At 64.4% G+C, this 57531-nt stretch carries 52 protein-coding genes (2 of these 52 cut by a window edge); 25 read left to right on the top strand and 27 right to left on the bottom strand.

What is annotated here, in order from left to right; genetic code table 11:
- Positions 1–1456: the 5' portion of a M61 family metallopeptidase gene (locus IFT87_RS15035; RefSeq protein ID WP_192191117.1), read on the bottom strand. The gene continues 392 nt to the left of window position 1, outside the view; the window shows 1456 of its 1848 coding nt (coding positions 1–1456); its start codon is at positions 1454–1456; the stop codon falls past the left edge of the window.
- 386 nt (positions 1457–1842) lie between these two features.
- Positions 1843–2970: an alpha-hydroxy acid oxidase gene (locus IFT87_RS15030; protein ID WP_249403366.1), complete on the bottom strand. Its 1128-nt coding sequence runs from the start codon at positions 2968–2970 to the stop codon at positions 1843–1845.
- Between the two features lie 367 nt (positions 2971–3337).
- Here IFT87_RS15030 and IFT87_RS15025 point away from each other — a divergent pair, with 367 nt between their 5' ends.
- The 9 genes from IFT87_RS15025 to IFT87_RS14985 all read left to right on the top strand — a co-directional run bounded on the left by IFT87_RS15025 (position 3338) and on the right by IFT87_RS14985 (position 13739).
- Complete coding sequence (locus IFT87_RS15025; RefSeq protein WP_236559149.1) at positions 3338–3787, top strand: NUDIX domain-containing protein; 450 nt, start codon at positions 3338–3340, stop codon at positions 3785–3787.
- Positions 3788–3919: 132 nt separating this feature from the next.
- On the top strand, positions 3920–5404 hold the full coding sequence (locus tag IFT87_RS15020; protein ID WP_342211171.1) for a carboxylesterase/lipase family protein: 1485 nt from the start codon (positions 3920–3922) through the stop codon (positions 5402–5404).
- A gap of 10 nt (positions 5405–5414) precedes the next feature.
- Positions 5415–6176 carry an SDR family NAD(P)-dependent oxidoreductase gene (locus IFT87_RS15015; RefSeq protein WP_192191115.1) on the top strand — a complete coding sequence of 254 codons (762 nt, stop codon included), beginning with the start codon at positions 5415–5417 and terminating at the stop codon, positions 6174–6176.
- A 129-nt stretch (positions 6177–6305) separates the two neighbouring features.
- Positions 6306–8465, top strand: coding sequence for a TonB-dependent receptor (locus IFT87_RS15010; RefSeq protein WP_192191113.1), 2160 nt, complete (start codon positions 6306–6308; stop codon positions 8463–8465).
- A 1-nt stretch (position 8466) separates the two neighbouring features.
- A complete protein-coding gene (locus IFT87_RS15005) occupies positions 8467–9870 on the top strand; it encodes an FAD-binding oxidoreductase (protein WP_031441443.1) in 1404 nt (467 codons plus the stop codon).
- Positions 9871–9921: 51 nt separating this feature from the next.
- The gene (locus IFT87_RS15000) at positions 9922–10857 is read left to right on the top strand and encodes an alpha/beta hydrolase (protein WP_031441442.1); all 936 of its coding nucleotides are present in this window, start codon (positions 9922–9924) and stop codon (positions 10855–10857) included.
- Positions 10858–10866: 9 nt separating this feature from the next.
- Positions 10867–12171: an MFS transporter gene (locus IFT87_RS14995; protein WP_197975289.1), complete on the top strand. Its 1305-nt coding sequence runs from the start codon at positions 10867–10869 to the stop codon at positions 12169–12171.
- Positions 12172–12252: 81 nt separating this feature from the next.
- Complete coding sequence (locus IFT87_RS14990; protein WP_342211170.1) at positions 12253–13020, top strand: helix-turn-helix transcriptional regulator; 768 nt, start codon at positions 12253–12255, stop codon at positions 13018–13020.
- Positions 13017–13739: a FadR/GntR family transcriptional regulator gene (locus IFT87_RS14985; RefSeq protein WP_192191111.1), complete on the top strand. Its 723-nt coding sequence runs from the start codon at positions 13017–13019 to the stop codon at positions 13737–13739. The genes IFT87_RS14990 and IFT87_RS14985 overlap by 4 nt, the downstream gene beginning before the upstream one ends.
- Before the next feature lie 375 nt (positions 13740–14114).
- Here IFT87_RS14985 and IFT87_RS14980 read toward each other — a convergent pair whose 3' ends face one another.
- The 12 genes from IFT87_RS14980 to IFT87_RS14925 all read right to left on the bottom strand — a co-directional run bounded on the left by IFT87_RS14980 (position 14115) and on the right by IFT87_RS14925 (position 26983).
- On the bottom strand, positions 14115–14942 hold the full coding sequence (locus IFT87_RS14980; RefSeq protein ID WP_192191110.1) for an HpcH/HpaI aldolase/citrate lyase family protein: 828 nt from the start codon (positions 14940–14942) through the stop codon (positions 14115–14117).
- A 10-nt stretch (positions 14943–14952) separates the two neighbouring features.
- Positions 14953–15696 carry a GntR family transcriptional regulator gene (locus IFT87_RS14975; RefSeq protein WP_031441437.1) on the bottom strand — a complete coding sequence of 248 codons (744 nt, stop codon included), beginning with the start codon at positions 15694–15696 and terminating at the stop codon, positions 14953–14955.
- 83 nt (positions 15697–15779) lie between these two features.
- Complete coding sequence (locus tag IFT87_RS14970) at positions 15780–16946, bottom strand: CaiB/BaiF CoA transferase family protein (RefSeq protein ID WP_342211173.1); 1167 nt, start codon at positions 16944–16946, stop codon at positions 15780–15782.
- Positions 16947–16969: 23 nt separating this feature from the next.
- Complete coding sequence (locus IFT87_RS14965; protein ID WP_192191108.1) at positions 16970–18148, bottom strand: acyl-CoA dehydrogenase family protein; 1179 nt, start codon at positions 18146–18148, stop codon at positions 16970–16972.
- Complete coding sequence (locus IFT87_RS20905; RefSeq protein WP_192191106.1) at positions 18145–19539, bottom strand: MmgE/PrpD family protein; 1395 nt, start codon at positions 19537–19539, stop codon at positions 18145–18147. The genes IFT87_RS14965 and IFT87_RS20905 overlap by 4 nt, the downstream gene beginning before the upstream one ends.
- Complete coding sequence (locus IFT87_RS14955) at positions 19536–20909, bottom strand: MFS transporter (protein WP_192191105.1); 1374 nt, start codon at positions 20907–20909, stop codon at positions 19536–19538. Before IFT87_RS14955 ends, IFT87_RS20905 begins: the two co-directional genes overlap by 4 nt.
- 114 nt (positions 20910–21023) lie before the next feature.
- Positions 21024–21533, bottom strand: a complete 510-nt coding sequence (locus IFT87_RS14950) for a MaoC family dehydratase (RefSeq protein ID WP_031441432.1) — start codon at positions 21531–21533, stop codon at positions 21024–21026.
- Positions 21534–21607: 74 nt separating this feature from the next.
- Positions 21608–23170, bottom strand: a complete 1563-nt coding sequence (locus IFT87_RS14945) for an OprO/OprP family phosphate-selective porin (protein ID WP_192191103.1) — start codon at positions 23168–23170, stop codon at positions 21608–21610.
- A gap of 145 nt (positions 23171–23315) precedes the next feature.
- Positions 23316–24227, bottom strand: a complete 912-nt coding sequence (locus IFT87_RS14940; protein WP_192191101.1) for an acyl-CoA thioesterase — start codon at positions 24225–24227, stop codon at positions 23316–23318.
- 43 nt (positions 24228–24270) lie between these two features.
- The gene (locus IFT87_RS14935) at positions 24271–25362 is read right to left on the bottom strand and encodes an FUSC family protein (RefSeq protein WP_206757233.1); all 1092 of its coding nucleotides are present in this window, start codon (positions 25360–25362) and stop codon (positions 24271–24273) included.
- Between the two features lie 334 nt (positions 25363–25696).
- The gene (locus tag IFT87_RS14930; RefSeq protein WP_192191099.1) at positions 25697–25876 is read right to left on the bottom strand and encodes a hypothetical protein; all 180 of its coding nucleotides are present in this window, start codon (positions 25874–25876) and stop codon (positions 25697–25699) included.
- A gap of 159 nt (positions 25877–26035) precedes the next feature.
- Positions 26036–26983, bottom strand: a complete 948-nt coding sequence (locus IFT87_RS14925; protein ID WP_192191098.1) for an aromatic alcohol reductase — start codon at positions 26981–26983, stop codon at positions 26036–26038.
- A 69-nt stretch (positions 26984–27052) separates the two neighbouring features.
- On the opposite strand from IFT87_RS14925, the gene IFT87_RS14920 reads away from it, so the two are divergent.
- The gene (locus IFT87_RS14920) at positions 27053–27490 is read left to right on the top strand and encodes a winged helix-turn-helix transcriptional regulator (RefSeq protein ID WP_192191096.1); all 438 of its coding nucleotides are present in this window, start codon (positions 27053–27055) and stop codon (positions 27488–27490) included.
- Between the two features lie 708 nt (positions 27491–28198).
- On the opposite strand, the gene arsH is transcribed toward IFT87_RS14920, so the two are convergent.
- From arsH to IFT87_RS14900, 4 genes are read right to left on the bottom strand one after another with little or no spacing between them, the layout of a single operon-like run.
- The gene (gene arsH, locus IFT87_RS14915; protein WP_192191094.1) at positions 28199–28951 is read right to left on the bottom strand and encodes an arsenical resistance protein ArsH; all 753 of its coding nucleotides are present in this window, start codon (positions 28949–28951) and stop codon (positions 28199–28201) included.
- Between the two features lie 37 nt (positions 28952–28988).
- Positions 28989–30275 carry an arsenic transporter gene (locus IFT87_RS14910; RefSeq protein ID WP_192191092.1) on the bottom strand — a complete coding sequence of 429 codons (1287 nt, stop codon included), beginning with the start codon at positions 30273–30275 and terminating at the stop codon, positions 28989–28991.
- Positions 30275–30703, bottom strand: a complete 429-nt coding sequence (gene arsC, locus IFT87_RS14905; RefSeq protein ID WP_192191091.1) for an arsenate reductase (glutaredoxin) — start codon at positions 30701–30703, stop codon at positions 30275–30277. The genes IFT87_RS14910 and arsC overlap by 1 nt, the downstream gene beginning before the upstream one ends.
- Before the next feature lie 11 nt (positions 30704–30714).
- On the bottom strand, positions 30715–31047 hold the full coding sequence (locus tag IFT87_RS14900) for an ArsR/SmtB family transcription factor (RefSeq protein WP_192191089.1): 333 nt from the start codon (positions 31045–31047) through the stop codon (positions 30715–30717).
- Positions 31048–31492: 445 nt separating this feature from the next.
- Here IFT87_RS14900 and IFT87_RS14895 point away from each other — a divergent pair, with 445 nt between their 5' ends.
- The 4 genes from IFT87_RS14895 to IFT87_RS14880 all read left to right on the top strand — a co-directional run bounded on the left by IFT87_RS14895 (position 31493) and on the right by IFT87_RS14880 (position 34966).
- Positions 31493–32032, top strand: coding sequence for a hypothetical protein (locus IFT87_RS14895; protein WP_192191087.1), 540 nt, complete (start codon positions 31493–31495; stop codon positions 32030–32032).
- A 312-nt stretch (positions 32033–32344) separates the two neighbouring features.
- A complete protein-coding gene (locus tag IFT87_RS14890) occupies positions 32345–33481 on the top strand; it encodes a hypothetical protein (protein WP_192191086.1) in 1137 nt (378 codons plus the stop codon).
- Between the two features lie 362 nt (positions 33482–33843).
- Positions 33844–34404, top strand: coding sequence for a GDSL-type esterase/lipase family protein (locus IFT87_RS14885; RefSeq protein WP_192191084.1), 561 nt, complete (start codon positions 33844–33846; stop codon positions 34402–34404).
- 61 nt (positions 34405–34465) lie between these two features.
- The gene (locus tag IFT87_RS14880) at positions 34466–34966 is read left to right on the top strand and encodes a TIGR02594 family protein (protein WP_192191082.1); all 501 of its coding nucleotides are present in this window, start codon (positions 34466–34468) and stop codon (positions 34964–34966) included.
- A 791-nt stretch (positions 34967–35757) separates the two neighbouring features.
- On the opposite strand, the gene IFT87_RS14875 is transcribed toward IFT87_RS14880, so the two are convergent.
- Together IFT87_RS14875 and IFT87_RS14870 are read right to left on the bottom strand one after the other, a co-directional pair.
- The gene (locus IFT87_RS14875) at positions 35758–35976 is read right to left on the bottom strand and encodes a hypothetical protein (protein WP_031395698.1); all 219 of its coding nucleotides are present in this window, start codon (positions 35974–35976) and stop codon (positions 35758–35760) included.
- 189 nt (positions 35977–36165) lie between these two features.
- Entirely contained in the window at positions 36166–36738 is a 573-nt protein-coding gene (locus tag IFT87_RS14870; RefSeq protein WP_249403363.1) for a TetR/AcrR family transcriptional regulator, read from the bottom strand.
- A gap of 160 nt (positions 36739–36898) precedes the next feature.
- On the opposite strand from IFT87_RS14870, the gene IFT87_RS14865 reads away from it, so the two are divergent.
- Positions 36899–38101 carry an MFS transporter gene (locus tag IFT87_RS14865; protein ID WP_342211169.1) on the top strand — a complete coding sequence of 401 codons (1203 nt, stop codon included), beginning with the start codon at positions 36899–36901 and terminating at the stop codon, positions 38099–38101.
- Between the two features lie 52 nt (positions 38102–38153).
- A complete protein-coding gene (locus IFT87_RS14860) occupies positions 38154–39167 on the top strand; it encodes a zinc-dependent alcohol dehydrogenase family protein (RefSeq protein WP_192191079.1) in 1014 nt (337 codons plus the stop codon).
- Between the two features lie 153 nt (positions 39168–39320).
- Here IFT87_RS14860 and IFT87_RS14855 read toward each other — a convergent pair whose 3' ends face one another.
- Positions 39321–40943: an FAD-dependent oxidoreductase gene (locus IFT87_RS14855; protein WP_192191077.1), complete on the bottom strand. Its 1623-nt coding sequence runs from the start codon at positions 40941–40943 to the stop codon at positions 39321–39323.
- A 172-nt stretch (positions 40944–41115) separates the two neighbouring features.
- On the opposite strand from IFT87_RS14855, the gene IFT87_RS20765 reads away from it, so the two are divergent.
- Positions 41116–41760, top strand: a complete 645-nt coding sequence (locus IFT87_RS20765) for a cation:proton antiporter domain-containing protein (protein WP_342211168.1) — start codon at positions 41116–41118, stop codon at positions 41758–41760.
- Positions 41760–42698: a cation:proton antiporter domain-containing protein gene (locus tag IFT87_RS20760; RefSeq protein WP_274602546.1), complete on the top strand. Its 939-nt coding sequence runs from the start codon at positions 41760–41762 to the stop codon at positions 42696–42698. Before IFT87_RS20765 ends, IFT87_RS20760 begins: the two co-directional genes overlap by 1 nt.
- A gap of 51 nt (positions 42699–42749) precedes the next feature.
- Here IFT87_RS20760 and IFT87_RS14845 read toward each other — a convergent pair whose 3' ends face one another.
- Together IFT87_RS14845 and IFT87_RS14840 are read right to left on the bottom strand one after the other, a co-directional pair.
- Positions 42750–43340 carry an NADPH-dependent FMN reductase gene (locus IFT87_RS14845; protein WP_031441411.1) on the bottom strand — a complete coding sequence of 197 codons (591 nt, stop codon included), beginning with the start codon at positions 43338–43340 and terminating at the stop codon, positions 42750–42752.
- A 71-nt stretch (positions 43341–43411) separates the two neighbouring features.
- Complete coding sequence (locus tag IFT87_RS14840) at positions 43412–44239, bottom strand: alpha/beta fold hydrolase (RefSeq protein ID WP_192191074.1); 828 nt, start codon at positions 44237–44239, stop codon at positions 43412–43414.
- A 423-nt stretch (positions 44240–44662) separates the two neighbouring features.
- Here IFT87_RS14840 and IFT87_RS14835 point away from each other — a divergent pair, with 423 nt between their 5' ends.
- From IFT87_RS14835 to IFT87_RS14820, 4 genes are all read left to right on the top strand, one after another.
- The gene (locus IFT87_RS14835) at positions 44663–45727 is read left to right on the top strand and encodes a sensor histidine kinase (RefSeq protein ID WP_031441409.1); all 1065 of its coding nucleotides are present in this window, start codon (positions 44663–44665) and stop codon (positions 45725–45727) included.
- Entirely contained in the window at positions 45724–46455 is a 732-nt protein-coding gene (locus IFT87_RS20900) for a LytR/AlgR family response regulator transcription factor (protein WP_031441408.1), read from the top strand. The genes IFT87_RS14835 and IFT87_RS20900 overlap by 4 nt, the downstream gene beginning before the upstream one ends.
- A gap of 98 nt (positions 46456–46553) precedes the next feature.
- Entirely contained in the window at positions 46554–47141 is a 588-nt protein-coding gene (locus IFT87_RS14825) for a DUF6265 family protein (RefSeq protein ID WP_192191072.1), read from the top strand.
- On the top strand, positions 47138–49054 hold the full coding sequence (locus IFT87_RS14820) for an alpha/beta hydrolase-fold protein (protein ID WP_197975287.1): 1917 nt from the start codon (positions 47138–47140) through the stop codon (positions 49052–49054). The genes IFT87_RS14825 and IFT87_RS14820 overlap by 4 nt, the downstream gene beginning before the upstream one ends.
- A 280-nt stretch (positions 49055–49334) precedes the next feature.
- Here the strand turns inward: IFT87_RS14820 and mgrA are convergent, their stop codons facing one another.
- Entirely contained in the window at positions 49335–50411 is a 1077-nt protein-coding gene (gene mgrA / locus IFT87_RS14815) for an L-glyceraldehyde 3-phosphate reductase (protein ID WP_192191070.1), read from the bottom strand.
- A gap of 146 nt (positions 50412–50557) precedes the next feature.
- Positions 50558–52525 (bottom strand): alpha/beta fold hydrolase, encoded by a 1968-nt coding sequence (locus tag IFT87_RS20155; protein WP_197975286.1) that lies wholly within the window; start codon positions 52523–52525, stop codon positions 50558–50560.
- A 269-nt stretch (positions 52526–52794) separates the two neighbouring features.
- Between IFT87_RS20155 and IFT87_RS14805 the strand changes: the two genes are divergently transcribed.
- The 3 genes from IFT87_RS14805 to IFT87_RS14795 are packed head-to-tail and all read left to right on the top strand — an operon-like array spanning position 52795 to position 55741.
- Positions 52795–53772, top strand: a complete 978-nt coding sequence (locus tag IFT87_RS14805) for an SDR family oxidoreductase (RefSeq protein ID WP_192191068.1) — start codon at positions 52795–52797, stop codon at positions 53770–53772.
- Positions 53769–54269 carry a DUF427 domain-containing protein gene (locus IFT87_RS14800; protein ID WP_192191066.1) on the top strand — a complete coding sequence of 167 codons (501 nt, stop codon included), beginning with the start codon at positions 53769–53771 and terminating at the stop codon, positions 54267–54269. The genes IFT87_RS14805 and IFT87_RS14800 overlap by 4 nt, the downstream gene beginning before the upstream one ends.
- Positions 54263–55741 carry a DNA photolyase gene (locus IFT87_RS14795; RefSeq protein ID WP_192191064.1) on the top strand — a complete coding sequence of 493 codons (1479 nt, stop codon included), beginning with the start codon at positions 54263–54265 and terminating at the stop codon, positions 55739–55741. Before IFT87_RS14800 ends, IFT87_RS14795 begins: the two co-directional genes overlap by 7 nt.
- A 388-nt stretch (positions 55742–56129) precedes the next feature.
- Here IFT87_RS14795 and IFT87_RS14790 read toward each other — a convergent pair whose 3' ends face one another.
- A complete protein-coding gene (locus IFT87_RS14790) occupies positions 56130–56741 on the bottom strand; it encodes a CC0125/CC1285 family lipoprotein (RefSeq protein WP_192191063.1) in 612 nt (203 codons plus the stop codon).
- A 46-nt stretch (positions 56742–56787) separates the two neighbouring features.
- Positions 56788–57531 carry the end of a TonB-dependent receptor gene (locus tag IFT87_RS14785; protein WP_052148914.1) on the bottom strand. The gene runs 2544 nt beyond the window's last position, so the window shows 744 of its 3288 coding nt (coding positions 2545–3288); its start codon lies off the right edge, out of view — the gene reads right to left on this strand; its stop codon occupies positions 56788–56790.

Raw genomic sequence — 57531 nt, 5'->3', positions numbered from 1 at the left:
CCGCCTGGTCGAGCAGGGGGGCATAGTCGGGAAGCGCTTCGGCATCGACCGAGGTCCTGAAGAAGGCGTCCGCGAAGGCGGGATCCTTGGTCACCTCGCCCAGCGCGCGGGACAGGTCGGCGCGGGTATAGGGGCGCTCGGGCTTGCCGAAGGTCTGCCATAGGTGGCGCATAAACGTGTCGAGCGTGATGCCCGAGTAACGCTGACGCAATGTCAGGTCGAGGGCGAGCGCGAGGCCGGCGCCATAGGTGTAGTAGGACACGAAGATGTTGGGGTTCGTCGCGTCGATCGACTTTGCCGCATCGACGAACGGCGCCCGCAGGCTCATTTCCTGCGGACCGCCGTAACGGCGTGCGGTGCCAGTGGTTAGCGCGTTGACGGTAGAGCCGACCCCGCGCAGATACGCGTCGATCGCGGATTCGCCCGCTCGGCGGATCATCAGCGGCCCGTAATATTGGGTGAACCCTTCCGCAAGCCAGAGCGACGGGGTCGGGTTGGCGCGGGTGAAGTCGAACGGTTCGAGCTCGGCAGGGCGGATGCGCTCGACGTTCCAGCTGTGGAAGAATTCATGGCTGAGTGTGTCGATCTGCGCAAAATTCGCCGCGGTGAACGAACGCGGCTGCGATATGATCGTCGAGTTGCGATGCTCCATGCCGTCGCCGCTGATCTGCGGCACATAGTCGGCGATGAAGGTGTAGGTGCCGAAGTCGTAGGCGGGATGTTCGCCCCACATCGCGATGTGCTGCGCGACGACCTTTTTGGCGCTGGCGGCGAAGCGATCGAGGTCGGCGCGCGAGCCGTCGTGATGGACCGCGAGCCGGATAGTGGCGCGCGTCGGTCCCTCTCCGACCTGCCATTCGCGCAGATCGAAATTGGACAGCTCGGTGGGGCTGTCCATGAAATATTGGAAGTTGGGCGCGGCAAACGTGTAGGGGTCGCCGGTCGGCTGGAGCTGGGTCGCGACCTTCCACTTGGTGTCGAAGGGCACGAACCGGACGCTGATCGGGCGCGCGTCCTGCCCGACCGCCCACAAAAAGGTCGCGGGCATATTGAGATGCGCGTGGGTTGCGTCGATCTGCGCATATGTGCCGTCTCCGTGATCGCCGAACAGCGTGTAGGTGACGCTTACCGTCCCGTCGTGCCCGGAAATCGTCCAGCCATAGGGGTCGGTCCGCGTCATCGCGAGCGCGCGACCGCGGCCATCCTTGGCGGCGAGCGAATAGACGTTCTTGGCAAATTCGTGGATCGCGTAGCGGCCGGGCGAGGAGCGCGACATCTGGACGCGCAAGGGGGCCGGTCCGAGGTCGCGCCAGGTGACGGTCACCTGTGCCTCATGATGGACCGCGTTGGGGAAAGCGATCTCGTACCGGGTCGCCGCTGGCGCCTTGGTCTGTGCAATCGCGGGGCCGGCGAGCAACGCCAGCGTGGCGGTGCAGGTCGCAAAAATCGTCTTCATGGATGGTCCCCCGGATCGTCTATCGGCACCTAGGATCGATCGACATTCACCTTGTCAATGCTCCCGCCAGCCGAGGAGGAACGGCGGCAAAGACCTAAAGCCGAGATTATCGCGTAGTCGTGTGACGGATATGAACGAGCGTCCGGAGTTGCGAGACGCTGAAAGCCGTCGGAACGGCCGGTCTTGGGGGCGAATCTGATTTGGGAGCAAATTGGAGCAAGAGCCCAAACTTTGGTTGGCTAAATCAAGGCATTAGGCTGGTCTCTTGAGTATAGTTATGCAAAAACAGATCAGATCCGGCCAAGGCGGCAGGCGTCGGATACACACGCATCATTGAGCCTGCCCAGCAGCGCAAGCGAACATGGCGCTCTCATTCAAGTCGAGAGCTACGCCATATCACGCCGGTTCTCCCGAGTCCGAACATGGCCACGTGACAGGGCTGCTGCATCGTTCACGCCGGCGAGCGTCAACGTGCGCTCGAACTCTTCTGTCAACAACGTCAGAGCGCGATCGACGCCTGCTTCTCCGCCGGCCGCGAGGCCGTATAGATAGGGGCGCCCGATCGAACAGGCGGTTGCTCCGAGCGCCAACGCCTTCGCCACGTCCGAGCCGCGTCGGATGCCGCCGTCGCAGATGACGTCCGGCCCACCGCCAACCGCGTCGCGTACCGCTGCGATCTGGTCGATCGGGGCGGGCGCTCCATCGAGCTGGCGTCCGCCGTGGTTCGATACCATCACGCCGGTCGCGCCCGACGCGATCGAACGTCGCGCGTCCTCGGGTGTCATCACGCCCTTGATCGCGAGCGGCCCGTTCCACTCACGTGCGAGCCATTCGACGTCGCGCCAACCGACCGACCGATCGAACTGGCCGCCGATATAATCGAACAGGCTCATCGGTCCCGACGCGAGCGCGTCGATCCTGTGGCTCACGTTCGCAAGATCGAACTTGGACCCTGTCAGCGCGGGCAGCGACCATGACGGATGAAGCGCGAAACTCAGCAACGACTTCAGCGTCAGCTTGGGTGGCAGGGACAGTCCGCTGCGCCTGTCTCGCTCGCGGTTGCCGGCGACCGGCGTGTCGACGGTCAGCGCCAGCCCGTGAAAGCCTGCATTCCGGCAACGCGCGACGAACTCTGCGGTCAGACCGCGGTCCTTGAAGATATAGATCTGGAAAACCTTCGGTCCGGCGAATGCCTGGGCAAGGTCTTCCAGCCGCGTCGTTCCCATCGTCGACAGACTGTACAGTATTCCGTGACGCGCAGCAGCGCGAGCGACGGCCAGTTCGGCATGGCCGTGGAACATACGGGTGAGCCCCGTCGGCGCCAGCATCAGTGGCCAGCGCGATGGTTGTCCGAACAGCGTCGTGCCGGTCCGGACTGCAGAGACGTCGTTCAGTATGTCCGGCACCAGCTCGTAGTTTGAAAATGCGGTGACGTTTCGGCGCAGCGACACTTCGTCGTCGGCGCCACCGTCAATATAGTCGAAGATCGGTCGTGGCAGCCGTTTGCGTGCCATGAGGCGCAGGTCAGCAACATTGTTCGCCCGGTGAAGCTGCCTCATGGCCGTGCCCGCGTCTTGATCGCAAACAGCTGCGCACCCTGATTCACCATCACTCTCCCACGTCTTGACCCCTCCCCGATGTCCGGGATGGCAAGCACGGCGAGCAGACGTGATCCCGACGCGTCGTCCCCGTGATCCGGATATCAGAAGAGCTGTCGCAGTCTGCGCGCATTCGGGGCAGGCGACGAAACCAATTACTGTGCAAGGCCGCTGCATGACTGTGCGCACCGAAGGCATTTGGAGCGCACGGCCCTGTTCTGGGATACCACTGCGAAGCGTCGACTACAGGCAGGGAAACGAGCGCGTGGGGATACATCATCGGATGGTCGGCAGGGTAGCAAGGCTGGTATGGCGGATCAGCAAGCCGCGCACGATCGGTGTCCGCGCTGTGTTGCTGGATCCGGACGAGAGGGTCGCATTGGTGCGGCACACCTATGTCGATCAATGGTATCTTCCGGGCGGCGGGGTGAAGAAGGGCGAAAGTATCGCCGCCGCGCTTGTGCGGGAGCTTGCCGAGGAAGTGGCGATTGCCGACCCGGTGATCGAGCGGGTGCTGGGCGTCTATCACAGTCGCCGAGAGAGCAAGGACGATCATATCGTGATCTTTATCGTGCGAACGGCAGCAAGCAGAATCCTGGGTCGTGCTGATCTGCAAGAGATCGAACAGGCTGACTGGTTCCCGGTGGACGACCTGCCTGAAACTACGTCCCCGGCGACCCGACGGCGCATCGCCGAATACCGGCAGGGCGCGACGGGAACTGGAGCCTGGTAACGCGGGCGGGTGCTGGCCCGCCGTACGGCACGATCAAAACGACGATTGGCATAGCCTGAGTTCGAGACTGGCGCCTCGCGGCTGCTACCTTTGCCCTTCGATCGCTGCTGCGGATCGGAAGGAGAGAATATCGTGAGCGAACCTATGGTCTCGACCGCCAACGGTATCGTGCAGGGAAACGCTGCGGGCGGTGTTCTGCGGTTCCTCGGCGTGCCTTACGCTGCGGCGCCGGTGGGTGCGAACCGGTTCGCGCCGCCACAACCGGTCACGCCGTGGCCCGGGGTGCGCGACGCGACGGTGGCCGGATCCAACGCGCCGCAGCGGACCAAGGCATTTCCCGGCCTCGATATCGTACCGCTGATCGGCAAAGGCTGGGTGTCGGGCGATGAATATCTGACGGCGAATATCTGGCGCCCCGATGACGACCGGACCGGCTTGCCGGTGATGGTGTTCATCCACGGCGGCGGCTTCGTGATCGGCAGCAAGGATGCACCCGTGCAGGACGGCGGCACCTTCGCGCGCGACGGCGTGATCTGCGTCGCGATCAACTATCGGATGGGGGTGGACGGCTTCCTACCTATCCCGGGCGTGCCGACCAACCTTGGCCTGCGCGACATGATCGCGGCGTTGACGTGGGTACGGGATGGCATAACCCAGTTCGGCGGCGATCCGGGCAACGTCACGGTGTTCGGCGAATCCGCCGGCGCGATGGCGATCGCCGACCTGATGGCATCCCCGCTCTCAAGGGGATTGTTCCGGCGCGCGATCGTTCAGAGCGGGCATGGCGGGATGACGCGTTCGGTGCCGGTGATGCAGCGTCTGGTGAAGAAGCTGGCGAAGATCCTGAAAATCACTCCCGACGTCAGTGGCTTTGGCAGCGTACCGTACGATGCGCTGATCGACGCGGTAGAGGCGGCATCCGCGCCGACCGCACGGATCGATCTGCGCGACGAGGGCGGGCACGAACCAGTGTTCGGAATCAGCCGCTTCGTCCCCGTCCACGGCGACGACGTGCTGCCGCAGCGTCCGCTCGATGCGCTAGCGAGCGGTGCGGGCGCGCAAGTCGACCTGTTGATCGGCACCAACGCGGAAGAGATGAACCTGTACCTCGTCCCGACCGGCGTGCGGGACAAGATCGGGCGGTTGCTGGCCACCTATGCCCTCCACAAGTCGCAACCGCATGCCCGCAAGGTATTGAAGGCATATGGTATCGGGACGAAGGGCAGGAAGCCCGGCCAGGCGCTGACCGACGCGATGAACGACCTCGTCTTTCGCTGGCCCGCACGCAGGTTTGCTGAGGCGCACCAAGGGCGCACGCACATGTACGAGTTCGACTGGCGTTCGCCGATGTTCGGCGGCCAACTCGGTGCGTCGCACGGGATGGAGTTGCCATTCGTGTTCGATACGCTGGCGACCGCAACCGGCGAGCAGGGCTTGTGCGGACCCAACCCGCCGCAAGACCTCGCCAACCGGATGCACGCGCTGTGGATCCGCTTCGCAACGGATGGCAGCCTGCCTTGGGCCGAATTCGATACCGAGACTCGGCAGGTCTATTCCCTGGTCCGGCAGGAGGCGCGGCATGAGCCCGTCATGCCCGCCGCACCCTATCTGCCGTGAAGGACCGGTCATGTATCTCGAACGACTAAAGCTCACCGGCCGCCGTGCTGTCGTGACGGGTGGCGCGGCGGGAATCGGTCTCGCCTGTGCCGAGGCGTTAGCCGAAATGGGCGCGCACGTGACGTTAGTCGACCGCGACGCGACGGCGATCGCGGCGGGGCGAGCTGCGCTTGCGGACAAGGGCCATGCGGTCGACTGCCATGTGGTGGACGTGACGAACTCTGCACAGGTCACCGCCCTGGCCGATCAGCTCGGGGCAATCGACATTCTCGTTAACAATGCCGGCATTGCACGGAGCGAAACCGCCGCTGAGGACGTCGCCGACGAGCATTGGCTGAACGTGCTCGACGTCAATCTCAACGGCACCTTCTGGTGTGCCCGCGCCTTTGGACGGCACATGCTGGCGGCAGGGAAGGGCGCGATCGTTAACGTCGGTTCGATGAGCGGCTTCATCGTCAACCGGCCGCAACCACAAAGCTATTACAACGCATCCAAAGCCGCGGTGCATCAGCTCACCAAGAGCCTCGCGGCCGAATGGGCGCCGCGCGGTGTGCGCGTGAACGCCGTCGCGCCGACCTATATCAACACCGTCCTCAACAGCTTCGCGGACCGCGAGGGCGAGATGTACAAGCGTTGGATCGACGGTACGCCGCAGGGGCGCCTGGGGGAACCTGAAGAAGTCGCGGCGATCGTCGCCTTTCTCGCCTCGGACGCGGCCAGTCTGATGACCGGCAGCATCGTGCTCGCCGATGGCGGCTATAGCTGCTGGTAGCGTACCGATCGGCGAAGCCCGCGAGCCGGGCGGCACAGTCGACAACCTTTCAGACAGGTCAGCTATCAGATAGCTTGGAGCCTAGAAGTAGCCGGCGATGGATCGGCGCTCTGAGAGGATGAGGATCCAATGCGCTTCAAGACATTGCTCGCCGGAGGATGCGCCGTCGCCGCGCTCGTCACCACGCCGGTATCCGCGCAAGACGCCGCCGATCAGGCAAAGGCGACACCTCCCGCACGCTCTGACGACATCATCGTCACCGCACGTCAGCGCCAGGAATCGTTAAAGGATGTGCCGATCGCGGTGACGGCGATCTCCGGCGACCGACTGAAGGAGTTGCAGGTCAATACGGTGAAGGACATCGCGTCCTACACGCCGGGCCTCAACATCAATTCCGACAGCGTCGGCCGCGCATTCGTGTCGATCCGCGGTATCGGTACGACGCTGATCGACACGGTGCAGCCCGGCGTCGGCATTTTCATTGACGGCGTCTATCAGCCGAACACATCATATCTGAACTCTCCGATCGTCGACGTCGCGCGGATCGAGGTGTTGCGCGGGCCGCAGGGGACGCTGTTCGGCAACAACACGCTGGGCGGCGCGATCAATGTCATCACGCGCCAGCCGGGTAACGAGTGGGAGGGGCGGTTCGACGCCGCTATCGCTGGTACGGACAACTACGCCTCGGTCTCGGGGTCGGTCAGCGGGCCGATCATCCGCGACCTGCTCCAGTTCCGGATCGGCGCGTCCTATCACGAGCAGGACGGCTTCATGCGCAACACGCTGACGATCGGCGACATGAACCCGCTGAAGCAGCAGAGCGTCGGTGGCACGCTCCGCTTCACGCCCGCCGACTGGGCGGTGTTTACCGTCAACGGCAATTACGACCGGGCCGCAGGCGGCAGCACGTCGTACATCCATGTCGCCGGGCCGACCGATTACCGGCTCGATGGCGCGACCAACGTGCTGAACCGGGCGGTGATCGACTATTACGGCGCGAACGTGAAGGGCGAGTTCGACGTCGCATCGCTCAAGACCAAGATCACCGCAATCGGGGCGTACAACCAGAAGAATCTCTCCGGGGTCAATGATGGCGATTTCGGCGCGGTCGACCTGCTCCGTACCCGCGGTGGTTCGACCTTGAAGACCAAGACGGCCGAATTGCGCTTCGATACGCAGTGGAGCGATGCGTTTTCGACGCTCATCGGGCTGTATGGCAACCGTTACACGCAGGTGAGCGATCAGCTGACGACGATCGATTTCCGCGCGCTGCTGGGCCCGACCTTCCCGCTGCCCGCCTCGACCACGCCTTCGTCGACCTATGTCCGCAACGACACGCGCGCGATCTTCGCGACCGCTTTCTTGAAGGTTGGCACGCTCGATCTCGCGGTCGGTGGGCGCTACGATCATCAGAAGCTGGTCGCGAGCCAGGTCAACGGCGTGACGCCCTATACCGCGCCGGTCTATAAGAAGGACCAGTTCCAACCCCGCGTCACGCTGACCCAGCATTGGACGCCGGCGGTGATGAGCTATGCCTCGGTCGCCAAGGGGATCCGCGGCGGTGGCCAGAACGGTCCGGGTACGCGGCCGCAGGACGCGACGTACAAGGGCGACAATGTCTGGACCTATGAGCTGGGCACGAAGTTCGATGCATTCGACCGCCGCCTGACGATCAACGCGGACATATTCTACAACGACTACAAGGACTTCATCGGACAGAACTCGCTGGCGCCGAGTGCCACGGGCGGGTTCGTCGCGATCAACCTGAACACCGGCACCGTCAAGAGTTACGGCGCCGAACTGGAAGCGCACCTTCGCCTTACCGATCATTGGCGGATCGACGCCGGCGCCTCCTATCTCCACGCCCGCATCACCGACGACAGCCAGTATTTCGCGACCACCGGCGTCCACGTATCAAGCGACCGTGTGATCTTCACGCCCGACTACAACTTCAACTTCAACACCACCTACACCGTCCCGGTCGGCGATAACGCGGTGTTGCTGGACGCGGGGATCTTCGGGAAGGGCAGCCGGATCGGGTCGTCGCTCGACCCCGATGTCGCGCCCAGACTATCGGCCTATGCTATCACCAACGCCTCGCTCGGCTTCCGCTTCTCCAGTGGCCTGACGGTGACTGCGTTCGGCACCAACCTGTTCAATACCAAATTCATCGAAAGCTATATCGACAAATCGGCGTTGGTGCGGGCCGGGCTTGCGCCGCTGGCGTCGAACCTCGCCATCCAGGGCGACCGCCGCCGATACGGCGTGCGCGCGAGCTTCCGGTTCTAGGATGACCATGCACGTCGAACAAATCGAAAGGGCGCCGCTCGATCCGGCGTTCGTCACAGCGCTCCAGCAGCGTTTCGGCACTGCGCTGCACATGAGCGACGCGATGCGCCTCCACCACGGCAGCAGCGAGGCGCATTTCGCCCCGATGCTTCCCGACGCGGTCGTCTTCGCGCGGTCGACCGAGGAGGTGGTGGATCTCGTCAGGCTGTGCGCTGCGGCCAAGGTGCCGATCGTCCCGTTCGGTGCGGGGACCTCGATCGAGGGCAACACGCTGGCTGTGCATGGCGGCGTTTCGGTCGACCTGTCCGAGATGACCCAGATCGTGTCGATCAACGCCGAGGACTTTGATTGTACGGTACAGGCCGGCGTCCGTCGTGAGCAGCTCAACGAGCATATCCGCGACCTGGGGCTGTTCTTCCCGATCGATCCCGGTGCGAATGCAACGATCGGCGGAATGGCTGCGACGCGCGCGAGCGGCACCAATGCGGTGCGCTATGGCACGATGCGCGAGGCCGTGCTGAGCCTGCGCGTGGTGACGCCCGATGGCCGCGAGATCCGTACGAGCCGTCGCGCGCGGAAGTCGGCGGCGGGCTATGATCTGACCCGGCTGTTCGTAGGCTCCGAAGGCACGCTCGGCATCATCACCGAGGTGACGCTGCGGCTGCACGGCATTCCCGAGGCGATCTCGTCCGCGGTGTGCAGCTTCGAGACGCTGAACGGCGCGGTCGATACGGTGGTTCAGGCGATCCAGATCGGCGTGCCGCTCGCTCGCGTCGAAATTCTGGACGACATGCAGATGAAGGCGGTCAACGCCTGGTCGAAGCTAGATTACCCCGAACTGACCACGCTGTTCTTCGAATTCCACGGCTCACCAAGCTATGTCGACGAACAGGCGGAGACCGTGCGCGAGCTCGCGGCGGCGAATGGCGGCGGCGACTTCCGCTGGTCGAATCTGCCCGAGGAACGCTCCAAGCTGTGGAAGGCCCGGCACGAGGCATATTACGCGGCGGTCAACCTGCGTCCGGGCGCAGTCGGCTGGGCGACCGACGTGTGCGTGCCGATCAGCCGCCTGGCGCAGTGCATCGGCGAGACCAAGGCCGACCTCCAGGCGTCGTCGGTCCCCGCGACCATTCTCGGGCATGTCGGCGATGGGAATTTCCATGTCGTCTTCTCGATCGATCCGGAGTCCGAGGCGGAACTGGCCGAGGTCTCGGCAATCAACGCGCGGATGGTCGAGCGCGCGCTTGCGATGGACGGCACCTGCACCGGCGAACACGGCATCGGCATCGGCAAGCAGGACTGGCTGGTCGCTGAACTGGGCGACGCGGTCGAACTGATGCGGACGCTGAAGCACGCGCTGGACCCCGACAATCTGTTCAATCCGGGCAAGATCTTCGCGTTCTAAACGCCGTTCCGGTATCGGACGCGCGTCACAACAAGGATCGTGGAGAGAATGATGGACAGCCTGCACCTGGTGGATCCGACGCTGCGCCCGCTGCTCGAGATGATGCCGCAGATCTCGCTCACCGCCGACATCCTGCCGGCGATGCGCGACCGACCGTCGATGCTGCCGCCTGCCGACGAAACCCTGGCGACGCTGGAGATCCATACGGTTCCAGGGCCTGCCGGGGCGCCCGATATCGACCTGCACGTCTTCCGCCCGGCGGGCGTCACCGGCGCCCTGCCGTGCATCTATCACATCCATGGCGGCGGCTATGTGATGGGCAAGGTGTCCGACTATGATCCGCTGCTTCGTCCGCTTGTCGCCGATCTGCAATGCGTCGTGGTGTCGGTCGAATACCGGCTGGCGCCGGAGACGAACTTTCCCGGCCCGATCGAGGATTGCTACGCAGGACTGGTATGGACGATCGCCCATGCCGACCGGCTCGGGATCGATCCGGCGCGGCTCGGCGTGATGGGGCAGAGTGCGGGCGGCGGGTATGCCGCGGCACTGGCCTTGATGGTGCGCGACCGGGGCGAACATGCGCTTGCATTCCAGCACCTGATCTACCCGATGCTCGACGACCGTAGCTGTACCGCACCGCCGCATCCCTATGCCGGCGAGTTCGTCTGGACTGCGCAGAGCAATCGTTTTGGCTGGACCGCGTTGCTCGGCCACGCGCCCGGTGGCGACGCCGTGTCACCTTATGCCGCACCAGCGCGGGCGACGGATCTGGGCAACCTGCCGCCCGCCTATATCGCGACCGGTGCGCTCGATCTCTTCGTCGAAGAGGACATCGACTATGCGACGCGGCTGATCCGCTCCGGAGTGCCGGTCGAGCTTCACGTCTATCCCGGCGGCTATCACGCCTTCGACATCTTCGCCGACGGTCCGGTCTCGCAACAGGCACGCCGCGACAGCCACGAGGCTCTGCGCCGTGCGCTTGCATAAGGATCCAGAATGACAGATTTCGCCCGACCGATCGAGGCGGCCGCACCGCCGTTTGCCAAGACGCTGTTGCCGCTGCTCGCGCTCGCGCTGGCCATGGCGGTCGGCTTCACGATGATGGGCGCATTCGGCACGGTGCAGGAAGGCGCGAAAGCCGAACTTCACCTCAGCGACTATACGCTGAGCCTTATCCAGGGGCTGTCGGCGGCGCTGCCGCTGGCGGTGTTCTCGATCCCGATCGGCATCATGGTCGATCGCTACAACCGCGTGCGAATGGTGATCGCACTCGCGTTCGTGTGGACGCTGGGCACGGTGCTGACCGGGCTCGCGCACAGCGTTCCGTTGCTGTTCGTCGCACGCATGCTGACCGGGATCGGCACGACCGGCGCGCTGACCGCGGCGCTCTCGCTGTGCGCCGATTTCTGCGTTCCGACACAGCGGGGCAGGGCGATGCTGATCGTCAACCTCGGCAAGTCGCTCGGCGTCGCGCTCGCCTTGGCACTGTCGGGCGCAATGTTCGGGCTGTTCGCACATGGCCGCGCGCCAGCGTGGTTCGCAGGCATGATGCCGTGGCGAAGTGTGCATCTGTGCCTGGCGGTCGTCAGCATGCTCGCCATCCTGCCACTGTTCCTGCTGCGCGAACCGGTGCGGCAGGAGGTTGCGGCCGGCACTCATGCGCCGTTCAAGGTCGTGGCCGGCGAACTCTGGGCGCGTCGCGAGTTCCTGATCCCGTTGTTCATCGGCCAGATCAGCGTGGTGATGGCCGATGCCGCGGCTGGGATCTGGGTTTCGCCGGTCCTGTCGCGAACGTTCCACCTCCAACCAGACCAGTTCGCCGGCTGGATGGGCGCGCTGCTGTTCGGTGCCGGCGTGGTCGGTGCGATCGTCGGTGGTCTGTCCGCCGATCGCGGGCAAAAGAGTGGCCGCCGCGGTGGCCTGCTGATCGGTGCGATTTTTGCCGCCGCGCTCGGCGTACCCGCGGCGTTGTTTCCGATCATGCCCTCGGTCCCGCTGTTCGGGGTCGCCGTGGGTTTGTTGGTAACGTGCGGTGCGGTGACGGGCGTAGTGACTTCGGTGGCATTGACCGTGCTGATTCCCAACGAACTGCGCGGGTTGTGCATCGGCGCGTTCATCGCGATCGCGGGGCTGATCGGCTACGGCCTCGCACCCACGCTGGTGGCGGCTGCAAGCGGCATGCTGGGCGGCGAGGCGCATCTCGCGCAAGGTCTCGCGATCGTCGGCGTGGTGACCAGCGCGATCTCCGTCGTCGCCTTTACGATTGCGATGCGTCGCGCGCCGGTGTCAGCAACGGCCTGACCTGTAAGATAGCTCTTGCAGGAGCTATCTGATGGCTGCATGATCGACCCAAGCCCGGCAAACGGGAGAAGGAGAGCGGTGGTGGGCGAGGGAAGCATGCAGAAGGAACGCGTCACGGTGTCGCCCGATATGGCGGCATTCATCGGGGAGGGTATGGTCGACCCGACGACGTTTCCTGCCGATGCCGTGGTCCTCTGCTTCACGCTGGGCGAGCACACGCCGGCGCAGGTCACCGTCACGACCGGTGCGGTTCCTTCGGAGGAGCGGGCGGTCCTCATTCTCGCGGTCGAACGCGGTGCCTGCCTGCGGGTCTTCGATTACGCGCCCGACGCGAACATCGCGTGTCATTTGCCAAGCGAATTGCGGCTGATCGTCGTCGCGATCCGCGATTGCGCGCTCTCCGAGCCCTGGCGCAGCACACACCGGTCCGCGAAATGCATCGAACTCCTGTCCATCACGTTTCAGCGGATCGTCGAGGACGACCTTGTGCCGCTCGCGGGTGCCGGGCAATTGTCTGCGAGGGACAGCCAGCGGATCGTCGCGGCCAAGCGGATGATCGACGAGCGCTGGGGTGAGAAGATGACGCTCGATTCGATCGCGCGCGCTTGTGGACTGAACCGTGCGAAGCTGACCCGCGGCTTCCGCGACATGTTCGCCTGCACGGTCGCCGACGCGCTGCTGGATCGCCGGCTCGGAGCGGCACGCCAGATGCTGATCGCGACCGATCTGCCGGTATCGTCAATCGGATACCAGTGCGGCTATCTCAACAATGCCAGTTTCACGCGGGCCTTCTCGCGGCAGTTCGGCGCGACCCCGTCGTCGCTGCGCGCACCACGGCTCGCGGCATGAGCGCGACGAGCGTGCGACTGATAGAGGGCGGCTCGCTGGTCGATCAGGCGGTCCATGCGGTCCGCACACATATCCGCACGAACGACATGAAAGTCGGCGACACGCTGCCGTCCGAAGGGCATTTTGCGACAGAACTGGGTGTCAGCCGCCCAGTACTCCGCGAGGCGTTCGGCGCTCTAGCGGCGTTGCGACTTATCGACGTAGGCAACGGCAGGCGCGCGCGCGTAGCCGCGATCGACGGATCTGTGATGGCAACGTCGCTCGACCACGCGGTGGCAACGGCGCAGATCTCGATGGTACAGATCTGGGACGTGCGCCGCACGTTGGAACTGCGCACTGCCGAGCTCGCCGCGATCGACCGCACCGACGACGAGGCGCGGACAATCATCGGTCTGGCCGAGGCAATGGAAGCAGCCGGTAGCGATATCGATGCGCTGACCCGCCACGACATCGCGTTTCACCAAGCAATCGCGCAGGCTGGACGCAACATGTTGTTCTTGCAGATCATCCGCTCCTTCGCACCGATGATGGTTCATGCCGTCCCTGCAGCGTGGGCAACGCGGACCACCGCGCGGCAGCGTGCCGCCGTGCTGGCACATCATCATGCGTTAGCGCGCACGATCGCCGATCGTGACCCGAAAGCTGCGACCGCAGCAATGAATACGCATTTTGTCGCGTCCATCGGTGATCTGTTTGCCCGTCGTGAGAATGATAATTAGCCAGCGCTTTCTGGACGAGCATCGATCATTATTCGAAGAGGTTGGAGTACCGGCTGTCCCAACAGAATGACATCAAGGATTAGCGGGTGTGGACGCGTATATGTCGTCTCAAAGGACGTAGCTCTGCGAGCCGGCACGGGCAATGAAGCTTGCGAAATGCCTGGGCCTTGGAAGGTCTGGGATCAGATGCATATGGCTTGGCGACGAATTGGCGACGCCTCCAATCATCCTTCGTTGCGTTACCCCGCCGACACCTGCTCCAATCAATGATAAACGAGCGTCCACTTTCGGGACGCAGCCGACTGCATTTGAACGTCCGCAACTGGGTCATCCTCTGCAAATATTGCGACCCGGCGGGCCATCCGGGTTGTCTGCTCACCGGCGGCGAGAATCAAATGCCGAATATGTATCAAGAACTCGACGAGCGCGATCGACGACGGGTTTGTCGATCAGTTTGCCGTCGACGGCAACGGCTCCGAACGCGCCGTCGATAGCGGCGACCACGCGGGTGGCCCAGTCCACGTCAGAGGCGGAGGGTAGGAATGCCGCGTTGACGATCCCCACCTGTCGTGGATGAACGCAAAGCTTTCCGCCGAAGCCGAAGCGACGTGCGTGGTCGGTGTCGCGTGCCAGCGCCTCGTCGTTAGAGAGATCCGTCGAAACGCCATCGACTGGTGCTGCAAGTCCGGCGCTTCGCGAGTGAAGGACGATTTGCGTACGGACATAGTCGATCTCCGCCTGGTCGCCGTCGATGCCGGCGTCCGCCTGAAAGTCCACCGTGCCGAACGACAGCCGTGAGAGACCGGGCGCGGTGACGAGGTCCGCCAGGTTCAAGACCGCCGAAACGGTCTCGACCAGCGCATGGAGCGGCTTGCCGGGTGCTGCCTCGTGAATCGCCGCGAAGTCCGACGCGCGCTCGGCCTTGGGCAGCATCAATCCAGCGACGCCTGGCAGTGCGGCGAGTCCACGTACGTCGTCCGCATGCCACTCAGTATCCAGACTATTGACGCGCACGAAGAAGCGCGGTTCCCTCAGACTGGCGAGCGCATCGTAAATCGTATCGCGCGCGGCAACTTTGCGGTCGGGGAGGACAGCGTCTTCGAGATCGATCACAACGATGTCCGCGCCGCTCGCGCGCGCCTTTTCGAAACGCTCGGCACGATCGCCAGGCACGAACAGGATACTGCGGGCGGCAATGGTCATGGGATGTCCTCTACAGGCCGGATACGGGATCGCGGCGGAAGGTCTGGGAATAGGAATATCGGTCCGCGGGATGGGTGTTGATCGCCATCTCGACGACCTCGCCGCGTGCGTTGAGATATTGCCGCGTCAGGCGCAGGCCCGGCGCACCGGTCTTGGTTTCGAGCAATTTGGCGATCGGCGCGGGGATCGCCACCGCTTCGATATGCTGGCGGACTTCGGCGACGCGCTCGCCAAACTGTTCCTCGATCCGGCTGAAGATCGGCACGTCGCCGACATCGTCGTCGAGCTTCAGGCTGCGGAATGCGGGGTGGAGATAGATGTCCGAAAAGGAGATCGGGCTGGTCCCCGCGGCGCGGCGCAGCGCCATGAGATGCAGCCAGGTCTGGCCCGATGTCGCGCCGACCTGTTCGGAGAGCGGGCCGTCCAGCGCGATCGTCTCGCGCGCGATGATCGTGAGGCTGGTCTCGTTGGTGTATTGCTGGAGATCGGACAGCCCCTCCATCACCTGGCGATACGCCGCCGGGCGCGACAGCCCGAGGACGCGCGTGCCGACCCCGGCCTGTCGCGAAACCATGCCCGATTGCACGAGCCGCTTGATCGCCTCGCGCACGGTGAAGCGGCTTGCGCCGAACTGGTCGCACAGCTCGAACTCGGTCGGCAGCAGCGTGCCAATTGGATAGCGCCCATCCTCGATCTCGTTGATCAGCGTCTGGGCGAGTTGCAGGTAACGCGGTTGCTGACGAAGCTGGGGCATCAAATATCCATCGGTCGCTTTGTCGGGTGATCCGGACAATAGCGCACCGTCCAATGCCTTGGCGTTTGATGCAAGCGCGGGTGTCACCGGACCGCGCCGCGGGTCCGCAAGGCTGCCACGTCGTCATCGGTGTAGCCGAGGGTCGCGAGGATGGCGCTAGTATCCGCACCGAGTGTGGGAGCAGCCTTGTCCGGATGTTCGACGCCGCCCGCGCGGATCGAGGAAGCGATGCCGGGCAGGGGGCCGTGTTCGGGATGCTGGAAATCGATGATCCGCTTCGATTCTGCGAGAAACGGATTGTCGAGCGCCTGCTGAACGTCGAGCACTGGCGCGGCCGGCACGCGTCCTTCGAACAGCTGCATCCAGTCCGCGGTGGTGCGGGTCGACAGCACCGCATCGAGATCCGCGTTGAACGCCGGACGGTTCTCCAGCCGGGCGGCGAAGGTCGCGTAGCGCGGATCGGTCGCCCATTCGGGACGCTCGATCAGCCCGCACAGGACCTCGAAGAACTTCTCCTTGTTGCACATCACGAAAATCCAGCCGTTGCTGGTCGTGTAGAGCTGGCTGGGGGTGAGCGACGGATGGCTCGAGCGTGACGTGCGTTCGACGGTGACGCCGCCGTTGAGATACCATTCGGCGACATAATTGAGGTTGCCGAGCGCGACGTCGAACAGGCTGACGTCGAGATCGCGGCCGATCCCGCTGCCGCGCGCCGAGACGACGCCGGCCAGGATCGCGAGCGCAGCGGTGGTGCCGGTCATGAAGTCGACGATCGACAGCCCGAAGCGTGCGGGCGGCGTTCCTGGCTCGCCGGTGAGCGACAGATAGCCGGCCTCGGCCTGCATCAGATAGTCATAGCCTGGCCACGCCGCGCGGCTGCCGGTGCGGCCATAGGCGGAGAGGTGGACGCAGGCGATCGCGGGGTTGAAGCGCGACAGTGCGGCATAGTCGAGCCCGAGCTTTGCCGGCAGGTCGCCGCGCAGATTGTTGAAGACCACGTCCGACTCCGCGACGAGCTTCTCGAGCACCGCGCGCCCGTCCGCGCTCTTCAGGTCGAGGCCGATGCTGCGCTTGTTGCGGTTGAGCGATTCGTAGAAATGGCTGTCGCCCGGCGCGAAGAAATACGGGCCGACATGCCGACCGATATCCCCGCCGTCCTTGTGATTCTCGATCTTGATGACCTCGGCGCCGAGATCGGCGAGCTGCTGCGTACCGAACGGCCCGGCGCCATATTGTTCGACCGCGACGATGCGGAGACCCGCGAGTGGCTGGTTTATGCCGGGTTCCGCGCGATGATCTGCTTGGCGATGATGATGCGTTGCAGTTCGTTGGTGCCTTCGCCGATCGTCAGCAGCGGCGCATCGCGGTAGAGCCGCTCGACATTATATTCCTTCGAATAGCCGTAGCCGCCGAAGATCCGCATCGCCTCGATCGCGTTCTCCAGGCCGGCTTCGGTCGCGAAATACTTGGCCATGCCGGCTTCCATGTCGCAGCGCTCGCCGCGGTCATACGCCTTGGCGGCGGCTTCGGTGAGTAGCCGCGCGGCGTAGGTGCGCGTCGTCATCTCGCCGAGTTTCAGCTGGATCGCCTGATGCTCGCAGATCGGCTTGCCGAACGTCTTGCGCGTCTGCGCATAGGCGACCGCCTCGTCGAGTGCTGCCTGCGCGATGCCGACGCCGCGCGCGGCGACGTTGATGCGGCCGAGTTCGAGCCCGCCCAGCACCTGCTTCAGGCCGACGCCCTCGACGCCTCCGATCAGGCGGTCGACTGGCACACGGTAGCCGTCGAAGGTCAGCGCGTTGCTGTCGATCCCCTTGTAGCCAAGCTTCTCCAGCTTCTTCGACACGATGAAGCCGTCGCCCTTCTCGGCGATCAGCAGGCTCATGCCCTTGTGGCGTGGCTCGGCGGCCGTGTCGGTCTTGACCAGCAACAGGATGGTGTTGCCCGAGCCCGAATTGGTGATCCACATCTTGCTGCCGTTGACGACATAGTCGTCGCCGTCGCGCACCGCGGTGGTGCGGATCGCCTGCAGGTCTGTGCCCGCGTCGGGCTCGGTCAGGCCGATGCCGCCGCGCAGTTCGCCGGTTGCGAAGCGGGGCAGATAATGATCCTTCTGCGCGTCGGTGCCGCAGCGCTGGACCGTCATCGCCATGATCATGTGGCTGTTGATGATCCCTGCGACCGACATCCACACGGTCGAGATCTTCTCGATGATCCGCGCATAGGTCAGCGTCGAGACGCCGAACCCGCCGAATTCGGGTGCGATCATGAGCCCGAACAGCCCCATTTCCTTCATCGTGTCGACGATCTTCTGCGGATATTCGTCGTCATGCTCGAGCTGATGGACGAACGGCTTCACGTCGGTTTCGAGGAACTTGTCGATCGAATCGAGGATCATGATCTCTTCGTCGGTCATCGCGCCATCGGCGGCGATCGCGTTTGCCAGGGTCATGCGGATACTCCTTGAGGGGCAGTGGCGCCGGCGAGGATGTCGCCGAGCGCGGAAGCGGGGTGCAGGTGCAGGTCGAGCACGGCGGCGCGGATATGCGCGGCGCGGGTCGCGTCGACCGTGCGAGCGGCGTTCTCGAGATATTTGGCGTCGATGTCGGCGTTGCTGAGCGGCCGGTCGGATGCACCGCGGTTGATCGCCTCGCGGTGGCGCAGCATGCGGCCACCTCGGGTTTCGACCATGACTTCGCCGGTGAAGTGCTTGGGATAATCGCTGTCGGGGTCGACTGCGTATGAGACGCGGGCGGCTAGATCGAGCACCGCCGGATCGTTCAGTGCTGCCGGATCAAGCGAATCGAGCGTGAACTTGCCCGTCAGCAGCGCGGTCGCGACCGTGTAGGGAATCGAGAATTGCGCGTCGTAGCCGGTGTGTGGCGTCCGCTTGGGAGCCACCGGCTCGCAGACGATCGGAATGACCGCCTCGGGTACCAGCACGATGACCTTGGCGATATCGGCAGCGGTCAGGTCGTATTGCGCACGCAGCGCGATCGCCGCATCGATCGCGGCATGCGTCATGTGGCAGGCGGGAAGCGGCTTTACCGACACCGCCTCGATCTCCCAGATATCGCCGAGCGCTTCGGTCGCCTGCGCGAGCAGGGCAGGGGCGGCGTCGCGAAGATACAGGGCATAAAGACCGAAGCGCCCTTCATAGGCAGCCGGCGGTCCGACGAAGCCGCGCTTGGCAAGCGTCGCCGCGGTCAGTGCCGAACTCGCCGCCCAGCCTGGATGCAAGCGCTTGGTCCACGCACCGTCGGCCAGGAACTCCAGACTCCCGCCGGCCATCGACAACACGATCCCCTGCGCCATCGCGATCTGCTGCGCGTCGAGTCCGAGCAACCTGCCGGCCGCGAGCGTCGATCCGAACGCGCCGATCAATCCGGTCGGGTGAAAGCCGAAGCCGTGAAACCCGCCCGCGCCGACGGCCGCGACCCGCGTCGAAACCTCCATCGCTGCGATATAGGCGACGAGCAGGTCGGCGCCCGACGCGCCGGCTTTGTCCGCCGCGACCAGCGCAGTCGGAAAGGCGCTGACGGTCGCATGGATGATCCCGCGTGAATGCGTGTCGTCATAGTCGAGGCCGTGCGTAACGACGCCGTTCATCAGCGCAGCGTCTCGCATCGCCAGCGTGCGGCCATAGCCGAGCACCGGCGCTGTTCCGCTGCCGAGGTCGCCCGCGGCGGCGAAAGTCGCCTCGGCCCAGTCTGCGCCGACTGCCGCTAGGCCAGTGCCGACCGAGTCGAGGATCAGGTGGCGTGCGCGCTCCTTAACCCGCTCGGGAATGGCATCGATCGTCAGGCCGGTCGCGAAATCGGCGAAGGTTTGCGAGAGCGTCACTTAGCAGCTCCCCCAAGGACCAGCGAATCGTCGGCGACGTCGTCGAGCGACTGACCGGTGGTCTCGATGTTCAAAAGACCGACGGCGGCGATCATGCAGGCGAGCACCACGCCGACCATGCCGAGCACGCCCTCCAGCCCGAAGCGCTCAAACAGCGCGACGGTGGCATAGGGCGTGACCATCGACGCGGCCCGTCCGCACATGCCCGCGAAACCGGTGCCACGCAGCCGATAGGCGGTCGGGAACAGCTCGGGGATGTAGGCGAACAGCGCCAGCGTCACGAGCGTGTAGATGCTCGACACGAGCAGGAAGCCCGTTAGCGGCACCATAAGGTCACCGTGCGCATTGGGATACAGGAAGCCGAAGATCATGATCGCAACGGCCGCCGCGATCAGCGAGGCGCGGCGCGAGATGCGGTCGGCGATACCGATCGCGACGATCGCACCGAACACGCTGCCGAACGACATTAGCGTCGTGTACCAGAGCGAGGTGACGATCCCCGTGCCGTGGCTCACCAGGAAGGTCGGCAACCATGCGACGAACCCATAGACCGAGACTTTGACGGCGATCGCGGCGAGCGTCGCGGCGATCAGGCGGCGGCGCAGTTTGGCGCCGAAGAGTGCGCTGAGCGGTGCGTGGACCTTTGGTATGATGCGGACTTCGGGGACGGCGGCGAGGGGCCCCTTGTGCTTGACGACGTCGGCTTCGATCTCGCGAAGCGTCGCCTCTGCCTCCTCGTTTCGGCCGACCGATTCGAGCCACCGCGGCGATTCCGGCATCTTCTTGCGCATTACCCAGACGATCAGCGCAAGGATGCCGCCGATCGCGAACATGTAGCGCCAGCCGAGCGTCGGGATGACGATATAGCCGACCGAGGTCGCGACCAGCAGGCCAGAATTGACAACCATGCCCATGATCGACACCCAGCGACCGCGATAGGCCGGCGGGATGAACTCGCCGAGCGTGCCCGCCGCGACCACCAGCTCGGCGCCGAGGCCGATGCCCATGATAAAGCGGCAGACGATCAGGAACGTCATGTTGGGCGAGAAGATCGCCGCGATCGAGGCTAGCCCGAACAGCGCGAGGTTGAACTGGTAAGAGGCGCGACGTCCGAAGCGATCGCCGACATAGCCGGCCATGCCTGCGCCGATCATCATGCCGAGGAAGGTCATCGACATGAACACCGCGGCCTGCGCCAACGTCGAAAAGCCTTCGGCCTTCAGCGCGGCGATGACACCCCCCGCGAGATACACGTCGAACGCGTCTAGGAATGCGCCCGCGCTGATTAGCCCCAGGATGCGCCAGTGGAATCGGGAGATAGGCAGACGGTCCAGCCTGGCTCCTGCGTTGACGGCGATGGTATCGGCCATGGGGCTACCTCTCTTCGTAATGACGACGGGCCGGGTCTTCTTTTGTCGAAGCTCTCGCAGGCCGCGCTGGGGGCGTCCGGTCACCAACGGCGACCGGTTAGTCGATCAGTCGGGCTATTTGTCGTCGGGAGATTCGCCGCGCTTGTAGACCAGCGAGTTGCGCGTGAACTCCATGATCTGCTTGGCGTCCTGGTTGAACGCCCGAGTGCGGGTGGTGACGATCCCCTGCGTCGGGCGCGACTTGGACTCGCGGATTTCGAGTACTTCGGTTTCCGCGGTCAGCGTGTCGCCGCCGAACACCGGATGAGTAAGCTTGATCTCGGTCCAGCCGAGATTGGCGGGGGACTTGCCGCTCACGTCGTTGACGGTCATGCCGAGCACGATCGCCAGGGTCAGCCCGCTATTCACCAGCAGCCGCCCGAACTCGCTCTTGGCGGCATATTGCGCGTCGCAATGCATCGGGTGCGAATTCATCGTCATCAACGAGAACTGGATATTGTCCGCGTCGGTTATCGTCCGCCCGGGGCGATGCTCGTAAATGTCGCCGACGACGAAATCCTCGAGATACCGGCCATAGCTCGCGCGGTAGCGCTGCTCGCCAACCTTGATAGCCGAAAGGCTCATACATCCTCCATATCGCTTTGTACGGACATTATCGAACTTATGGTACGCTGGCAAGGTGAAGCCGGCGTCGACGGTCAGAACGCCACTTCGGCCCTTGCCGCGAACGTGTCGCCGCTATCGCGCCCGATGAAACCGCCGGTCCGGTTGTCGGTACGGAAATGGGTATAGTCCGCCATGAACCGGAAATTGTTGGTCAGCGACCAGTTCAGGCCGAGCGTACCTGCGGTACCGGTGCCGCCAAGCGGGAGGCTCGAACTGTCGAGATCCTCGTAGCGTATCACCGCCTCCAGCGCCCCCCATCCGCCATCGAGCACCGAGTTCAGCACGTTCGGCGCGACATAGGTGCCGCTGCGCGAGGCATAGGTTGGCGTCTCGCCGGTGATCCAGAAGCCGCCATTGACCGACAAGGCCTTGATCTTGCCGCTACGGAAGGTCGAGGTCGGGCCGCCATGCACGGTCCGCTGACCATATTCGCCGAACGCGTAGAATGGCCCCAGCGTGCCGCCGAGTTCGAGGCCGAACGCCTTTGATCCGTCCGCGCCAGCCAGCGCCGCGGACTCGACACGGACGCTGTTGTTGAGCGCGCCCGCCATGCCTTGCGCGAACGTGGTCGGCAGCGTCGTATCGGGGATGTTCTCGCTATACGCCCAACCGCCGATGTGGATCAGGCCATGCTTGGTGAGGATCGGGTTCCAATGCGCGCGGCCCAGCAGCATGCGGTTGTCGCTACGCGTGAAATCGCTGTCGATCGCATCGCCGTGAACGCCAAGGCTCGCATGCCAGTTCTTGCCGCCCGCACGGCCGACGGCGCCCATCAGGAAGACCTTGCCACCCTGCGTCGCGAGCGCGGTGGTGTTGATGTTGGTTGTGATGAAGGGGTTGGCGGTCGACGCGGTGCCGATGTCGATGCCGCGATCGGTGATGAGGTTGCCGAACCGGACATCGGCGTCGGTCTTGCCGAACTTCTGGCGGTAACCGACGAACGCCTGCACGACTTCGGTCGCGTTGCGCCGGAAATCGGTTTCGAACTGATAGAAGAGGTGATCGCCGATCGTGCCAATCGCGCCGACGCGAAACTGGCGCAGCGTCGAGACGGTGATGTTGCGACGGTCGAAATCCGACCCCCCGGTCGAAGAGATATCGGCCAACAACCGCCCGCGCATCTTGAACGTGAACTTTCCGTCGCGGCTGCTGAACACGGGGGCCCCCCGGCTCCAGTCGACCGCGAGATCGGCGGGCAGCGCGACCCCGCCGGCGTTCACGACCTGCGGGTTGCCGACCGGCACGGGAGCGATCTTCGCGCCGGGATCGGCCGTCTGGTTGGCGACCTGCACGCGGGTCGGGGCCGCTGACGGGGGTGCTGGCACAGGCGCTGCCAGTTGCGGGGCCGTTGATGGCGCAGCGGCCGGAGGTGGGGCATTCGCGGCAAGCGCACGGCCGGCTTTCGCCTTGGCATTGGCGATCAGCGTATCGGCGCGCTCGCGGCTGACCAGCTTGTTCTCGACCATCTCGTCGATCAGCGCCAGCATCGTCTGGTACGACGGATCGGTATCGAGCGGCGACGCCGTCTGCGCCTGCGCTGCCGATGGCAGCACGGCTAGCAACGCGCACAGCGATACGGCGTACGAATGACGCATACAGACATCCTCATCGATTGGGATCGTCCGTCTTGCGCGGCGCGACATCCTGGAACCAGCTTCACTGGCGTAAGATGATCCTAATGTCCGTACAAATGCGCTGTCAACATGGTTTTGCGCGGCGACCCGATCCGGGGCGCACCGATCAGGGCATATGCGGGATCGTCGTACGTGGCGCGAGATCGGGCCGCATCCGGATCAATCCCTCTTGCGTGACATGCGCGATCGCTCGCCCATCGCGGCTATGGAAGACACCGCGTGCGATGCCGCGGCCATGTCCTGACCACGCGCTTTCGCTGGTATAGAGCAGCCAATCGTCCAGCGGCACGTCGTCGTGGAACCACATTGCGTGATCGAGGCTCGCGGTCTGCATGCTGTGCTCGAACATGTTGACGCCGTGCGGGATCAGCGACGCACTGAGCAGCGCATAATCGGACAGATAGGCGAGCACGCCGCGGCGCACGACGGGATCGGTTGGCACGCTTCCTCGAAACCGGATCCAGACATGGGATACGGGCGTGCCGGGCTTGGTCTGGAGGAACGCGGGAACGCCGCAGGGCCGGATATCGAAGGCGGACGGCTTAGAGAGGAACGCGACGGCTTGCGCGGAGATACCCGCATAGTCACCAGCGAGGATGTCGAGCGAGCGCAGTTCCTCTGGCGGGGGAAGGTCGGGCATCGCGACCGCATGCTCCAGGCCGGCTTCCGGGCGCTGGAACGATGCGGCCAGCGTCAGGATCGTCGCGCCGTTCTGGCTGGCGGTGACGCGGCGGTTCGCGAACGACTTGCCGTCGAAATCACGCTCTACCCGGAAGATGATCGGTTGCGTCTCGGTGCCGGCGCGCAGGAAATAGGCGTGCATGCTGTGCGCCACGGCGGGTGCATCGACCGAACGCTGCGCCGCCATCAGCGCCTGCGCCACGACCTGCCCGCCGAAAACGCGCGCGGTTGCGCCGGGTCGCTGGAGTCCGCGGAACAGGTCGGTATCGAGCGGTTCGAGGTCGAGCAGCGCGACCAGTTCGGCGGCGAGGTCGGGCGTCGATAAGGTTTCGGTCATCGCCGCCCGTACCGCGCGCGGGGCCAGCGGCAAAGTCGCGCGGTCAGCTTTGTTCGGCAGCGAGCACCTTGGTCGGGGCGATTTCGTCGACGCGACCGGCAAGGTCGAGCAGGTCGCGGTGAAGACGACCCGCGGCGAAGGCGAGCCCGAATACGCGGCCCGATGCGTCGAAATCCAGGGTCGCCGCCGCCTCGCTCCGTCGGAACAGATCGAGCGCGGTACCGAACATCCGATAACACGCTTCGACGTCGCCCCGATCGACCTTACCCCGCGTACGCAGCGCCTCCGAACACCGGCTCGCCAGCGCGGCATGCGCGGTCAGCATCGCCGCCGATGGCTTGGCGAGCGCTGCCATCGCAGCCGGGGGCAGCGGCTCGTCAAGTGCGCGACCGCTCAGCACCAAATCGTTGCGGATCCGCCAGAGCGTGCGCGGTACGGCGGCGGGGATACCGTGATCGGCGAGACGCGAGGCGCGTTCGCGGTCGGCGTCCTTCATCGCCAGCTCCACCGCGGCCAGCGCATGACGCAGCGCGGCGTGTTCGGGGGACGATGGCAGCGCCAGCCCGGTGGTCAACGCGTCGGCCTGCGCCCGCAGCATCCGTTCGATATGGCTCAGCACGGCAAGCGTGCGCGCGATCACCACGCCGTGCGATCGTGCCGGCAAGATCAGCATCGCGGCCAGCACACCGATCACGCCGCCCAGGCCGATCTCGATGATGCGATCCCGGACGAAGATCTCCACCGAAGAGCCCGGCGGCGCGCTGAGCAGCATGATTGCCGCGGTGACCGGCGCGATCCTCAACCGCGGCTGGACCGACGCGACGAGCGCGGCGATGCCAGTAACGGTGACGAGCACCAGCCCGAGTTCGAGCGTATCGGTTCGCCCGAAAGCCGCGCCGATGCCGCCCAGCACCGCGCCCAGCAAGGTTCCCAGCAACCGATCGGTCGCTGCGCCGAGCGTTCCCCCGATCGATGCCTGCATCACGATCAGCACGGTGAACACCGCCCAATAGCCTTCGTGCAGGCCGAGCGTCTTGTACGCCGCAAACGCTGCTGCAGTCGCGACGATCACGCGGACCGTCTGGCGCAGGCTGTCCGCATTCGCCTTGATCAACGCGCTCGGTCGGAGATCCAATGTCAGCGCTTTTCCCTCCAACTATCTGTAAATCAGTCCGTCGGCGGTAATGCTCGTACCTGCAATCGTAAATCGCCATGATTGGCTTAGTTACAGTTCGACTGGCTGATATTGCCGCCCTCCGGGCCAGGTCTTTGCCTCAGCCTTACGCTCGCGCAGGACGCCAATGATCTGATTCTCGGAACATCGGCCATGCCGCATCACTCCCCCTCCATCTGACGAGATAACTTGCCAATCGGATGAATTCTGAGGAGCGGGTCAAGGGAGATCACTGCACCAGATATACGTCGCTGGCCAGCGCAAGCTGCTCCGTACCGCTGGCATGATTGAAAGCTCAAGTCAGCGGCGAACATAAACGGATGTCCGAAGCTGGAACGGCAAAAGCCGCATCGGGATGACCGAATGTTGGTCTTGGCAGCCCTGCAATGCCCAACAGTTTTGCCCATTTCCGGACTTTTAGGCTAGCGATCCGGGCGCCAAATAACGGCCATTCGTTCAGCGCGATCTTTCCCATCTCTCCATCTCCGATTGGCCATCTTGGGAAAGACCAATCGGGAACGGATTTTGGGACGTAAGCTGTCCTAAGCTGTCTGCGTGATCGCCGGGGCGGCTGTCCCACTCTAGGTTCGTCTTTGGGAAGGTCTCTACAGTCACCCCGCCCACATCATTCTTCTTATTGCGCCCCTCGCAAATCGGCATTGATCAGGGCTGCAACGTCGGTGACGGGAAGACCCTGACGATCATTGAACGTGCCTGCCTTCGGCCAGGACACACCGCGACCGATCGCGAAGGCGGCGCGGTACTTGCGCATCATGTTTTTCGGATCGTTCGCCAGCTCTTCCATCAGGAAAGGCACGGTCCAAACCGACCGCTTGAAGGCCCGGCCCAGTGCCACCTCCAACTTGTCTGCGATCTCACCATAACTGACGGTGTCACCGGCCAGGAAGACGATCTCGTTGCGAATCGTCGGCTCGAAGAATACGATCTCGGCGGTCAGCACTCCGATGTCATCCGGCGTCGTCAGCGTCACAGCGGTATCGAGGCTGCCGAGTGCGTGAACCTCGCTCTTCTCCAGATCGACGACACCAAAGTCCGGCTCGAACAAGTAGCTCAAGAACATGCCTGTGGAGATAATGACCCACTCGGTCTTGTCCTGTGAGCGCAGCAGCTCGCGCACGTCGAGCTGCGCATCGAAGATGTCCTGCGGCCCGCCGCGGCCGATCGCCTCGAAGTCGACGCCGAATTGCCACGGGAAATAGCGCGGGACACCGGATTGTAGCGCCGCCTTGGCGAGCTTCATCGGCGTGTTGATCCCGGCTGCGTAGCCCGCGCAGCCGATCACCGTATCGTAGCCCGAAAAGAGCGATGCCAGCTCATCGATGGTGTCGTTCACCAGGTCGCCGAGCACGATCTCGATCCCCGCTTCGCGGATCTCGGCGATATCACGCTGCTTGGAGGGATCGCCCGACTCGACGGCACTCTCGCGGAGAAGGACGCTGATCCTGGCGGCGTCGATGTTCTTGGCGTGACGCGCCAGATTGCGAAGCACGGGCATGCCAAGCTCGCCGGCACCCAGAACGAGGATATTGCGTGATTTCACATTGGAGACTGTATCGTTCATCGTTCTAACTCGTTTCACCGTGGATGCTGGTGATCTGGCAAGACACGGGCAAGCGTGAAAGATGGGTACATGCGTGATACTGCCGTTCAATCTCTAAACGAGGAGGACATCCTCCGATATTCGCAAACGGTTTGCGATGGCCTCCGGGACGATGACGACGGGGTGCGCCGTGAGGTGTTGGCCCATGCCGGTAACCGCTGGTCGCTTGGTGTCATCCATACGCTCGGCGTGTACGGCCAGCTTCGCCACGCGGAAATCGGCCGACGGATGCAAGGTATTACACAGCGGATGCTGACGCGCACGCTGCGCCATCTGGAGCGCGATGGATTGGTGGTGCGTCACGACTTCGAGGAGGTGGTTCCTCATGTAGAATATGCTCTATCCGAAACCGGATTGAAGCTACTGGTCATGATGGTTCCCCTGTGGACGTGGATCGTCGAAAACGTCGACAGCTTTCGCGCATCACGAGAGATGTTTGATCGGGAACATGCGGGAGAAGAGCCCTGAAGGCGACATCGGCTTACAGGCTTAACTTTCCAGAAATACCATCGTCTTTGGAAAAAGACCGCGCCCCGCTCTGTCTGCCATTGCAATAAACCGCTCCGTAAGCCGCCCGTCGACGCACTCTCCTATGCGCGAACCGGCGACATTCTCGTAGTATGGAAGCTCGACTGGCTAGTTTGTACCATGAAAGAACTAAGGCGGTGTCTGAGCCTTCGTCTCGGAAGCGCCATTTAAAGGTCGGCGACTTCAGACGCTGTCGGTGATTAGCAACAATTAGCTAAGCTCGATAAGCATTGATGTCGACTGTCTCGGTCGAAACATTACCGAGGTCTACTTATATCTTTTCAAAAACCCTAATTGCGTCGACACCCGATACAATAAGCCCGCTGCCAAATTCTTATTAAACGTGGCACTTTCTACCGTCTTGGCACTCTGGCCCTGAACGAGGCTAGGCCCTGATGATTAATCTTGGCATCTTGGCTGTTGATGACTGCTGAGCCAGTCAGAAGAAGCCGAGTTCCGCAGCGGTCAAATCCTATCCCTGCAACCAACCCGACGACAGGCCCGAAGCGAAAGCTTCGGGGCTGTCGTCGTCATTATGCCAGCGCATAGTGCGAACACGAAGACCAACTCGTCCCATGGATAGATGGTGGATACAGCTCTGGTCAAAGCCGTCGCGCTGCAGCGTGCCTGCCCACATTTGGCATTCGTTCATTGTAATAGATGCGACACCGTAGCGATGCTCGACAGATCGGTTGTCGGATCGATCGGGACGCCGGAAGCCTTCCGTTCCGAATACCGGTCGACGAGCTGGGCCGCGTGAGGGCGGAGCAGGACCGTGAAGCGGACCATCTCCTCCATCACGTCGACGATGCGATCATAGTAGCTGGACGGCTTCATCCGGCCGGCGTCGTCAAACTCCTCGAACGCCTTGGCGACGCTCGACTGGTTCGGAATCGTCACCATCCGCATCCAGCGGCCGAGGAGGCGCAGCGTGTTCACGCTGTTGAACGACTGCGATCCGGCTGACACCTGCATGACGGCGAGCGTCCGGCCCTGCGTCGGTCGCATCCCGCCCATCGACAGCGGCAGGTGATCCACCTGCAGCTTCATAATGCCGGTGATCTGGCCGTGCCGCTCGGGGCTGCACCACACATGCCCCTCCGACCACATCGACAGCTCGCGCAGTTCATGGACCGCCGGATGGTCGTCGCCAGCCACCTGATCGGGCAGCGGCAAGGTCGAGGGATCAAATATGCGCGTCTCGGCTCCGAAGAAGCGTAGCAGGCGCGCGGCCTCCTCGACGCAGAGCCGGGAATATGACCGCTCGCGCAGTGAGCCATAGAGCAGCAGGATGCGCGGGGGCGGGTCGCCCGCACCCAGTCCGATGGCGGGCCGGTCGCGCGTGTAGCGTCGATCGAGTGCGGGCAGATGGTCGGGGTCGGAAAGCGTGCGCAGGGGCATCAGGGGTATGTCCTGTCTTTGGTTCGATTCCACGGCATCAGGCGGCACCGAGCCGCAAAGCGAGCGCGGCGAGCGTTACCACCAGCACGGGGATCGTTAAGGTCGCTCCAATCCTGAAATAATAGCCCCAGCCGATGCGGATGCCCTTCTGCTCGAGCACGTGCAGCCACAGCAACGTCGCGAGCGAGCCGATCGGCGTGATCTTGGGGCCAAGGTCGCAGCCGATCACGTTGGTGTAGATCATGGCGTCCTTGATCGCACCCGTGGCGTGGGTCGCGTCGATCGACAGCGCGCCGACAAGCACGGTCGGCATGTTGTTCATGACCGACGACAGCAGCGCGGCGATGATGCCGGTGCCGAACGCCGCGCCCCACACACCGCCTTGGGTGGTGCGGTCGAGCAAACCGGCGAGGTGGTCAGTCAGACCGGCGTTCCGCAGGCCGTAGACGACCAGGTACATGCCGAGCGAGAAGATCACGACCTGCCACGGCGCGCCGCGCAGCACCTTGCGCGTCTCGATGACGCGGCCGCGCCCGGCGACGACGAGCAGCAGCACCGCGCCGGCAGCGGCGACTGCACTGACCGGGATGCCGATAGGTTCGAGCAGGAAAAAGCCCGCCAGAAGCGCCGCAAGGACGACCCAACCGGCCCGGAATGTCGCCCGATCGCGGACAGCGTCGGCCGGCGCGCGGAGCTGCGCCACGTTGTAGTCGGCTGGGACGTCACGGCGGAAGTACAGCAGCAGCACGATCAGCGTCGCACCGATCGACGCGAGGTCGACCGGCACCATCACCGACGCATAGTCGGCGAAGCCGATGCGGAAGAAGTCGGCCGACACGATGTTGACCAGGTTGGACACGATCAGCGGCAGGCTGGCCGTGTCGGCGACGAAACCGGCCGCCATGACGAACGCCAGCGTTGCCCTGTCGCGGTAGCCGAGCGCCCGCAGCATCGCGATGACGATAGGGGTCAGGATCAGCGCCGCGCCGTCGTTCGCGAACAGCGCCGACACGGCCGCGCCGAGAAGGACAATCAGGACGAATAGCCTATGGCCATGTCCTCCCGCGCAGCGAGCGACGTGCAGCGCCGCCCATTCAAAGAAGCCGGCCTCGTCCAACAGCAGGCTGACGATGATGATGGCGACGAACGTCGCAGTCGCGTTCCAGACGATACCCCACACCACCGGGACGTCGGAAAGCGAGACCACCCCGACGAGCAGCGCCACGACTGCCCCACCCAGCGCGCTCCACCCGATGCCGAGCCCCTTGGGCTGCCAGATGACGAGCGTGATCGTGGCGACGAAGATGGCGAGCGCGAGCAGCATCAAGCGACGCGCTGACCCGAGGCGTCCACCACCGCTTCGCCGTCCTCCTTGGCAAAGGCCCCCAGTTGCGGCTCGGGCAGCAGACCGAGGACCGCTTCGGACGGTCGGCACAGCTGCACGCCGAGCGGCGAGACGACCAGCGGCCGGTTGATGAGGATCGGATGCGCCATCATCGCGTCCACCAGCGCGTCGTCCGTCAGCGTCTCATCGCCAATCCCCAACTCCGCATAGGGCGTCCCCTTCTCGCGCAGCAGTTCGCGAGGCGTCATACCGGCGCGGTCAATCAGCTGGACCAGCAAAGCGCGCGAGGGCGGGGTTTTCAGATATTCGATGACGTGTGGCTCGATGCCGGCATTGCGGATCATCGCCAGCGTGTTGCGCGACGTGCCGCAGGCGGGGTTGTGGTAGATCACGATGTCGACGGCCATGGCGCGTCCTTTCAGCAGCAGGGGGTGAGTTCGGCCAGAAGCGGCACGCACAGCTCGGGCGAGCCGGCGCAGCAGTCCTTCACCAGGAAGAGCGTGAGTGCGCGCAGGCCGTCCAGATCAGCGCGGTAGATGATCGACCGGCTCTGTCGCTCGGAGCGGACGATGCCGGCGCGCGCTAGGATGCCGAGATGCGCGGACATGGTGTTCTGCGGCACGTCGAGCCGGCGGGCGATTTCGCCCGCGGCCATTCCGTCCGGTTCGTGGCGCACCAGCAGCCGGAACACGTCGAGCCTAGTGCCCTGAGCGAGCGCGCCAAGCGCAACGATAGCCGAATCATTATCCATAAATCCGGCATAGCGGATATGTCAGGCAGCAACAGCACGAACTTCCGACATGCCGGTTTTTTGGAGACTGCCGACCGTTTCCGATAAGGGCGAGGGCGCCGCGCTTCCCAGCCATTCCACTTGGGTGCCCAATCGGATACCCCGTGGCTATTCATACGCCCGAGAGCGGACATTCGCTCAGCCCGATGACGTCTGATCGTTCGTTTCCAGCGGTAACTCCCTAAAAGGTCTATCGAGAGAAGATATCGTGAAAGCGGACTAACCCGGCGGATGTCAGTGCCAAAGGCGGGCTGTCCAACAGCGGGCTCCTGCTCCGGTAAACCGGCTCAGTGGGAACCGCCAAGATTTGCTAGCCGCCCAACATACACTATCCCGGCTGAACGGACTTGGCTGTTGATAAGCACTAGTGCTAATATCAACCGGCAGCTCAATAACGGAGACAAAGATGTTTGCCGTTGCTCTTATGTTTTCCGAGGCGGTGGCCGTCGCTTCCAACCCGCTCGAATCCGGCAACGTCGTCAGGAGCGTACGGGAATCGATATGTGAACTGCGCGCACCCTCGATTGCCGACGACGCCATTGGTCTTCTGGCGCTGCCAGCGCCGAAGCAAAAGAACGAGATGGGGGTCTTGCTCCTGGTCAATTGTTCGGACCGAAAGATCATAAGCCTGCGGGATCCAAGTCGATCACGACGGCACGTGAACGAGTTTCCGTACGACCCGCGGGTCGTGACGAAATTGCGCCATGACCCCGGGCGCTACGAGATCCTCAACTTCAACCAGAGGTCCAACAATTCCGTTGGGGACCACACGACCCATTCAAAATCGACATATTGGACCGGGCCTTGCGAATATACGGGGCTTCAACTGACAACCGCCGCCGCAGGCGACGATCATAGCCGGCAAACGGTCGTCTTCGATCTCAACATCTGCAAGAACCAGATCCTCGCAATGCTCGAGCCCAACAGAGCAGTAATATCCCCGTAGGAAGGCGCCAGAGAGCCGCCTGCAGAATACCACCGCGTGCCGCGATCAACGTCCTGCCCAGTACGTGGTTTGGCGAATGCCCCTCGTCAGGGCGGCTTCGCTGAAGTCATAGGGAGGCGGATGCGGTGGCGCATTTAACACTCCACGCTCTAAAAACGGCCACCCGGTTTACCGCTCATCTATCGAGAGAGTCGGCATTCCTCTTCTGATCAGTTATTCGCTGCTGCAAAGATAAAAGTTTCGCAATACAGTCGCTGATGCGAGGTCAGGCTTGCAGCGGTGCAAGGTGCGACTCGAAGTGGAGGCCGGGTGATGATTGCTTTATTCTTCGCATTGTCGCTGCAGGCCGCCGCCCCCGATATCGTAATTTCTGGCAGGCAGCTTTCGGAAGCGTATGCAGCCTGCGTCGAGCAGGGCTGTCCGCCGTTGCGAGATGCACAGGCGTCGATCGCCTTTGCCGAGCAGCAATTCCGGGATGGTGCGTATCTCAAGGCGCGTCACACGCTTATGCGCGCCATATCTCGTAACAAGCGTCACGCTGCGACGGACCCGAAACCGGTGTCCGCATTGTATGAAGCATATGCGACCGTCTCTTTGCATGACGGTGATCTGGATGCGTTCAAGAGCGCGGTCGGTGAGCAGGTTCGCACGTTGCGCGACAATCTGCCGGCCAATGACCCGGCTGTCGTTGCCGCGGCATTTGCGACCGGCGATATGTGGCTCGCGATGCGCGGGGGGCGTAGTGCCGAGATTTCGTATAAGGCGGTGGAGCGTCAGGCGTTGGCGGACGGGAACGCGGTGCTCGCCCTGCAGGCGACGTTGCGCCGCGTCAGACTGGCCAACGCACGAGGCGACACGGCCGGTGCGGCCAGGCTTATGGCCGAAGCCGAAGCCCGGCCGATCGTGGCGGATCCAAAGCTGCGCAACCTGCTGCAAGTCGTCCGGTTGCGCTTGGCGGCGGGGCAAAAGGACAACGCGCAGATTGACCAGCTGGTGCGTGCGATCGGCCGCGATGGCTCGACCCGCCCTGAGCTGGTATGGGCGCCGCCTTATCGACCTACGGCGCTGGCGGCTGCGCAAGACGAAGCGCGCAAGTTCGACTTGCGCAATCCGCTTCCCGCGAGATCGTCCGATGTCGATCCGATCAAATGGGTCGACATCGGCTTCTGGATCCGACCCGACGGTAAGACGGACGAACCCGAAATCTTGCGCGGCTCGCGTTCGACGGGATGGGCAGGGTACCTCCTCAAGCAGGTTTCCGAACGACGCTACACCGGTTTTCCGACCAGCAGCACTGATCGGGGTGTCTACCGTGTCGAACGGTTCACCTTGCGCGGTACGTACCAGGTTCCAGTGGGGAGCCTGATTGCAAGGCGAGGGGGCGCTGCAAGGTTGGAAGTGCTCGACTTGACCCAGCCAGATACGTCCGGCTCGTCGAACCGCTCATAACGACAAATGTGAGACGGGCTCCGGCGGCGGCTGATGATGCAAAAGCTGCTTCGCTGGGGACGGCCATTTGGCGGGGCAGTTCGGGCATATTCATCGTTTGCCGTGCCACGTTGCAGGTACCACGCCACGTCATCCGCGCCGACGATCACGTTTTGGTGTTAGGCCATCACCCCATCCAGGCCGAAGATGTTGGCAAAAGGTCGTCTGGAACTTCTGATGGTGTGATGGTGTGATGGTGGCCGAAATGCGTATCGGCCGTCTGTATCTCGTTGCAGACGAAGGAGCACTAGCGTCAAAGGAGCGGCGCGATGGTGACCGGACGCCTTACATTGCATCGAACGTGAACTATCTCACAGCGGCGCATGACACTCGACCGACCTTTGATTCTCGCAATCGGCGACAGCCTGATTGCCGGTTACGGCCTGCCCGCCGCCGATAGCTTTCCCGTACAGCTCCAGGCATCGCTGCGGCGGGCATGTCCTTCTGCCCGCGTGGTGAATGCCGGGGTGTCGGGTGATACCACCGCTGATGTCCTACGACGCTTGCCCCGAATGCTCTCCACGCTCGACCAGCGACCCGCACTTGCGATTGTTCAGGTGGGACCGAACGATGTCCTGCGGCAGGTGCCGGTGGGGCGTACCCGAGCGCAGCTCGATCAGGTCCTGCTGAGCCTGGGCAATTGTGGCATTCCCGTGTTGTTGACGACCGTCGATCCCCCGATGTTCATCCGTGATCGGGCTGCTGCATATCTCGGCATTCACGCGGCGTTGGCCGCCGAACACGGCGCGACCGTCTGGCCATTCTTTCCGCCGGGCGTATTGGGACATGCCGATATGGTGCTGGCGGACCGGGTGCATCCCAATGCGAAGGCGATTGCCGCGGTGGTCGCAGCGATGCTGCCGATCGTGGAGAGGATGCTGTAATGCCCGCATTTGAGTGTAACCGCAGGCTTGTTCGTATCGCAGCCCCAGGGGCGGGCGGATCATGGTGACGGATCCGAAGTGGCTGAGAGTGGCGCGCACGAAGCTCGGCACGAAGGAAGCTGCGGGATCAGCGAACAGCGCGACGATCCTGGGTTGGGCAAAGCGGCCAACGCGGGTGCTGGGCATGGTCTACAACGCCGACAGCGTCCCGTGGTGCGGCGTGTTCGTCGCACACTGCCTGCAGGAAGATGGCATCGAGCCAGTCTCTATTGCGGTGCGGGCGACGTCATGGTCGACATGGGGATTGTCGTTGCGGCCGGAGCGCCTGGCGCCGGGCGCTGTGCTGGTGTTCGAGCGTCCTGGTGGCGGGCATGTCGGTTTCTATATCGGCGAAGACGCGACGGCCTATCATGTCCTCGGCGGCAATCAGGGCGACGCGGTGACCATCGCCCGGATCGCAAAGGATCGCTGTATCGCGCGCCGATGGCCAGCCGGCCGCCCCGTGATAGGCAGGCCGGTCCAGATGGCGGCACGGAAGCCGATCTCGACCGACGAAGCCTGATGGATATGCGCTGATTTCGTAGTGCGCACATCGGATCCAGATCCTGTCGTAACAGACCGTATCGGCAAGTAGTCGCTCGAGTGGCGCGTACGGTCTGACCACGCCGTACGGCCTCGACGATGAGATCCCCCGATTTGAGCCGCTGTGTCTGCGGCTCGCAGATCCCAAAGCTTCGATCGCCCCGGTAGATACGGTGACCGAGACCGGCACGGATTTCCGACAGTGCGATTCCCACCTCTGTCGCGGTCAGCGCTCGTTCGTGCAGGACAACCTGTCCGTCGGCCGCGGCGAGATCCGTTGATACGACGCGATATGCGCGCAGTGGGTCCGACCCTGCCAACAGGACGCCGGCGAGACTTGCGGGGTTCAGGACGATCGGGGTCGGATGTGTCGTCCCATCCCGCAGCAACGAACAGGGAACGCGCACGGGCGAGCCGTACTGCCTCCAGAGCGGCATTGCGGGTCTCATCGCCCTGCATCATGGTCGGGCCCATGCTTCAGTGGCGTCGAGCTCGACCATCCGATCGTCGATGACCACGATTGTCTCGGGATCCGCTCCACGCTTGACGAGTTCGTCGACGGCTTCCGCTCCCCACCCGCCATAGCAGCCGGAGCCAAACGGCGTTGTGCCGCGCCGTCTCGGGGTAAAACTGTGTCGACGCGGACGGCGCATGACGTGGTCTACGCACAGTTACGAACGACCCAAGGCGCTGCCGATCCGTTTTCGCCGTCGTGGCTTCGCGCCCAGGGTTGATGGGGTAGACGATACGATCTTCCGAAGCCGTGCCGGCCTATCGCAGACCGAACCCCGCGGTGCTGTTTGCGCCATCGTCGGTCCGCTCGCGACCGGCCAGCACGTTCTCGAGTTCAGCCAATGAATGGGGCACGTCGAGGTGCTGCGCCCCGATGAACAGGCGCGACCCGTTCCCCTCGGGTACTGCATGGGTCAGCTTGTCGATATCGACCAGCGCCTTGCCCTGCGGCAGTATTTCGATCTGAACAAATCGCATGTGATTTCCCATCTTGCGTCTGAGGGCTGGAGTGTCGCGCGGTCGACAACGAAGTGTTGTGCCCTGAAGCTACCCGACATGCTGACTTACGTCGCTAAGGTCGGCTTAAGGGCGAGGTGACGATTCCCGGAGTCAGAAAGCGGGTAGGGTGGTCGGAATGCCTGCGAGTCGGTCTCTTTTTCGGCGAGATTAGTGGAGTTTGCTCTCACGCTCCTGTCTGCCTTGAGCATCCCACGCCGCCATCGCGTGTTCGATGCCGGCCCGCAGCGTCTCGGTCGGAACGCCGTCCCGCGCCTGGATCGAGATCCCCAGCACCAGCCCGTCGTACAGCGCGGTGAGCCCCGCGACGTCCGTGGCGGGATCGAGATCGCCGGCGCTGACTCCGGCGGCGATACACCGCTGCAACGCCTGCCGGGTGATCTCCCGCTCGACACGGGTCAGCGCCCGAGTCGGCGCGCCGGCCTCGGACGAAACGATCGCTGACAGCGTCATCATGCACCCCTTCGGATGGGCAGGATCGGTCTGCACCGCAACCGACGCGATCAAAGCCTGTTCGAGCCGTGAGCGTGGCGATAGCGTCTCGTCGTCGAGCGCACCGACGATGCCGCCATGCACGGCGAGATAGCGCGCGAGCGTTTCGCGGTAGAGCGCTTCCTTCGACCCGAAGGCCGCGTAGAAACTGGCCGACGAGATGTCGCCCATTGCCTGACGTAGCGTGAGCAGCGACGCACCCTCATAGCCGTGTTCCCAGAACAGATGCATCGCGCTGTCCAGCGCTGCATCCCGGTCGAATCCACGCGGTCGTCCGCTCCGTGCCATATATGTCCGCTCCTGATTATGGACTACTCAATCCATTATCCGTTGACAAGGCAGGCCGCGTGGCCGAACGCGCTGGATCAGTCGATCCAGAAGTGAGTATTGCGTGATTCCGACACCCCGTCAGACCGACGAAGGCGCGAGTGAGACGCTGCCGATCTCCGCCTTGCTGGCGCTGGCAATGACCGGCTTCACCGCGATCCTCACCGAAACGCTCCCTGCCGGGCTGTCAACACACATGGCCGCTGGGCTTGACGTATCGGAGTCGCTCGCGGGGCAGACCATCACAGTCTATGCGGTCGGGTCGCTGCTCGCGGCGATCCCGCTGACGCTGTACACGCAAGGGTGGCGTCGCAAGCCGACCCTGCTCGTCGCGATCGTCGGCTTTCTGATCTTCAATTGCGTGACCGCGGTGTCAACATCCTATCCGCTGACGCTCGTCGCGCGGTTCATGGGCGGGGTCGCGGCGGGACTGGGATGGGGAATCATCGCGGGCTATGCCAGGCGGATGGTCGCCCCGCCGTTGCGCGGCAAGGCCCTCGCGATCGCGATGGTCGGTACACCGCTAGCACTCTCGATCGGCGTACCCCTGGGGGCGATGCTGGGCACGACGCTTGGCTGGCGCATGGCGTTCGGGCTGATGGCGATCACCACCCTCGTCCTGATCGGCTGGGTGTTGTGGCGCGTGCCGGACTTTGCCGGCCAGCCTGCCGAACAGCGGCTGTCGATCGCCAGCGTGTTCCGCACGCCGGGCGTTCGTCCCGTCCTGATTACGCTGTTTGCGTGGATCACCGGGCACAACATCCTCTACACCTACATCGCGCCGGTCGCCGCCTTGTCGGGCGTGCGGCAGAGGCTAGATCTGTTGCTGCTCGGATTCGGACTCGCCGCGCTGGTCGGGATCTGGGTGACGGGCGTGCTGATCGATCGCGCGCTGCGTCCGCTCGTGCTGGTCAGCCTCACGATGTTCGCAGTTGTCTCGCTGGCCTTCGCGCTGTTCGCGACTACCCCCGCGATGACGATCGCGGCGACGATCCTGTGGGGACTGTCGTTCGGCGGCGCAGCGACACAGCTGTCGACCGCGCTCGCCGATGCGGCGGGTGAGGGCGTCGACCTCGCCAATGCGATGCTCACGACGGTCTGGAACGGCGCGATCGCGACGGGCGGGATCGTCGGCGGGGTGATCCTCGACCATGCGGGAGCAGGACCGCTCGCCTGGGCCGTACTGGTGCCAACCCTTCTTGCCCTGGCGCTCGCAGTCCGCGCGCGCCGCCATGCCTTCAAGCCTGGTCCCCGTGCCTTCGAATAACGTGCCTTCGAATAAGGCGCCCATCGTGCGTGCCCATCAGGAGAAGATTTCGATGAAAGCCTTTCACATCGGTGCCCAGAACGGCATCAGCGGGTTAGTCGCCACGACCCGGCCCGCGCCGGTCGCCGGTCCCGGCGAAGCGCTGGTAGCGCCGCGTCTCGTCGGCCTGATCAGCCGCGACGTTCAGCTGCTGCGCGGCACCTACGGCGCCCGACAGCCCGAGACCCGCATTCCGATGTCTGAAGGCGTGGGCGAGGTGGTGGCGATCGGTGCAGGCGTGACCGAGGTCTCGGTCGGCGATCGCGTCGTATGCGGTCATTTCGCGACCTGGCTGGACGGCCCGTTCCGGGCGGACGTCTTTGCGCATGATATCGGCATCACGCATGACGGCTGGCTTGCCGAAAGGGTCGTTCTCCCCGCGGCTGCGCTGATCCGGGTGCCCGACGCGCTGGCCGACGCGGATGTCGCAGGTCTCGCCTCGGCCGGCCTGACCGCCTGGAATGCACTGGTCGAGGTCTGTCGGGTCGAGGCGGGTGAGACCGTACTCTGCCTCGGCACCGGTAGCGTTGCGCTGGCGGCACTGAAGATCGCCAAGACCCGTGGCGCACGCGTGGCGATCACGTCGTCACAGGACGCGAAACTTGAGACGGCGCGCAGCCTCGGGGCGGACATCACGGTCAATTACCGGACGTCACCGGATTGGGGGGCCGAGGTGATCGCACAGACCGAGGGGAAGGGCGCCGACATCGTGATCGAAACCGGCGGCGTCGACACGCTGGGGCACTCGATCGCAGCCGCGGCGATCAATGCGCGGATCATCATCATCGGCGTTTCACCGGGCGAGGGGCCGGCGATCCCCGATTATCTGTCGCTCATCACGAAGAACGTGACGATCCGCGGCATCGCCAATGGCAGCCGCGCGATGTTCGTCGATCTGCTCGACGCGATGGTGGCGAGCCGGATGACAACCGTCGTCGACCGGACGTTCGCCTTCGACGACGCACCGGACGCCGTCCGCTATTTCGCCGCGGCAGGGCATCTGGGCAAGGTGATGATCACGTTCTGATTACTGCAGCACGTCTGCCGCTGCGCACGTCTCTCACGGAGTTTCCTGCGCTGCCGCGCTTGATCTGGGTAGGGACGAATGACCAGTGTTGAAAAGCTTGGAGCGTTTTTCAAATGACCAACCGTCGGTCAGACCTGCGAAGGCAGCTTTCGTTCAGGCACGACCCAAGCCGCGCACATGCTCCCACACATTGGAGATCACGACCGATCCCTCTCCTACCGAGGACGCGACGCGTTTCACCGATCCGGCGCGCACGTCCCCGACGGCATAGATGCCCGCACAGGACGTGGCGAAAGGTGATAACGCGCCAGCCTCTTCGCCGGTGAGCACGAAGCCCTTGTCGTCGAGAGCGACCAGTTCGGCGAGCCAGCCCGTATTGGGTGCCGCACCGACCATCACGAAGACGGCGCAGCTTGCCACGGTGCGGTCGCCGTCTTCGTTGCGGATCGTCACCGCCTCCAGATTGTCCCCGCCATGAAGGCCGACGGCATGGGTGCCGTATTCGATGGTGATCGCGGGGTCTGCCTCGAGCCTGCTCGACAGATAGCTGGACATGGACGAGGCCAGGGTGTCGCCGCGCACCAGCAGGCGAACGTGGCGCGCCGTACGGCTGAGGAACATCGCCGCCTGCCCGGCCGAATTGCCGCCGCCGATGACCAACACCTCCGTATCGCGGCAGAAGCGCGCCTCATTCTCGGTCGCTGCATAATAGATGCCCGTGCCCTCGAACTCGGCGAGGCGTGCGATCGGCAGGCGTCTGTACTGGACCCCGGTGGCAACCACGACAGAGGCGGCGAGAACGAGCCGACCATTGGCGAAGGTTGCACAGAAGGCGCCATTGTCGAGCTGGTCCAGCGACTCGATGCGGCGGGGCATGACGAAGCGTGTGCCGAACTTCATCGCCTGCACCTCGCCGCGCCACACGAGATCGGCGCCGGAGATGCCAGTGGGAAAGCCCATATAATTCTCGATACGGCTGGACGTGCCGGCCTGGCCGCCGATCGCGGTCTCGTCGACCACCAGCGCGCGTAACCCCTCGGCTCCCGCATAAACGCCCGCCGACACGCCGGCGGGGCCGGCCCCGACGATGAGCACGTCGAAGGCCTCGTCTTCGGGAACGTCCTGATCGAGTCCGAGCAGCCGTGCCACCTTCTCCGGCGTCGGATCGCTCACCACCACGTCGCGGCCGAACACGACGACGGGCTCTAGCGGCGCGGTTCCGCAACTGCTGGCGACATGCGCGGCTTCGGCGCTGCCGAGCGGGTAGGACCGGTAGGGCAGGCGGTTGCGCGCAGCGAACTCGGCCACACGTCTGACGGCTCTGTTCTCGTCTTCGCCAACCAGAACCAGCATGCCATCGCCGGCATCCAGCTGCCGCCGACGGCGCGCGGCCAGGACCGTGATCACGATGTCCGACATCTCCGGTATCGCCGCCATCAGGCGAAGCATCGCGGATCGCGGGACTTCGACGACGGTCGTGTCGCTCGCGGCGCGCATCGGCAGCGACCAGGTGCCGCCGGACAGCAGAGAGATTTCGCTCATGAACTGGGTGGGCCCCAGCGTCGACGGCACGAGCCGATCGCCCGTGAACGGGTTGACGACCTCGATCTCCCCCTCTTCGACATACACGAAGCGGTCGGCCGGCGCGCCGATCTCGGCGAGCATTATTCCCTTGGGATAGTGCTTACGCGTCCCTGCGGCCCGGATCGCGGCAATATGCGCAGGCTGTAGCGGAACCCGCTGCATTTCCCGCAGGTCACGGCCGATCGTTTCCATGAGCGCTGTCCCCTATCCCCCTCGACACTAGCCCGGCGAACGTGACGACGGCAATCGCCCGGGAACGGCCCAGGCCACATGCGGGCGCGACCCGATACGCTGCCCGATCGCATTGACGCCGTTCGGGACAGCTTGCAGGACCACCGGGCGGGCAGGGAAAAGGGGCGGCTTTGTGCATCCAGCGGCGAATTTCGAGCTGATCATCCTGATGTTCCTGGTGGTGCTGGGGCTTCACTATCTGGCCCGGCGTCTGTCGCTGCCACCAGCAGCCGCGCTGATCGTCGGCGGATGCGCCGTCGCCTTCGTACCGGGTGTGCAAGGGATCGCGATCGATCCGGAGCTCGTGCTTGTCCTGTTTCTCCCGCCCCTGCTGATGGACGGCGCGTGGTTCACCGCGGTCGCGCCATTCCGGCGGCACATGGCCGGCATTCTTTCGCTGGCGGTTGGCGCCGTCTTCTTCACCACGGCGGTTGTGGCGGTCGTGACCAGGCTGCTGATGCCGGAACTGCCCTGGGCCGCCTGCGTCGCGCTGGGCGCGATCCTGTCGCCGCCCGATGCGGTATCCGCCCGCGCCGTGTTGCAACGGGTGACGCTCCCGCGCAGGCTGACCACGCTCCTCGAGGGCGAAAGCCTGCTCAACGATGCCGCGGGTCTGGTGCTGTTCCGGTTTGCAGTGGCGGCGGTGCTGACCGGCAGCTTCCATCTGGGGGCGGCGACCGGAACGTTTTTCGTGCTGGTGGCGGGCGGCATCGCGGTCGGCGCGGCGATCGGCGGGCTCTGGGTGGTTCTGCTCCGCCGGCTCGGCGATGTACGCTGATGATCGCAGCGACCGTGCTGGTCTGCTGGAGCGCCTATATCGCGGGCGAACTGCTGCACGTGTCCGGCGTCATTGCCGTCGTCACCGCGGGCCTTGTCTGCGGCTGGTATCAGCATGTCGTCTTCACCGCCCGCGTGCGCATCCGGGCAATGGCATTCTGGCAGGTGCTGGTGTTCCTTCTCGAAGCCACCGTGTTCCTGCTTATCGGCCTGTCCTTGCGGGGGTTGCTGGACCGGGTCGGCGGGGTCGATATCGTCATAGACACGATGGCGCGGCCTGTGCTGCTCATCGTCCTGGCGGTCGTCGCCGCGCGGTTCCTGTGGATCTTCGCGGTCGATGCCGGCGTCGCCACCGGTCGCCGCATCGGGTGGACGCGACAGCAACCGCTCGGAACGCGGGCGGCGGTGGTGATGAGCTGGGCCGGGATGCGCGGCGTGGTGACGCTCGCGGTCGCGCTTTCGCTGCCCGAGGCGATGCCGGCGCGGGATCTGATGCTCGTCACCGCCTTCGTCGTGATCCTCGTTACCGTCCTGGTGCAGGGCACCTCGCTCGGCTGGGTCATCTGGGCCCTGAAGCCGCACGACGACGGCAGCGCGCGACCGCCGCTTGATCTGCACGCCGCCGAGATGATGCTGTTCCAGGCGCAGTTGGCGCTTGTCGAGCGCGAGGCGGTGGCGGTCGACGGCACGGTCATCCATCCGCAGCTCCTGCGGCGCTACCGCACCCGTGCAACGGCGGCGGATGCGTTCGACGGTACGGCGGAGGAGCGAAACGTGGCGATCGCCAGCCATTTCGACGTCATCATCGCCGCGGTCGCGGCCGGCCGCGCCGAGCTGGTTCGCCTGCACCGTGCCGGCCGCATCGATGACGAGACGCTCCACGATCTCGAGCACGATCTCGACCTCGAGGAGCTGGCCGCAGCGGCAGCGAAGGGGTGAACAAGCTTGGTCGCTTGGAGCCGCGATGAAGAGGCGTGGACGTCGGCCGGATCAATAGGGCGGATCACGCCTCTCACGCTGGGCGCGGGCGGCCTGCGTCCACCAGCCGAGATCGTCGGCGAAGCGGGGGAAGGCGCGGGTGAGGGCGGCGCCACCGTCGCCCGCTGGTTTTCCGCTCGTATCGAAGGCATGGCCGATCCCACCCACCGCGATCGTACTGGACACCACCACCATGCCCATCTCGGACAGGATGCCGTGCCATGCGAGGCCGGCACGCGCACCGGCGAAACGTCCGGCCGAATAGCTGACGATCGCCGCTGGCCGCCAGTACCATTCCTCCAGGAAGTGGTCGGTGAGGTTCTTGAGTCCGGGCTGCACGCCCCAGTTATATTCGCCGGCCACGAAGACGAAGGCGTCGGCCGTCCTGATCTTTTCTGCGAGTGCTTCCAGCGCGGGCGGCGCCTCGCCGCTGGGATGTTCCTTGTACATCCGGTCGAGCATGGGGAGGTCGACCGCCCTGGCGTCGATGAGCTCGGCCGATGCACCGCGTTCGGCAAAGGCGCGGACGAGCCACTCGGCGAGGCGAATGCCCTGCCGGTCGGAACGATAGGAGCCGTAGAAGATCAGAACTCGGTCGCGCATCGCGGCAATTCCTCGTGAAGCGTGTCGTGCAGAAGCACGGAGCGCCCCATCGCTCCGTGCCCTGCCATGGATCAGCCTTCGATGAAGGCCAGCAGATCGGCGTTGATCCGATCGGCGTTGGTAACCGGCATGCCGTGGGGAAAGCCGGGGTAGGAGATGAGCTTGGCGTCTTTCACGATTTCAGCCGACATCTTGCCGGTCGTGGCAAACGGAACAACCTGGTCGTCCTCGCCGTGCAGGACCAGCGTCGGCACGTCGATCGCCTTGAGATCGTCGGTGAAGTCGGTCTCGGAGAAGGCCTTGATGCCCAGCGTATGGGCGAGCGCCGAGCCCATCATGCCCTGGCGCCACCAGTTGAGCCGCACCGCCTCTTTCACCTCCGCGCCGTCGCGGTTGTAGCCGAAGAAGGGCAGCGTGAAGTCGTAATAGAATTGCGAACGGTTCGTGGCCGTCTGCTCGCGGACCATGTCGAATACGTCCATCGGCACGCCGTCCGGGTTGGCATCGGTCTTGACCATGATGGGTGCGACCGCACTGACCAGCACGGCCTTTTTGACCCGCCCGGGCTTGGCGCGCGCGACATAGCGGGCGACCTCGCCACCGCCGGTCGAGTGGCCGACATGGACGGCATCGCGCAGATCGAGCGCGTCGGTCAGCGCGATGACATCGGTGACATAGCTGTCCATGTCGTGACCGCCCGCCGACTGGGTCGAACGGCCATGCCCGCGGCGGTCATGCGCGATAACACGATAGCCCTTCTGGACGAAGAACATCATCTGCGCGTCCCAGTCATCCGCGCTGAGCGGCCAGCCGTGGTGGAACATGACGACGGGCGCATCCATGTTGCTCCAGTCCTTGTAGAAGATTTCGGTCTTGTCGACGGTGGTGACGAACGGCATTCGATGTCTCCTCGGGCTTGGTCGGGTACGCGGCACGCTACAGAGTGAAGGTGACAATCAGGCGGCGTCGACGAGGACGATCTCTCTATCCTTGATAGCGGTCATGCGCAGCACGGCCTAGTCGGCAACGGTGGCCCCCTCTCGCCGATCGAGACGCGTGAAGTTGACCTTGATACGACCCGATCGCCGGTATCAAGTCGCTACTCTGGTCGGCGCCGACTGGATATTCGGCGATTGCCTTCGGCAGGGCCTGCACCGCGTCGGAATGCGCCGCCTCGCGCGCATCGCGACACCGACCGAATAGACGTTGCCGAGGCAGAATTCGTCGGTCGCGAATTTGGGGAGCACGCAGACGTCGGCGGCCGTCAGGCTCGGTCCCCGCCGGGCAGCTGTTCAATGTCGGGCGAATGTGCATGATTGGCCATGACCGCAGCGCATCGGCAACGCCTTGTTCGCTATCTGGGCATTTGGGCCGCATGGCTGGCTGTCGCGGTGGTGACGGCGTTCCAGACCTATGCCGCGGGTTTCGCGGGTGGGCCAAAGCTCGCGCTGGGGCAGGCATTGGTCAATGGACTGATCTGGTATTCGGCCTGGGCAGCACTGACGCCCGGGGTCGTCGCGGTGGCGCGGGCGTTCGCCGACGAGCGGCGGCTGGGCAGGCTGCTGGCCATCCATCTGGCCTTCGGGCTGCTCTTCGCGGTGCTGCACGCGGCGCTCTACAGTGCGATGAACGCGATGATCTATGTCCGCGCGCCCTGGGCGCCGTGGAGCAATGGGCTGCTGATCACGAAGCTGGCGATCAGCATCCACGTCCATCTGATGATCTACGCGCTGCTCGTCGCGATCGTGCTCGGCGCGCGCGCCTATCGGACGATGCGCGATCGCGAAGTCGCGGCGGCGCGGCTGGAGGCGCAGCTCGCAGAGGCGGAAACCGCGGCGTTGCGCGCGCAGTTGCAGCCGCACTTCCTGTTCAACACCCTCAACGCCATTTCCGCGCTGGTGCCCGACGATCCGATCGTCGCCCAGCGGCTGATCGCGCGGCTGGGCGATCTGCTGCGACTGTCGATCGATCAGCGCAGGTCGCAGCACAGCGCGCTCGCCGATGAACTCGACTTTACCGACACGTATCTCGCGATCGAGGAAGCCCGGTTGGGCGAGCGACTGCGGATCGTCCGCGCCATCGCGCCCGGGTTGGAGACCGTCCAGGTGCCGGCGCTGCTGCTGCAGCCGCTGGTCGAGAACGCGGTGCGCCACGGGATTGCGCCGACGATCGAAGGTGGCACGCTGACGATCGAGGCGAAGCCCGCGGGTGACATGCTGTGGATCAGCATCGCCGACAACGGCAAGGGCGCGGGCGCGATCCGCGAGGGCGTCGGGCTCGGCAACGCACGCCTCAGGTTGCGCCACCTCTACGGCGAGCGCCAGTCGCTCGAGATCGACACAGCGCCGGGCGAAGGTTTCCGTGTCATCATCCTGGTGCCGCAGTGATCCGGACCCTCATTGTCGATGATGAGCCGCTGGCACGCCGCGCTTTGCGCCAGTCGCTGGCAGGGCACGACGATTTCGAAGTGGTCGGCGAAGCGGGGCACGGGGCGGAAGCAGTGGCGGCAATCGGCACGCTGCGGCCCGACCTTGTGTTCCTCGACGTCCAGATGCCCGAGATGGACGGCTTCGGCGTGATCGAGGCCATCGGCGTGGATGCGATGCCGCTGGTCGTGTTCGTGACGGCGTTCGATGCCTATGCGGTGCGCGCCTTCGAGGCGGAGGCGCTCGATTACCTGCTCAAGCCGTTCGACGACCAGCGCTTTGCCCGCGTTATCGAGCGGGTGCGGCGACACATCGACACGGGCGACGGCCAGCGCGACGGGATGCGATCGCTGCTCGGCGGGCAGGGCCGGCTAGTCGCGCGCGGCAATGGCGCGGCGCAACTGGTTCGGCTCGACGAGATCGACTGGATCAGTGCGGCGGGCGACTATGCCGAAGTCCATGCCGGCGGACGCAGCTTGCTGATCCACGAATCATTGACGTCGCTCGAGGCGCGGCTGCCCCATGCCGCGTTCGCGCGCATCCATCGCGCCGCGATCGTCCGGCTCGACCGATTGGTCGAAGTCCGGCCCGGCACCCATGGCGACGGCTCGGTGCGGCTGGCGTGCGGCGCGGAGCTCCGGTTCAGCCGTCGATATCGCGAGCCAATCGACGGCTACCTTACCCGCTGATCCCGCTTAACGATCCGCTGGACCCGCCCGGCGAAAATCCATTGCCGGGAAACCCCGTTCCGGGCCCGTATGCCGCTCAACCAAAACAGGGGGTGGGCATGGGGTTGAGGCACAGGGCATATGCACCTTTCAGGTTTCCGACGGCGGTAATCGCGCTGGCGATCCTGTTCCACGCAAGCCCTTCATCGGCGCAACTCGCCAACCCCCGGGCCATGATCAAGCTCCACGCTGAAGGCCGCCAGGCCCCGCGTGCGACGATCGCCGACATGGCGTGGATCGAGGGCCACTGGATCGGCGACATGCCCGATGGGCCGGTCGAGCATGTGCTTCTCAGTCCTCGCTTTGGGCAGCTTCCGGGCTTCGTCCGCGCGTTAGCTCCCCAGAACCTGGCCTTTTACGAGATCGGCGTGTTCGTCGAGATTGGAAATTCGCTGACTCTTCGGGTCAAGCACTTCACGCCGGAACTCGCCGGTTTGGAAGCGCAGGCGGCTTATATCGACCGTCCGCTGGTCGATCGCGATTCGACCAGCTTCTACTTCGACGGCGCGACTTTCTCGCGAACCGGGCCGGATAGCTTCACGGTCTATTTTCTCAATCGCTCGGACGGCCAGGAACGTGAGACACTCGTGATTCCCTTCCGGCGTACATCAGGCCCCGCGCGGCGAAGCGATGGAGCACCGTCATGAGCGCGCTATGCAAGCTTTACGCCGTTGCCTGTTGCTTGCTGGCGCTGTTCGTCGCTCCGGCGATGGCGCAGCCGCAGGGCCGGCTGGTTGTCAGCACGCTGCAATCGACCAGCTTCGCCGGCAGCAAGATCGGCATTTCGCCAGTCCGCAACCTCACGGTCTACCTGCCGCCGCGCTACGCCGAGGCAGGCAAGCGATTTCCCGTCCTCTACTTCCTCAACTATTTCTTCGAAGATCACCGCGAACCCTTCGCCAGCCACGGCGCAAAGGCGTTACTGGACAAGGCGATAGGGCAGGGTCTGATCGGCGACGTCATCGTCGTGACCGCCGACTTCACGACCCCCGCGGGCAGTTCATGGTACGTGAATTCGCCGGCGACGGGCAATTGGGAGGATTTCATGGTGCGCGAGCTGGTGCCGCACATCGATGCCACCTACCGCACGCTTCCTACCCGGGATTCGCGCGGGATCGCGGGGGACGGTCCGGGGGCGTATGGCGCGATCCGTTTCGGCATGCGCCATCCCGAAATATTCGGCGCGGTCTATGGCATGCAGCCGGTGGCGAGCGGGCCGAATATCCAGCCGACGCACAGCCGCCCGAACTTCGAACGCATGGCGCGCGCGACATCGCTCGACGATCTGCGGGACGACGGCTTCTCGCTGATCTTCACGTCGATCTATCAGGCCTTTTCGCCGAACCCCAATCGACCGCCGCTGTTCTTCGATCCACCGGCGCGGCGTGTCGACGGGCGCATCGTAGTGGACAGCGACCGTACGGCGCGTTTTAAACAGGGATTCGCGCTGTCGGCCTTGCTCCCCGCTTATGCCGACAATCTCAAATCGCTGCGGGGCTTCAAGTTCGACTGGGGGCGTCAGGACACGCTGGTCGATCATGTCTATGGCGCGCAGGCCTTTTCCAATCTCCTCGCCGAATATGGCGTGCCGCATGAAGCCGAGGAGCATGGCGGCGGCTTTCGCGACCGGCATTGGGGCGAGCAGGGGCGCTTCTACACCGATGTGCTGCCCTTCATCGCGCGGCACCTGTTGTTCGGACCTCCCGCGACGCCGACCGAACGCGTCAACGCCGCACACGGAAAGCTGCGCGAGTCGATACTTTCCAACGATGCCGATGCGCGCGCCGCGCTCTACCGCGCGGACGCGCTGAGCATGCCTGAATATCAACCCGCGCTGCATGGCACCCGCCAGATTGCCGCCTATCACCGCGCGATGCGTGAACGGCGGCAGGTGGTCAGCTATGTGCCGGTCGCAAGCGAAGTCTTCGACCTGGGCAACACACTGGTCGAGATCGGAACCTTCACGATCCGCTGGTCCGACCGCGCCGACGAGGAGCGGGGAAAATACGCGCATGTCTGGGGCGTCGAGCGGGACGGCAGCCTCAGGCTCAAGGCCGACACCTGGGGCTATTTCCGCCCGCTGGCCGATTCCGCGGGCTTCTTCACCGCGATCCCGGAGCCGTCGTCCTCGCCCATCCCGCTAGCCGCAGGCGATCGGTCCGTGGGCGAATTGCTGCGAGCCCATAACGACCGCGACGCCGAGGCCGTGCGGACCAAGGATGTCGAGGCGAAGCTCGTGGATTATACCGGCGACGCCATCTTCATGCCCTTCGCCGATACGCCCAAACGCGGCATGGCCGAGATCCGCCCCTATCTGACCGCCTATACCGCAGCGGGAACCGGCGCGACCTTCCGCGACGTGCGGGTCTGGACCCTGGCGTTCGAGAACCACGGTGCGTGGGTAATCGAATATCCCAAATTCCGCGTCGAGTGGACCGCGGGGGGCCAGTCCGGCACCGTCACGGGCGGCGGCATCCGGCTCTGGCAGCGTCAGGCTGGCGGCTCGCTCAAGCTGCATCGCCAGATCGGAACGCACGACTATGTCGTCCCGGCCCGGTAAGGCGGCGCCCCGCTTGGTCCGATTGGCGGCAGGCATTCCGCTATCAGCCTGACATCGGAGCTCTTCGTTCGAGGCGGGCATTTACAAGCGTAGCGAGGCGCTCAGTTCACGACGGGGCAAGGCTCAATTAACGTGGTTTGCTCAAAGAGATTACGGCATCGCGTATTCCAGCAATTGTGCGCCGCTGTCGGCGAACGTAACCGGGCATGAACGGATGTCTGAAGGTAGGGCGCGCAAACGCCGCCTGGAATGTCCTGAAGGCGGTCGTCCTGACCGTTGTTCAGGCGGGCACTCCTTGTGCTGCCGGCAGAGCAGTGATGTCAGATGATCCCGACCAGAGATTGACGCCGCCATCGTCGGCCGCGTTGTCGATCGCGGTGAGTTCGTCGGCGGAGAAGTCGAGCGTCTTCAGCGAGTCCAGGGAATCGTCGAGCTGTTCGACCGTGCGGGCGCCGATCAGCGCCGACGTGACGCGCGGGTCGCGCAAGACCCACGCGATCGCCATCTGGGCCAGGGTTTGTCCGCGCTCACCTGCGATATCGTTCAGGGTACGGATGGCAGCAAGGTTCCGATCCGTGAGCAAGGCCTGTGACAGCGACCCGTCACGGGTGGCTCGCGCATCCTGCGGGACGCCCTGAAGGTATTTATTCGTCAGCATGCCCTGCGCCAAGGGTGAGAAGGCAATGCAGCCGACGCCCAGCTCCTCCAGCGTCGCCAGCAGATCGCGCTCGATCCACCGGTTCAGGATCGAATAGCTGGGCTGGTGGATGAACAGCGGCACCTTTTCCGCGGACAGGATCTCGGCCGCACGGCGGGTCAGCCCCGGTTCGTAGGAGGAGATGCCGACATACAGTGCTTTGCCTTGTCGATGGAGTTGCACCAGCGCGCCCATCGTCTCCTCGAGCGGGGTCGCGGCATCCACCCGATGCGAATAGAAGATGTCGACATAGTCGAGGCCCATTCGCTTGAGGCTCTGGTCGCAACTCGCAATCAGGTATTTTTTGGATGAACCGACATCGCCATACGGTCCGGGCCACATGTCCCAACCCGCTTTGGTCGATATGATGAGTTCGTCGCGATGGGCCGCGAAATCAGAGGCGAGGACGCGACCGAAATTCTCTTCGGACGAGCCATAGGGCGGGCCGTAATTGTTGGCCAGATCGAAGTGGGTCACGCCACGATCGAATGCCCGCCGCAGGATGGCTCGCCCCGTCTCGAACACATCCTGTCCTCCGAAGTTCTGCCACAGCCCCAGGCTGATTGCCGGCAGCCTCAGGCCGCTTCGGCCGGTGCGTCGATAGGGCATGCCGCTGTCATACCGGAGCGGCGACGCGACGTACGGACGGGGAAACGACATTGGTGACTCCTTGTAAACGTCTTCGATGCGCAACGGGCTAACCGTTTTGGCGCAGCGTGCATCGCTCTTCTGAACTGCCTCGATCGCGTTGGGCAGGTGCGCGATGCAGCGCTGCAGTTACGCGCTCAAGGTGCACTAACGCTGGCCTAGATCAGCCATTCAAAAGCACTCTTCAGTCGGGCCGCACCATTGGTATCGAACGGCTGACCATGAGCGAAGATCACCCGGTCCGGCTCGAGCGCCACCATCGCTCGCACCGCGTTTCTGGCGTCCGCGCCGCCTAGCCGTACTGGTAGCCGAAGGTACCGTGCGGTCGTGCCGTCCGTGGCAGCGGAGACCTGCATCAATAGCCGCGTGACAGGCGGCAGCTTGTCAGGATCGAGGTTTTCGATGAGGTCGACGAGTACGAGCGTCCTGGTCTGCCGGTGGAAGAACCAAATCTCGTTGAAGCCAGCCCCTGCCGGCACCATGCCTTGATCAAGCGTGTCCGACCATTCCGCCGGGGCCGTGCCACCGAGTTCGGCATCGAACCGCACCGACGATGCGCGGACCTGTGCCCGGTCCCGCAGTCCTGGCGCAGCCCAGGTGGTCGCATCCGGGTAGGCCCGTTGCCAATCGGCAATGTAGGTCCAGTGCGCGATGTTGGGGGCAACGAGATGCCGTACCCGTCCCAGCGCTTCGATCGCCTTGGCCAGCTCGGCCGAATAGGGGGTCGGCGAATGCAGAAGGAGATCGCCATTTTCGAGCCGGATGATCGTCATGCGCACGGGCAGCGCTATCCCCATCGCGTTTATTGGTCCGCTGTCGACGATCCAGACACCCTCGGCAAAGACTTTCGGGACATCGAGTGGCGGGTAGGTCGCGCGATGCCGGGCTTGGGTATCGTCCGGGCGTCGATGACTGTCTGCCAACGTCCAAAATCCAAGGGCGGCAACGCCGACGACACCCGCCGCGCCGGCGATCCGACGCCGTCTGCGCGCCTTCGCGGACGCCTGGTCGGCAAAGAAGCGTCGCATATCCGCCAGCAGGAGCCCGGGCTGTTCGAGCGCCGCGAAATGGCCGCCGGCCTCCATCTCGCTCCAATGGACGATGTTGTAGGTCTTGCGCGCCTGCGAGCGCGGAGGAGGCGGGAAGACGGGGTCGGGGAAGGCTGCGACGCCGGTCGGCACCTTGATACGGCTGCCTGCCGGAAGTTCGCCCGAACCCTCCAGCATGCGGCCGCGATACATCCAGGTGGACGTGATGAAGGACCCCTCGACGAGGTACAGCATGATGTTGGTGAGGAGCGTATCTTCGTCGAACGCCTGCCAGAGATCGGGCCTACCGTGTTCATCACGCGGCACGTCCGCCCAAGCGCCGAACTTCTCCAGAATCCAGGCAGCAACGCCGACGGGGCTGTCCGACATGGCAATGCCGAGCGTCTGCGGACGCGTACCTTGTTCGTGCGCGTAGCCGGTTTCCTCTTTCGCCAGCGTAGCACGTCGGGCCGCCCAGGCGAGTTCGTCGGGCGTCTTCGGCGATATGTCCGCCGCCTGAAGGAGAACCATGTTGAGGTGCAGCGCGGCCACGGCTTCGAAATGATCGTGCGCCATCCAGCTCCCGATCGCCGCGCCCCAGTCACCACCTTGCACCAGATAGCGCGCATCACCGAAAAGCTCGGTCATCAGACCGTGCATCAACGCGCCTGTTCGGCGCGGTCCGATCGGCGCGGCAGGGCGCCCGGAAAAGGCGTAGCCCGGAAGCGAGGGCACGACGATGTCATAGCCGTCGGCGACCAATGGCGCGATGAGCGCCTCGAATTCCATGAACGAGCCCGGCCAGCCATGCAGCAGGAGCAGGGGTGGGCGCGACCCATCGCCCCGCGCATGAATGAAGTGAAGCTTTTCGCCCAGCACCTCCGTCGTGAACTGGGGTAGAGCATTCAGCCGACGTTCCTGCGCGCGCCAGTCGAACCGCATGCGCCAATGGTCCACGAGCCGCTTGAGATCCGCAAGCCCGACCCCTGACGTCCAGCTTCCGGCGTCCGGCAGCGCGCCCCAGTCGAACGATGCGACCTTGGCGTTGATGCCGGCGAGCCGCTCGTCGGGTACTGCAATCGTAAAGGGCTTTGCCATCTCGTGTCCTTGCGTTCCAAGGGCGCGCGCCCCGTCTCGAGCAACACCAACGCACGCACCTGCGTCACGTTCAAATCGACCGGCATTCCGTAGTGAGAGCACCTCTCGAAGCTCGAGCCCGATACGTTGAGATCGGTTCTGCGGCGCGCGTGGGACACCGCAGCGCCTTCAGAACGTTGAGAGGCTATGCATGATGACAGGCCAGCCCATCCGACGCGACAGCGTCCTCCCGCCGACGCTGTGCTGCCAAGCACCCCGAGCATGGTCCAATGAGCGCGGACCAACCACTCGCTGGACACCGGGTGGTGATCACCGGTGCATCGAGCGGTATCGGCGCGGCTACGGCGGTGGCCTTCGCGGCGGCGGGCGCACGGGTCGTTCTGGGTGCCCGCGGCAGGGAAGGGCTGGACGACGTGGCACGCCGCTGCGCCGCGGCGGGCGGGAACGCCAGCGTACGACCCGTCGACTGTACCGATGCAGCAGCGGTGGCGACATTCGCTGCCGAGGCCCGCGACCTGCTCGGTGGCATCGACCTGTGGTTCAGCTGCGAGGGCGTCGGCGTGCTCGGCCGGTACGAAGACGTGCCGATCGCAGACCATGCGCGCGTCGTCGACGTGAACCTCGTCGCTCACATGAATGATGTGCATGCGGTGCTGCCGATCTTCCTCGCGCGGGATCGCGGCACCTGGGTCAACATGATCTCGGCCGGCGGCTTCGTCGCGACGCCGTATGCGGCGGCCTATTCGGCGAGCAAGTTCGGGTTGCGCGGGTTCAGTGCGGCACTCCGCGGCGAGGTGTCGAAGCGCCCGCACATCCATATATGCGACGTCTGTCCGACCTTCGTCGACACGCCCGGCGTCGACCATGCCGGCAACTATACGGGCGCACGGCTCTCGTTGCCGCCGGGTTCGCTCGCACCCGAGACGGTAGCGAAGGCGGTCGTGGGGCTCGCGACGCGACCCCGCAATCTCACCGCAGTCGGCGCGCCGGCGATCGCCTTCAAGCTGGGGGAGTTCGCGGCACCGAACCTGCTGGCGGCGATCCTGAGCGGCTTCCTCGACACCTGGTCAGCGCGCGCACCCGACGGCGACGACAGCGACGGGGTATTGTTCGAGCCCGGCGTTCCCGCCGGTCCGGATGGCGGGCGGCGCGATCCGCATCGGGGGCGCAAGGTCGCAGCTGCGACGTCCGGTATCGCGGTCCTCGGCCTTGCGGGTATCGGCATCTGGCTCGGTCGTCGCCGGTGAGCGACAACGACCGCGATCCTTCACGCGCGCCCGGCCAGGAGAGCGTGTGGCGCTTTCCCCGCCCGGCCGTTGCCGAAGCGAGCGAGCGGTGGATCCGCATCGAGCATCGCGGCGTCCTGGTGGCCGATACGCGCCGGGCTGTTCGCACGCTTGAGACCAGCCATCCGCCAAGCTGGTACCTGCCGCCCGACGATCTGAGCCCAGGCCTGCTTCGCCGTTCGGAGCGACGCTCGTTCTGCGAGTGGAAGGGCTACGCAGTCTACTGGGACCTGACGATCGGCGCCGAAGTGCTGCGCGACGTGGCGTGGAGCTATCCGGAGCCGACGCCGGCCTTTGCGGTATTGCGCGACCATGTCGCTTTCTACGCCGGTCCGCTCGATACATGCACGGTGGACGGCGAGCAGGTGGTTCCGCAACCCGGCGGATTTTACGGCGGCTGGATCACGTCGGACCTTGTGGGGCCGTTCAAAGGCATACCGGGCAGCATGGGATGGTGACGGCCGTTCTGCCTGCCGGTCTTCGCGACTGGCGAGAAGCCCCGCGCGTGCGGGTGCTGAACGACCGCGCGGTGAACGTCAGCGGCCGTTACGTCCTGTGCTGGCTGCAGCAGGCGCTACGAGCGTGCGACAATCCGGTGATCGATGCGAGCATTCTGCTCGGCAACGCGCTCGGTTTGCCGGTCCTGGTGTACCACGGCGTGCGCGAGGATTATCCCTATGCCTCCGACCGGCTGCACCACTTTATCCTGGCGGCGAGCCGCGACCTTGGTACCGGGTGCACGAAGCGTGGTCTGGCCTGCGTTCACCACGTCGATCGGGCTGGGCACCGCGAAAAAGGTCTCGTGCACCGGCTTGGCGCCGATGCGGCGGCGATTGTGCTGGAGGACCAGCCGACCTTTGTCGCCCGCTGGCAGTCCGATAGGGTCGCTGCCCGCGCCGCGGCGCCGGTCTATGCGGTCGAGGCTGCGTGCCTGGTACCCCCGGTAGTGCTGGGCGGCGACATCCGTGGACGATCGGGGTTCCTGCGACGCCACGAACCCGAGCGCTCCAACTGGGTAGAGACGGAGGAGGCGGTGCCGGAACGGCCCGCTTACGCCGGGACGCTGCCCTTCACGCCGGACAGGTTGGACACATGCGATCTCGACGCGCTGGTGACCAGTCTCGCGATCGATCATACGGTGCCGGTCAGCGACCTGCACCCGGCTGGCCGGAGCGCGGCAGAGGAACGGCTGCGGTGGCTGGTGACCGAGGTGCTGCCCGGCTATGCCGCAGCGCGCAACGACGCCACGCGCGCGGACGGCGCCAGCGGATTGTCGCCCTATCTGCACTTTGGTGTGCTGGGCCCGGGCGAGGTGATGGCCGCGGTCGTCGCGGCTGATGCAGGTAGCAGGCACAAGGCAAAGTTCGCCGACGAGCTTCTCGGATGGCGCGAGTGGTTCCACTACCAGGCGCGGGATCAAGCCGCGCCGGAGCGCTACGACCGCGTCGCCGGCTGGGCAGTCGACACGCTCGCAGAGCATGCCGCCGATCCCCGACCCGAGTTGGAGACGTTGAGCGCGATGCTTCACGGCGAAACGCGCGACGAGACCTGGAACGCCTGCCAGAAGCAGTTTCTCGTCGACGGCTGGATGCACAACAACCTGCGGATGTACTGGGGCAAACGCATCATCGCGATGACGCCCAGTCCGGAAGCGGCATGGTCTACCGCCTGCTATCTCAACGACCGGCTCAGCCTCGACGGTCGCGACCCGTCGACCTACGGCAACATCGCCGCGACGTTCGCGGGCTCACCATCGGACCGCGAGCGACCGATCTACGGGCGTGTCTCGACACGCGGCGACGGCTCCACGCGCCGCAGGGACGGCGGCGACGAATGGCTCGCTGCGGCAGCGTCAAGGGCGGTGCCGCGGGTATCGGTTCCGGCGGAGGTGCCGGTCGATCCGTATCTCACCGGCGAGCCGACTGTCTGAGCGGTCGTTCGGCAGGGGGGGCTTTGACCTGCAGATGCGGCCGAACAAACGCCTGCATTCCCGGCCTCTCTGCCATAGCTTCCCATGCGTCACCACCGCGCCCGTCTTCAGAATGCCAATGATTTGCTGCTTTACCCGTCCATTCCGAGTGCGGATCCCGGTTCCAAATCGAGGGGAAAAACGGGGCGCGTCTCATCCGGCGCCCGCTGGCTTTCTCTCGCATTGGTTTGTCAGGATCGCGGATAGTCGATCGCCGAAAGTCGGAGCCGCCCGACCCGACCGAGCCTGCGTCCCACGAAAAAACGGGGCGGCCGTGCGCCGCCCCAAGGGGGGGTGTTAGCGACCAATGTACCGGTCGATCGAGGGTGTCCGATCGGCACGCTGCTCGTTATTTGCGTTTTCCCCGTATCTGTTCGATCACGTCCGCAGCAGCATAGATTGTCGGCTGCACGTTGAGTCCTGGGAATGTAGCCTGGTCGCCCGATCCCATCTGGATCACGACCGTGGTCTGTGCAGACTGGCTCGGACGCCAGCGTTCCAACACCTGATAGGGAACGTCACCGCCGCCAAAACCACCCGTCGTAGGGCCATTCGGCACGGCTGCATCGGCCACCCCTGGAGGGCTGCCCGCCTGACTGGCCGACCCCATCGAAGCGCTGGCGCCGGTCCCTGTTGAGAAGCTCGGGCCGGTTTTGTCGCGCAGGTCGGAGCCGCCGCCGGCAGCAAGGTCGCGCGTCTCAGCCTTGATGACGGCGAACCACTCCTTACCCGCATCCTGGGTGAGTTCCGCCGCCCGCAACATGGCGAATTTGGCGACATCATCGGGCTTTGCGCCTTTTGCGCCGGTGTAGACGATGGTCACCCTGCCGTCGGCGGCAACGGACGACTGATAACCAACTTCACTTGCCGCCTTCGCTGCCTTATACCCCTTTTGCGCAGCAGCCGGGGTGCAGATCAGCGCCGCTACTATCAGGACTGCATATTTCATCATGCCCTCCATCACGAAAGAAGATCGGTACGGTTTCGACCGTCCCGATCGCATAGCCTCAATACTGCAACAGGATGCCGAAGACGATTCGCCGATCGTTCAGGAAACTGAACCGATCATACAATTGTCCGCTCTGGTCGATTTGCACGCGCGCCTTGCTCTTCGTGTCGAGGATGTTGGCGACCGACGTGCGCAGCGTCAGGGGGCCGATCCTGTATCGAACCGAAGCGTCAAGGAACCCGGCCGCTGAATTGTAGACGGGGTTGCCCGTCACATAGTCGCGGTAGGTCGTGAGGTATTTCGAGCGCCAGTTATACGCCAGACGCATCTCGAGCGCGGAGTCCTGATAAATTCCAACGACGTTGAGGATGTGATCGGATTGTCCGAGAAGATCATCGACGCCGAACCGGAAGAAGGTCGTCTGGTCATCGACGTTACCGTCGCCATCACTGTCGACGCCGTTCGCAGGCGGTGTCGTCGACGAGTCGATATAGGTATAGTTTCCCTGGAAGCCGAGATGGCTCAGCACGCCCGGTAACTTGTCGAAGAACTGCTGGTAGCTGACCTCGATGCCTTTGACCTTGGCCTTGGCCTGATTCACCTGCCCGTTGTAGATGATATTGACGGTCTGCCCGTCAAGCGTCGTCGTTCCCAACGCCAGATCGCCATTCGTGACGATATTGGACAAGCTCTTGTAGAATCCGGCGACGGAGAAATATCCCCCGCGGAAATAGCGCTCGATCGAGAGATCGAAGCTGTCGGCCGTGGTTGGTCGCAGCAGCGGATTTCCGCGATTTACGCG

Source organism: Sphingomonas sp. CFBP 8765 (assembly GCF_014841445.1).
In the GTDB taxonomy this organism is placed as follows: domain Bacteria; phylum Pseudomonadota; class Alphaproteobacteria; order Sphingomonadales; family Sphingomonadaceae; genus Sphingomonas; species Sphingomonas aerolata.
Note: the sequence above shows the minus strand (reverse complement) of the source record. Positions and strands in the feature narration are given on the sequence as shown.

Coding starts and splice junctions, on each gene's coding strand:
- IFT87_RS15030 (WP_249403366.1), bottom strand. CDS start 2,970: ATGGCACGCAAACGGCTGCCACGACCGATCTTCGACTATATTGACGGT.
- IFT87_RS15025 (WP_236559149.1), top strand. CDS start 3,338: ATGGTCGGCAGGGTAGCAAGGCTGGTATGGCGGATCAGCAAGCCGCGC.
- IFT87_RS15015 (WP_192191115.1), top strand. CDS start 5,415: ATGTATCTCGAACGACTAAAGCTCACCGGCCGCCGTGCTGTCGTGACG.
- IFT87_RS15010 (WP_192191113.1), top strand. CDS start 6,306: ATGCGCTTCAAGACATTGCTCGCCGGAGGATGCGCCGTCGCCGCGCTC.
- IFT87_RS15005 (WP_031441443.1), top strand. CDS start 8,467: ATGACCATGCACGTCGAACAAATCGAAAGGGCGCCGCTCGATCCGGCG.
- IFT87_RS15000 (WP_031441442.1), top strand. CDS start 9,922: ATGGACAGCCTGCACCTGGTGGATCCGACGCTGCGCCCGCTGCTCGAG.
- IFT87_RS14995 (WP_197975289.1), top strand. CDS start 10,867: ATGACAGATTTCGCCCGACCGATCGAGGCGGCCGCACCGCCGTTTGCC.
- IFT87_RS14985 (WP_192191111.1), top strand. CDS start 13,017: ATGAGCGCGACGAGCGTGCGACTGATAGAGGGCGGCTCGCTGGTCGAT.
- IFT87_RS14980 (WP_192191110.1), bottom strand. CDS start 14,942: ATGACCATTGCCGCCCGCAGTATCCTGTTCGTGCCTGGCGATCGTGCC.
- IFT87_RS14975 (WP_031441437.1), bottom strand. CDS start 15,696: ATGCCCCAGCTTCGTCAGCAACCGCGTTACCTGCAACTCGCCCAGACG.
- IFT87_RS14965 (WP_192191108.1), bottom strand. CDS start 18,148: ATGACCCTGGCAAACGCGATCGCCGCCGATGGCGCGATGACCGACGAA.
- IFT87_RS14955 (WP_192191105.1), bottom strand. CDS start 20,909: ATGGCCGATACCATCGCCGTCAACGCAGGAGCCAGGCTGGACCGTCTG.
- IFT87_RS14950 (WP_031441432.1), bottom strand. CDS start 21,533: ATGAGCCTTTCGGCTATCAAGGTTGGCGAGCAGCGCTACCGCGCGAGC.
- IFT87_RS14945 (WP_192191103.1), bottom strand. CDS start 23,170: ATGCGTCATTCGTACGCCGTATCGCTGTGCGCGTTGCTAGCCGTGCTG.
- IFT87_RS14940 (WP_192191101.1), bottom strand. CDS start 24,227: ATGACCGAAACCTTATCGACGCCCGACCTCGCCGCCGAACTGGTCGCG.
- IFT87_RS14930 (WP_192191099.1), bottom strand. CDS start 25,876: ATGGGAAAGATCGCGCTGAACGAATGGCCGTTATTTGGCGCCCGGATC.
- IFT87_RS14925 (WP_192191098.1), bottom strand. CDS start 26,983: ATGAACGATACAGTCTCCAATGTGAAATCACGCAATATCCTCGTTCTG.
- IFT87_RS14920 (WP_192191096.1), top strand. CDS start 27,053: ATGCGTGATACTGCCGTTCAATCTCTAAACGAGGAGGACATCCTCCGA.
- arsH (WP_192191094.1), bottom strand. CDS start 28,951: ATGCCCCTGCGCACGCTTTCCGACCCCGACCATCTGCCCGCACTCGAT.
- IFT87_RS14910 (WP_192191092.1), bottom strand. CDS start 30,275: ATGCTGCTCGCGCTCGCCATCTTCGTCGCCACGATCACGCTCGTCATC.
- arsC (WP_192191091.1), bottom strand. CDS start 30,703: ATGGCCGTCGACATCGTGATCTACCACAACCCCGCCTGCGGCACGTCG.
- IFT87_RS14900 (WP_192191089.1), bottom strand. CDS start 31,047: ATGGATAATGATTCGGCTATCGTTGCGCTTGGCGCGCTCGCTCAGGGC.
- IFT87_RS14895 (WP_192191087.1), top strand. CDS start 31,493: ATGTTTGCCGTTGCTCTTATGTTTTCCGAGGCGGTGGCCGTCGCTTCC.
- IFT87_RS14890 (WP_192191086.1), top strand. CDS start 32,345: ATGATTGCTTTATTCTTCGCATTGTCGCTGCAGGCCGCCGCCCCCGAT.
- IFT87_RS14885 (WP_192191084.1), top strand. CDS start 33,844: ATGACACTCGACCGACCTTTGATTCTCGCAATCGGCGACAGCCTGATT.
- IFT87_RS14880 (WP_192191082.1), top strand. CDS start 34,466: ATGGTGACGGATCCGAAGTGGCTGAGAGTGGCGCGCACGAAGCTCGGC.
- IFT87_RS14875 (WP_031395698.1), bottom strand. CDS start 35,976: ATGCGATTTGTTCAGATCGAAATACTGCCGCAGGGCAAGGCGCTGGTC.
- IFT87_RS14870 (WP_249403363.1), bottom strand. CDS start 36,738: ATGCATCTGTTCTGGGAACACGGCTATGAGGGTGCGTCGCTGCTCACG.
- IFT87_RS14860 (WP_192191079.1), top strand. CDS start 38,154: ATGAAAGCCTTTCACATCGGTGCCCAGAACGGCATCAGCGGGTTAGTC.
- IFT87_RS14855 (WP_192191077.1), bottom strand. CDS start 40,943: ATGGAAACGATCGGCCGTGACCTGCGGGAAATGCAGCGGGTTCCGCTA.
- IFT87_RS20760 (WP_274602546.1), top strand. CDS start 41,760: ATGATCGCAGCGACCGTGCTGGTCTGCTGGAGCGCCTATATCGCGGGC.
- IFT87_RS14845 (WP_031441411.1), bottom strand. CDS start 43,340: ATGCGCGACCGAGTTCTGATCTTCTACGGCTCCTATCGTTCCGACCGG.
- IFT87_RS14840 (WP_192191074.1), bottom strand. CDS start 44,239: ATGCCGTTCGTCACCACCGTCGACAAGACCGAAATCTTCTACAAGGAC.
- IFT87_RS14835 (WP_031441409.1), top strand. CDS start 44,663: ATGACCGCAGCGCATCGGCAACGCCTTGTTCGCTATCTGGGCATTTGG.
- IFT87_RS14825 (WP_192191072.1), top strand. CDS start 46,554: ATGGGGTTGAGGCACAGGGCATATGCACCTTTCAGGTTTCCGACGGCG.
- IFT87_RS14820 (WP_197975287.1), top strand. CDS start 47,138: ATGAGCGCGCTATGCAAGCTTTACGCCGTTGCCTGTTGCTTGCTGGCG.
- mgrA (WP_192191070.1), bottom strand. CDS start 50,411: ATGTCGTTTCCCCGTCCGTACGTCGCGTCGCCGCTCCGGTATGACAGC.
- IFT87_RS20155 (WP_197975286.1), bottom strand. CDS start 52,525: ATGGCAAAGCCCTTTACGATTGCAGTACCCGACGAGCGGCTCGCCGGC.
- IFT87_RS14805 (WP_192191068.1), top strand. CDS start 52,795: ATGAGCGCGGACCAACCACTCGCTGGACACCGGGTGGTGATCACCGGT.
- IFT87_RS14795 (WP_192191064.1), top strand. CDS start 54,263: ATGGTGACGGCCGTTCTGCCTGCCGGTCTTCGCGACTGGCGAGAAGCC.
- IFT87_RS14790 (WP_192191063.1), bottom strand. CDS start 56,741: ATGGAGGGCATGATGAAATATGCAGTCCTGATAGTAGCGGCGCTGATC.